Raw genomic sequence first — 57671 nt, forward strand, 5'->3', positions numbered from 1 at the left:
GTCCGTTATTCTTCCTATACAAATCCAGGGAATTGTAGGGACCATGCCTTTCATTTACACATATCCGGATTATGGTCCTATTTTTGTTCCGAAACAACCGATTTATGGAAGTTCGGCTCATGGAACTCATGTGGCGGGGATTATAGGGGCCACAGCGAATAATTCCACCGGAGGTGCTGGAATCAATTGGAATAGTAAGGTTCTTTCTATCCCTGTTTTCTCCTACTCTTCGGAAGCAAACGATTTGAGAACCAGCGATATACAAGTGGCCATGGGAATTCTTGAAGCTGCCAGAAGGGGAGCCAAGGTGATCAACATGAGTCTGGGCGGAGAAGGTTTCACATATTGTATGTTAGGTTGTCAACTACAGGTGTTTACGAATACCGCGGAACGGGATGCCGTTACTTACGCATATAATAAACGAATCGTGATTGTGGCATCCGCCGGGAATGAAAATAGATCGATTTCTACCTATCCGGGCACTCCGGAGTATCGTGCAGCATACCCTGCTAGTTTTAATGAAGTCATCTCCGTGGGCGCTTTGGATTATTTCTATAGTTATAATCAAAGAGCATCATTTTCAAATTTCGGAAAAGTTGATATTTCAGCGCCTGGAACTTATATCTATTCCACCGTTTTAGAGAACGGATATGCAAATTATCACGGGACCTCTATGGCGGCTCCTATGGTTGCCGCGTTTGCGAGTATCATCTTAGCCAGAAGTCCGGATCTTCACCCTAGTATGGTGAAAGAAAAAATGTGTAATAGTGCGACAGTTCTGACCAATACGAATTGGCATGGATGTGGAAGGATCAATATCGGCGCCACCTTGACTGCGATGAATGCAGAACTTCCTCCGCCTAAGATCACATCCAATTGTGGAGCACCAGGACAACCCGCATGTTGGTCCGGAATGTATTTACAATCATGGAACCATCAATTTACGGCTACGGGAGGAACTCCACCTTATGTTTGGAGTCACGTAAAAGGAACCTTACCGGGTGCCGCGGGTTCTACGAAATATAATAGTTCCGGTTATATGTGGGGCCCCCCAACTTATTGGTGGGGACCGGGTTGGACCTTCGAGATGAAGGTAACCGACGCAAACGGTAATTCGGATATCAGAAGTTTTTACTTTGCATCTACATTGTAGATCTTTTGTCGGAATATTTTAGTTAACAGTTTTGTTAGATTAAGTAGTTTAATAAATAGAATCTATCTTATCTAACAAAACTTTATATCCATTCTTTCCTACAGTTTTTGTTCCTAATGAAAACTCCGTTTCCTGGCTCAGATCTGTGAATGGAATTTTATATTTTTCTAAAATAGAAGAAAGTTCTCTATGAATCGGCGAAATGGAGAAAGTTGCAGACGGTATTCTTAAATAAAGAGCCTCAAATACGCTTTGGCCGAAATATCCTAAGAATTTTTCAGAAGATCTCAATTTCTGTAAGTATTGGACTCTTGAAAGTCTAGGAAAATATTCTATTTCATTTGTTTTGGGAGGAGTTCCTCCGATCCGGATCCTTTTTTGGGAGGAATTTTGGATTAGGAAACGATCCAGATTTTCGGATTCTTCTTTTCCTAGGTTTCCCGCGTAACAAAAAATTCCATATTCTTTGGCCGGACTTTTTTCTTCATTCGTTGCAGAGGAAATTAAATTCGGAGGAATTAAGATCTGTTCCCAATCGAAATTTTGATCGTTCTCCGAATGAGGAAGAAGGTCCCAAAAATTATACTTCTTTTTATCTTCTCCGAAATGATCTAAGAGTAGCACTTTTGTTTTTCGATAAGGGATTGGGATCTCGATATCCCTAAAATCTATTAGAAGAATATCATATTCTCCGTCTTTCGGAAATGCAGAGATCCATTCAGGTTCCCAGTCTTTATAAGGAAGAAAAGAATACAAAAGAGAGGTCCTGGAGAAATGTCCTGAACCGAATTCTTTTGCAGGAGCGACCAATACTCCAATTTTTCCTTTGGTCCTTTGGCTCGGAGAAGGGAGATTAAATTTTACCTGAGGAACATCTAGATTCTTTTGGAATAGAGAAGGATCTTCCTTTTCCCATTCTAAAAATTCTTTTGTATTAAAATTACCAACAGACTCGAAAGATTTTTGAGAAAGTAAACCCGAGATTGTTTCGAAATCTTCGGGAGTGTCCACGGTTAGTCTGAAATTTGCTAATCTGGAACCTTCTTCTTTTGTTAATAAACTCGGAATCGAAGTGATCTTGTATTGAATAGGATCTTCTTTGATATGAATGCTTACATGTTCTTTATGTCTTTCTTCTTGTTGTGAGTCTGAAAGATTTAGAAGTGCAGAAGTCCTAAAAACTTCTCCTCCTGTTCCGAGAGGTAATCCTTTAAAATAAGCAAGATCGGAATCCGATTCTACGAATGTTTGGATGAGTAGATCCAAATGGGTTGTATCGTAAAATGGATTGTCTCCGGTCAGTCTTAGGATCGCATCCGCTTTGAATTTTTCGGCGGCAAGAATATACCTTTGGCGAACATCTTCCAATGGGCCGGAGAAATGATTCATTCCATTCTTTTCTAAAAAAGATACCAGTTCTAAATCTCCTTCCGGGATCAGATAGATGATCCTGGAATTTGGTAGGATCTTTAGAATTCGAGAATGGATATGATCTAAGATCGTCTTATCCGAATCCGGAGGGATCGGACGGATTACTTTTTTAGGGAATCTTGTGGATCCGGTCCTCGCTTGTATAAAAGCGAATAAAGAACGGATCTTCGGTTTAGGCGTTGAATGTATACCACTCATCGCAGGAAAGGCAAGGGGCAGGAATAGATTCGTGTTCCCCTTTTGCGGAAGAAGTAAAGAACGGATTTCCCTTTGCCCAAATTTGTTCCAAAGAATCCTTATTTAGATTTCCTATGGAATGTTTTTTAGAGCCTGGAGTTTGTTTGCAGATAGAAACTTGGCCGTCTGCGTTCAAATATATATCTCGGGAAATATGCCAGCAGAAGTCTCTTCCCAAAGGTGTAAGATCCGAGGCTCTACGCTGAGGAAGGATATCCGAATAAGAATTATATTTTTGTAAAATGATTTCGTATCCTTCTTTTTGTGCCTGCTCATACCAGGAATCCAATTCAAGATCCACTTCTTGAATTTTCAGGAATTGAAGATGAATGGAGGATTTTGGTAATACTTGGGAAACCTCTGACAGATTTTGTAAAACCTTATCCATATTATCCTTTCCATAAAGCCCTGAATAAGCCTTTTTATCTCTGGTGGTCAGGTTTACGATCAAGCTGACCTTCTTCTTTTCTTCTTCTTTTAAAGAAGATAGTAATTTGATAAAGCCGGAAAGATCACCGTATAAAGCGGACTCTATGAACAATTCCTTTAGATTGGAGGATGCCAAAGTTTTTTGGACAAGCTCGGTAAATTTTGGATGGAGTGTAGGTTCTCCTAATCCGCCAAAACATACACTATAGGGGAGTCCTAAGTTTTCTGCCTGAGATAAAAGTTTATCTAAAACTTGAGGATCTAATGTTATATTATCTTCTTCTGGTTTTAGATTTTGCCTAGGACAGAAATTACATTCGTATTCGCAACCTCTGTATAATTCCACTTCGTAATAACTTGGAGCGGAGCGAAATATTTCAGGACGTGAAATTAGGAAGGATTGGATCTCATCATACTTCCAGTTTTCCTTCTCCTTTAAAAATGAGGATAAAAGTCTGAAAGATCTGGGATTGTTTGCGGAAAAATCCAATCTCCATTGTCTTAGGTCCGGAGAAGTATAAAAAATTTCAGTATCGAATTGGTTTATATTTTTGGCTAAGAAGTCCTGGGTCGAACCAGCATATTCTGCAGGTAAACTTCTGACAAATTCTCTGGAAAGAATTCTAGGCACAATGCCGGGAGGAAGATTTTCAGAATAAGAATATTGTGCCAGATACTTTTCATTACGAAGAATCAATTCTTGAGTAAGAGATGGATCCAGCAAAGGTGCAAATCCGTCAAAAACTAGAAAACAAGTTTCGTCCCATTCAGGATCTCCCGTTCTGGAAGAAGGAAGGGCATCGCAGATCTTGGAAAAAAAATCGGCTTCTGATCCGGATTCTAAAATTATAAAATCAGAATATTCTAATTGAGTGCCGATCTTTTTGAGTTCTTCGGAAGTCCCGATTTTCCTATTGGAATATACTGGGATCCGTTTTAGAACGGAAGATAGTTTTTTAAGCGTAAGCTCTAAATAACGAAGCTGGTTCGGTTGATCTATATTCCCTTTTACGGAAATAAGATCTTCCTTTAGATAAAATACGATAGCTTGGGGAGGATATTTCATATTCTAATCTCGGATCCGTTCCGTTTTGGATTTCCGGACTTAATCCAAGTTCAAGGTTTCTTGTTGGTCCGGGATCTTGTTCTCTTTTTTATAAACTTCGTCGAAGATCTGTATCGGCACAGTGGACCTGGATTCTCTCACCCATTTTATAAAATTTTCGTCTTCTTTTTCGCGACTAAGAAGATTTACAATCCCCTGGCGTACGTTTTCTAAAGGAGTTGGCCTTTTACCTTCTACCTTAACTATACAATAACGTTTTCTTTCGTCTCTGAATACTTCCGAAACTGAACCGACTGGGATACTAGATAATGCCACAGCAACTGAACGATTCGTTTTATATAATTCGAAAGAAGAGACCCAATCCATAAGTCCTTTTCTGGCTCTTAAGTTTGCGTCCGTATTTCTAGGAGAAGCTGCGATCAAACCGAAGGATGCTGGATCAGATAGAACATTCTTTTTGATCTCGGTCGCTTCTTTGTGGATCCTGGATTCTTCCGTGATGGAATCATTATTAGGGGAGATTGCGATCTGTCTGTATTGGACTTCGAATCCTACCTTCTCTCTGTTCTGAGCATACCAGGAACGGATATCTTTATCGGAAGGCGGATGGTTCGGCACCTTGTATTGCATTAACTGAGTTTTTTTGATCTGGTAAGGAAGTTCGGTATACCAAAGTTCGTAAGACATTCCCGAGCTGGACTCAACGGCTTTTTCGAATTGTTTACGGGATGTAATTCCCATAAACTCCATTCTTTTTTCGATCTCACTTTCGAGCCTTTTTTCATTCACTTGGATGGATTCATCTTCAGCAATTGAATCCACAACGGCTCTATCTATCAAAAAATCTATGATACGAGTGCGTAGAGATTTTCTCATGTCCTCGTTTTTGAGGTACTTTGTTAATTTTTGGTATTTTTCCTGAGCGTCATCGAAATCTAAATCGCTAATGGATTGGCTTCCGACGGTAGCGATAATCTTATCTAGGGACTCAGCGGGACGGATCTCTGAAGTAAATATACTTAGAGAAAGTATACCGGAGAATAAGGCGAGTTTACGCGAAAATGAAGCTGAGGATTCGGGAAAAATTCCTAACACAGGGAAAGGATGTTCCCGATCCTCTCTTGTTCAACTGTTTTTCGAAAGCCCGAATGTCTCGTGGATCTTGTTTACGGCAGTTTCTGCATGAATTCTTGGGATTACGCAGGATATTTTGATCTCTGAAGTGGAGATCATTTCAATATTAATCTCTTTTTCTGCCAAAGCTTTGAACATTTGAGCAGCTACCCCTACATGGGATTTCATTCCGATCCCTACAGCAGAAACGATAGAGATCTCCTCATTGATTTCCGGCTTATTAGCTCCCTGAGAATTAGAGAAGGATTCCAAAATCGGAAGGGCCTGAACCAGGTCTTTTTTAGGAACAGTGAAAGATATAGTGTTTCTTCCATTATAAGGAGAAGACTGAACGATCACATCTACCAGAATATCTTTAGAGCTTAAGTCTCCGAATAGAACTGCTGCGAGTCCCGGCTTGTCAGGAACATCCGCGATTGTAATTCTGGCTTGGTCGTTCTTTGCGGTCACTCCGCTTACTTTCAATTTTTCCATAATTTTGTCCTCGTTTACAACCAAAGTCCCCGGATTATTATTAAAGCTGGAACGTACATGGATTACCACATCGTAATTCATTCCTAATTCCACACTTCTGGAATGAAGTACCCCGGCGCCTAAGCTTGCGAGTTCCAACATTTCTTCATAAGTGATTTGAGAATGTTTTGTGGCTTGGGGAACCACTCTTGGATCGGCGGTATAAACCCCATCCACATCCGTATAAATTTCACATTCTTTTGCGCCAAGTACAGCGGCTAACGCTACCGCAGAAGTATCAGAACCGCCTCTTCCTAAGGTGGTGATGTTTTCGTTTTGGTCTATCCCTTGGAAACCTGCTACGATCACAACGTTTCCTTCGTTTAACGCTGCATCTATTCTGGAACGATCCACTCCTTGGATCTTTGCATTGGAGAAGTTCCCATCAGTGATCATTTTGATCTGGGAACCTGTGAATGATTTTGCAGGAACTCCTACATCCCAAAGAGCCATTGCTAGAAGAGAAATAGAAACCTGCTCTCCCGTAGACAATAACATGTCCATCTCTCTCTTTGGAGGATTTTTGGTGATCTTATCGGCAAGATCCACGAGCTCATCCGTCGTATGGCCCATTGCGGAAACGACTACGACAACCTGGTTGCCTTCTTCATGATAACGTTTGATTCTACCGGCTACGTTCCGGATGCGATCGGGAGATCCTACAGATGTTCCCCCGTACTTTTGAACGATTATGTTTGCCATCGCTGCCTACCATCTTTTTGGGCTCGAAGCGGGGATCAAGATAAATCAAATCCGGAAGGCGGGAAAGAATCCTTGTTTTCAAGGAAAGTCGGCCGATCTTTATGGAGAGTTCTCCCTCTTTGGGAGAAGGGGGCCCCCATTTTTTCTCCTATTGATTGGTATCTAATCTTAGCTTATATCATTTTCGCTTTTTCGGCTGGGCTCCTTCTTTCCTCTAAAGCCGGAGAAAGTTTGAGTTCCTACTTCGTAGCAGACAGAAAACTTCCTTGGTGGTGGCTCGGAACTTCTATGGTGGCCACTACCTTTGCTGCGGACACTCCGTTGGTTATCACCGGAATGGTTGCTTTGGATGGGGTAGGTGGGAACTGGCTTTGGTGGAGCTGGGCAATCGGTTATCTGATCATTACCGTATTCTTTGCGGCTTCTTGGAGAAAGGCAGAAGTTCTTACGGATGTAGAATTTGTAGAATTAAGATATTCCGGAACAGGTGCAGCAATCCTGAGAGCAGCAAAGGCTTTCTTCTTAAGTATTCTATTCAATTCCATCATATTGGGCTGGGTCTTTAAGGCAATGTCCAAGATCACTGCTCCTTTCTTGGACTGGAATGTATTACTTGGCGCAGAAGTTTTCGGATCCATCGCAGATGTATGGCCAAACTTTTTAATATTAGGAGATTTGAATACTACACTTACTGTTCTTATTCTTTTCTCGGTTGTGGTATTCTATAGTAGTATGGGTGGGATCCAAGGTGTGATCCTGACGGACTTATTCCAATTCGCTCTAGGAATAGGTGGTGCAATCGTATTTGCGATCTTTGCAATCCAATATGTGGGCGGATTAGAAGGATTATATTCCAAATTAGAAACATTGTATCCTGGAAAATCGGAATCTATCATTTCTTTTTGGCCAAGGATAGGAGAAGAAGAGCATGGGCTTCCTCTTCAAGTTTTTCTAATATTTATCGGAGTTCAATGGTGGATCCAATATCATTCGGACGGATCGGGATACTTAGCACAAAGATTACATACTGCAAAAACTCCTAAGGACGCAGAGTTAGGTTCTCTTTGGTTTAATATCGCAAACTTTATCTTACGCACCTGGCCTTGGGTTTTAACAGGGCTTGTATGTTTGGTTGTATTTCCTTTGCATGATGCGGATCTATTCCAAGCAGAAGGTGGAATTGTTCAATCGGACAGAGAGATCGCTTATCCAGTGCTTATGAAGATCGTTTTGCCTGCTGGATGTTTGGGATTAGTTTTTGTGAGTTTGATGGCAGCTTTTATGTCCACTGCAGACACTCATATCAATTGGGGTGCCAGTTATCTAGTGAATGATCTATATTTAAGATTCCTAAAACCGAATGCCGGAAATAAGGAAACTGTTATAGCAGGTAGGATCGCAGTGGTCTTGATGGCAGGGATCGCGATCCTGGTTGCGACTCAGATGAATTCTATTGCATCTGCTTGGAAATTTTTCCTAGCAATGGCTTCCGGTTTAGGTCTGCCTCAGATCTTAAGATGGATCTGGTGGAGAACAAACGCTTGGACGGAATTATCCGGGATGGGAACCGCGTTGGTTCTTTCATTAATTTTATATAAAGTATATCCGGAAGTAAATGCGGATTATCTTCTGTTCTTTACTGCCTTAGGAAGTGTGATCGTTTCTATTCTGGTAACTTTTTTAACTGCTCCGGTTCCTGATCAAGTGTTGGACGCTTTTGTAGCCAAGTTGCAACCTTTCGGTTTCTGGGGAAAATGGGGTGGGGTTTCCGCTCGTAAAAAATTCTATTCCAGGATCCGGATCTGGTTATTAGCGATTTTTTCCTTGTACGCCTGGCTTTTCGGAATCGGATATATTCTGCAATTGAAATATACCTTAGGCGTTGTTTTCCTTTTCTTCGGGATCATTTCGGGACTTATCGTCTTGAAATTATGGAAAAAGAAGGATTCAGTTTCCTGATATAAATTGTCTTTTTGACGATTGCAATTTTTTGTCCATCCGGATCTAAAACTTCTATAGAATAGATCCGGGTTGTTTTCTTTTTGGATTTGCATTCTTCCTTAATGGACTCTATTTCTTCGGAAGAAATTTCCGTTTCTGCGATCAGATCCTGGTTGCTCGCTTTTAGAAAATCAATCTCTGCTTTTGTGTCCAAAACGAGATATTCCGGACCTAAATTTTCAGAAAGTGAATAAACATATAAAGGATCTACGAATGCGTAGATGGCACCTCCAAAATGAAGTCCATTATAACCTTTGGTTTTATTATTAAAGGGAAATCGAACTTTCAATTTCAAAAGATTTTCGGATACAAATTCGAATCTGGATCCAAGTCTGTGATAGACCGGCCAATTTTTTCGGATCATTCTATTGAACCTAAATAGTTTCCATTTTTCTAATATTCTTTTGATGGCGCTCGGTTCGGAAGCGTAGAAGGATAAAGTGTTCATTCTTCCCTCCATTTGTATGAGTTAATTCCTTTTCTGAAAATATTTAGTTTTATGTCAAACTAAATAAGGTTGTTTGGATTCGGAACCTTTACCGGGTCGAAATAGTGGATTGAGTCCATTTGGCGATTTGATTACAATTCTAGGGTTTTGGGGTTAGAAACCTGTTCATATCGGAAAGAAAAAAAGCTTTTCACCTCAGGGCTTTCCGGCCAGTAAGATACGTTTCCGGAAAGAAAATCCGAGATTCTTCTCGGATATAAAAATAATAAAACAGGTGTTATGTTAAGGAGAGAAACATGCAATTAGGTGCAGTCGAAAAGGGGCTACTTCCGGCTCTTTTGGCAATCGTAATGCTCGGAATGGGATTCGGGCTGGCAATCGGGGACTTTAGAAGGATTTTTACAACTCCTCTCCAAACTTTGGTCGGTACTTTGGGCCATTTTGTGATCATGCCTTTGGCCGCTTATGCAGTTGTATTAATTTTAGGTTTAGAATACGAACTCGCGTTAGGCGTCATTCTTGTAGGATCTTGTCCTAGTGGGACTACTTCTAATTTGATCAATTATTTGGCGAAAGGTGATGTGGCACTTGCAGTTGTGATCACTGCACTTTCTACACTTCTTTGTCCTTTACTGACTCCTGTGATCGTTACGTTTTTCGGTTCCTTATTGGATCCGACGGGTTCGAGTTTGATGCAGATTTCTTTCGTAGAGATGCTTAAGACTGTTGTAGTGATTATCGTTCTTCCTATCTCGATAGGTATGGCTGTAAAACATAAGTTCCCTAACTTTGCTCAAAAGATAGAAACTCCTTATAAAGTATTTTCCATCTTGTTTTTAGTTTTTGTAATTGCTTTTGTAACTTATAAGAACAGAGACAATTTTATAGAGATGGTTCTTTTAGTCGGACTTGCGGTTATTCTTCATAACACTTTCGGATTTATAGCAGGTTATTTTTTCCCTAAATTATTAGGGATTGCGGAGAAGCAGTCGAGAACGATCTCCATCGAAGTTGCGATCCAGAATACTACTCTTGGTATGACTCTTGCGATCCAATTTTTCGGTCCTAAAGTGGCTCTTCCTTCTGCGATCTTCAGTATTTGGATGTACATTGCTGGAATCGCGATGGCACTTTTCTGGGGATATGTGGTTCCGCTTAAAGAAGAAAAAGCGGCTTAATGGTAGAATGAAAAAAAGAAGGCGGCAATATCGCCGCCTTTTCCGAGAGAGATTATAGTAGAAGATTAACTAACGCGAACCAGAAATTCGTTACGTTTGCATCATTCGGATTCACACTTTCGAAGAAACTCCTAAAAGTAGAACTTCCCAACAAATAATCATTGATGAATGTCCCGAGTGTAATTCCGGTATTTTCAATCTCCGTCCCGGTAAATTCCACGATAGAAGTACAATGGCTTTCGTTGATACTTCTATAATACGGGATAAAATATTCCAGATTCGGATATCTGTCGTATTGAGCCTTCAAATTCTCAATATCCTGAGCCCAAAGAGTTCCAATGATGTATTCCTTATCCGCAGGATTGTTTTCATCCAATCCGTAGAATCTTGCATAAGAATACATTGAATAATTGGCATCTCTCCTGAATAGAGTGATCGCCAATTTATCATTCGGGTATTTTTGAGCTAACGCTTCACTGATCTTTCCATAATCCGCACGAATATCTACAGAAGGGAAATCAGGCTGAGCCTTGCTAATAAAATACTCCGTATTCCAAGCATCTTTGATCTTTTGCTGTAAAGGCCATTGGTTTCCAAATCCAGGAGCCGGGAAAATAGGGCCGGAATCATTCAATAGATAACTTTTAGAAGGACTTAAAGCTTTTCTAATGAAGTGATAGTTGATCATGGAACCTGCTCCACCTGCGCTACATCCGGAGACAAACATCTCTTTTGGTTTATTAAAATTATTCTTTAACCAATTGATGACAAGCTCCATGTTCTTAGCACCTACGTGACGATAGGTGATAGGAGGATTTTGTCCGGTCGGATCGGAATAACTTGCCACCTTATTCCCTGCATACACATCTCCAGTGCAATAAGGAATGAAAACTTTGTTCCAATTAGAAGTTTTAACGTTTTGTCCGGTAGGATGATTCCTTAATATGATCGGAGAGATCACAGCGTTCGGACTTCCACCAGGAACATTCGGATCTATAAATGCTCCGAAGTTCATATGGTTATCAGGAATACCGTTAGGATTGGCTGCTCCTCTGATACCTGTTTGTCCAGTGCAACTTTCGTAATCCCAACAAGCTCCTCCCGGTTCCATATAGACTAAAAGCCTGCTGGAATACCCTAAGATCCAATCCAAGATCCCATCTGCTCGATCTACGAATATTTTGTAAGGGGTTCCGTTACCGCATACAGCTCCCGGAATATACACTACATCGTAAGATCCATAGACAACACTTGTTAGATCGTCCAAAATATTTTGGGCTTTTGGATCTGCGTTGTCTAATCCAGCCAGATTGCCTGCGCCCTTCTCAGGAGTTTCTAAAAGTCCTCCTAATAATGCTAGGTCCTGTGTATTGTTCGTATTTTGATCAGGGCTACAGTAAAATGACGTTACGGATAACGCTAGTACTATTCCTCCTAACCAAATTCTCTTCACATCTTTCATTTTGATTTGCCTCCAGTTCATAACTCCCTATTTCGCTTTTGATTGCGGAAATTCTAATATTACCTGGGCTCCTCCGAGTGTTTCGGAGTTACCCAAGCGGATACGTATTCCCATTCTATCTAATAACTTTTTAGCTAATGCGAGTCCGATCCCGCTGGAAGATTCGGCTCCTGTAGGTTTTGCGGAAAGAATAGAAAATTCCCTGAACATATCTTTTTCGTCTTCGGGTTGGAACCCAGGTCCAGAATCTTCTATTTTGATAATTAGAATTTTCTCATACGTTTTTGAGATGAGTTCACTTTTGAGAGAGATCTCTGAATTCTCGGGAGAAAATTTAGCGGCATTACTTAATAGGTTATCGAATACTCGATACAGTATCTGAGGATTCGCTTGGAAATAGAAATTATACTCTGAAAGTTTGTCTTCTATCTTTATGTTTTTTGACGTGAATAAGAAGTTTAGATTGCAGGTTACCGATTTTAATAATAATTCCGGATTTAATTTTTGGGTTTGGTTCTCGATCGTTTCCGCGTCTCCGGAACTTGCGAGATATAAAACATCTTCGATCGATTCTAGGATTTTACGAGAAGTTCTATCTATATGTTCTAGGATTTCAGGAGGGTCTGCATAAGAAGAGGTAATCCTATTTGGGGGAGAAACATGGCTTGGTTCTCTTGTATAAAGTCCTACCAAACTTAAAATCCCCGTAACAGGACTTTTAAGATCATGAATGGCTATTCTTAAAATTTCAGATTTTTTAATGGATTCCATCACCAACTTTCTATTCAGATCGCGGATGGATTGTTCTTTATGAAATGAATTTACCTTGGTGAGAAAACTGATCAGGTCCAATAAAATTGTCATGACCATGGTGAAGAAAAAATTCTGGATCAGGAAGGATGAGTTCTTTCCTAACCAGAACATGGCTGCGAAGAAAACTGCGTAATTTGTGAAATAGATAATCTTCTTCGTTCTATCTGGATAGCGAAGAAGCACTGCGATACCAAGTTGGGTAAATGCGAATAAAGAAATATCCGTCCCAAATTGGAAGATGAGCAGGTTCATTGCTGTTCCTGCAGAAGTTAAAAATAAGGTTCCGGCAATAGTGAGCCATCTTCTGCCGTTTTCACTTTTTAGAATTGGGAAATTCAAAAGAGCAGTGAAAAGAAAACATCCCGGAATAAAGATTGAGTTATAGATTAGGAGAGGAAAATATCCTGAATTTTTTAGAAAGTCCGTCCAATCCAAAACCGCAAAAGGGATATAGACTATGAATAAAAATGGGAAAAGATATCTGAGTATTAAATATACTTCGAAGTAAGCGGACCGAATGAATTCTTCGTTTCTTCTAACCTCCCTTAAGATCTGAAAGTGTTTCTTTATAAATAATATAAAGTTTTTGGTCCTAAAACGAATGGCGACGTAGAAATGTTTCACGGCAGACCTAAAACCTTATGATTTGAATTTTTGAATAATGTGAGAAGTTTACTTCCCTGAGATCGACTAACGGGAATACTGTGATCAGTATGAAGAAGTAGTCTGTATGTGGTCGGTGTTTTGAATAAGATTTTCTTGACTTCTTCCAATCGAACCAGGTAACTTCTGTGGGCCCTGAAAAATCCATGTGCTTCCAGATCTTTTTGTAGTTGGTCTAATGTTTTTCTGACCTTCTCCACGTTTCCATCCTTAGTAAACAATCTGGCATAATTTCTTTCCGATCTTGCGAATACTATATTTCCGGGTTCGATAAGATTGATCCCTTCTTCTTTTTTGAGAGGAATTCCTTTTGGAGAGAATATATTAGGATGTGATGAAAGATATCTTTGGATGGAAATTCCGAATCTTTCTCTTGTGATCGGTTTCGGTAGGAAATCCAACACTGAAAATTCGAAAGCTTTTACTGCATTATCTCTTTCGGAAGATACGATAATCGTTTGGAAAAAACTTCTGCTTTCGATTTCCAAAAGTTTGAAGCCGGTTTCTCCTTGTAGATTTATATCCAGGAATAATAGATCCAACGGATTTTTGCGTATAAACTCTGCCGCAGATTCCGGATCGGAAACTGCATGGATACTTTGTATCTTTTCATTCAAAAATTCTTTCGCTAAAATTTCCAAACAGCGAGAGGACAATAGATCATCTTCTACGATTAGGATTCGCATACGCGGGAGTTTACTCCAGGTTTTAAAACTAGTCAATTTATTAGGGACAAAGAGATCGCATCGGGGGACGAATGGATCGTTTTATGTAAAACAATTGTTATTAATAACGCTTGAATATTTTGTACAAATCCAAGTGACATGCTGTTATACGTTATGCGAAATATGATAAGGGCAGTGGCAAGGATGCGTTTTTTGTACCACCGTACCGGCCCCCACCCAAAGAAGGGTGGGGATTGAAGTATATGGTGCTGATTGCGAATTTGACTTCGCTGTGCTCAGTCACCCTTCGGGAATCTAGCTCCCTATGGGTCGCTACGATTGGGTGGGGAGATCTTTTTCTAAAAAAGAGTCCTCATCCACAGTAGATCCTTCTCCTACGATTCGCGGCAGCGATGCGCAGGGCTTTTGTCCGGGCTTGCCCGGATGAGCGCTTTTGCGCGAACCCGTAGCAGCGCGGTCCGAGCGAAGCGAAAGAGCCGCCCGGATCTTTACTTAAGGAATTTTACGAATTTATAATGTTCTATTGGTTTTTTCCGGTTTTGGTTCGGTAGAAATTTGAAATTTTTTGTAGGACCGGCAGGCTTAGAGTTTGAGAGAAAGATCCGGCTTTTGGCCTGGATTTCTCCGTAGGATGGGGAGGTCAAAAAGGATGGACAGACTGGAAAAATCGGGTTTTGTTGAAAAAGTGGGACCGGTTTTGGCCGACTTTCCTACTTCTGATCTTATATATTTTTTAAACCGATCTATTCTTAAATATAAGGGGAAATCTGATGTCCGGGCATAGTAAGTGGGCAACGATTAAACGCAAAAAAGACGCTATCGATTCTAAAAGAGGGGCGATTTTCACTAAGGTGGTCAAGGAGATCACTGTTGCGGCGCGTATGGGCGGAGGGGATATTAATACCAATCCGAGACTTAGACTCGCAGTGTTGAAGGCGAAGGCCAGCAACATGCCCAAAGACAATATTGATAGAGCTATCAAAAAAGGGACCGGCGAATTGGAAGGCGTTGTATATGAAGAATGCCTTTATGAATGTTTTGGACCTGGCGGAACCGCAATTATGGTAGAAGCTGTCACAGATAAAAAAACCAGGACCACTCCGGAGATCAAAAGTATTCTTACCAAGTTGGGCGGTTCTTTGGCCACTACAGGTAGCGTTAGTCGTCTCTTCGAAAGAAAAGGTATTATCGTAATTCCTTCCGATCAAATTTCTGAAGAGGAATTATTTGAATTAGCAGTCGGCGCAGGTGCGGAAGATGTTCAGAACGAGGGAGAAGTTTTCAGAGTAGTAACTTCTCCGGACGATTATGAAGCAGTCCAAACCGCTTTGAATGATAAAGGGATCAAATCGGAAGAGTCAGAGATTAAGTTCGTGGCATTAGTAGGCGCAGAAGTTTCTGATAAAGATATTGCAGAAAAAGTAATGAAGCTTATCGACAACTTGGAAGGTCACGATGATGTCCAGGGTGTGAACTCCAACTTTGAACTTTCTCCTGAATTGGAAAAAGAATTCGGCTGAGATTTCAGAAGTCCGAGAATTTTTTCTTCGACTTCTTCTTTTCTGGGATCGGTAATTTGTGAGGTTTTGTTGGAATTCCAACAAGATTTTGTGAAAGGAAATGAGGTTGCCGGTTTGAGGAATTTGTGATAGAGGGGAATCGACTCTCCCACGGGCCACTCCCCCCACCCGAAGCCGGGCGGGGGCGCCCTTCCCCCCCATGTAGGAGTTCCTACAATAAGAGCAAAATTTTAATTCAGGAGTCTTTTTAGTGAAAATTTTAGGAATAGACCCTGGGTCCCATCGTCTAGGTTATTCCGTTCTCCAAAAAGATAAGTCCGTAATTCACGTTCTCACTTACGGTACGATAGAAGTTCCGAGCGGAACAAAAAGTCCGGTCAATTTAATCGCTATTCGAAGACAATTGGACGCGATTTTGGATGAGTATCATCCCGATCTAGCTTCTGTAGAAGAATTATTTTTCGCTAAAAATAGAACGACTGCTGCAAGAGTTTACGAGGCAAGAGGAGTTGTTTTGCTTACATTAGGAGAGCATAATATTCCTTTAGTCGAACCGACTGCTTCTCAGATCAAAAAAGGTACTACAGGTAGCGGGACAGCAGACAAAAAAGATATTAAAGCAGCCTTAAAACTTCTTTTAGGTCTGGAAAATTTAACCGGGCATGACGATTCTTGGGATGCTATTGCGTCTGCTTATGTAGGTTTCGCGATGAGCGGCTCTTTTAGAAATAAATGATATATTGGAGGATCTATGGATCGAAAAATTTACACCTTGGTGATTTTGGCTTTTTTGCCTATTCTTGCTTTCTGTTCTAAAAAAATACAATTAACCGCTTTCGAAGAGAATGGTGTTTATGGTTATAAGGACCAGAACGGAAAAGTCCAGATCACTCCTCAATATTCACTCGCTTTTGATTTTAACGAGAATGGTGTGGGTTTTTCTTTTGGTAAAGAAGGATGGATCTGTATAGATTCTCAAAATAAGGTTATATTGAATGCTTTTACTTATGATAATGGTCCCGATTATTTTTCAGAAGGTCTGGCTCGATATGTTGAGAATTCTAAATTCGGATTTTTTGATTCTTCTTGTAAGAAGATAATTTCAGCGAATTATGATTTTGCTTTTCCAATCAGCGAGGGCTTTTCAATCGTTTGTAATGGTTGTAAGTCAGTTAGTGATGGAGAACATTCTACTATAGAAGGCGGAAAATACGGTCTGATCGATAAAACCGGAAAAATTGTGGTTCAGGTAGAATATGATTCTCTTTCTGAGATCAATCCGGAAACTAAAACATTACAGGGATCTAAAGGTAATGTGAAAACGGAAATCCGTCTTCCTTGAGGCAGAGATCGATCCGCTTCTTATTTACTTAAATATACACCCGATAGCACGGCAGCGATACAAACTGTCGTGCTAAGAAGTATATATACAAAAAAACTAAAATAGTTTCCTGATTGGAGTAATTTCAGGTTTTCTAAAGCAAAAGTGGAGAAGGTTGTAAATCCTCCGCAAAATCCGACAGTTGCAAATAATCTAATATCTTCTGAAATTTTCCCCTGAGATAATCCGTAAAATACTCCGATGAGGAGTGAACCGATTATGTTTACTGCAAATGTAGAAAGAGGAAAAGACCCCGAATCTTTCGAGATAGTTTGAGATATCATGTATCTACAAACTGATCCCAAAAATCCTCCGAGTCCTACGAGTAAAAGATTCATTTTGCATTATCTTCGTATAATATTTGTAGTCCCCTTAAAGTAAGTAGGGGTTCTATTTTATCAAAAATTTTAGGATTCGCTGCGTGAATAGTGGTTACGAGTCCACCGGTCCCGATCACTTTATAATCATTTCCATGAGCGGCTTTGACTTCTTTTATAATCCCTTCTAAAAGGCCGATCCATCCAAAGAAAAATCCTGCCTGTATAGATTCTATAGTAGAATCTCCTAATATTTTAGAAGGAGCTTGGAATACGATAGGAGGTAATTGTGCAGTATTTCTAGTCAAAGCATCCATAGAACCTTTTAGTCCTGGAGCAATCACTCCTCCCAAATAATCAGGAGTATCATCCACTACGCAGAATGTAGTAGCAGTTCCTAAATCTATGATGATCGATTTTCCTGGATGATCTTTTACTGCAGCAGCAGCATTTACTAATCTATCTGCGCCTATCTCGAAAGGTCTGGGATATTTTATCCCAAAAGGAAGTTTCATTTGATACTGAACTCTGATAGGTTCTATCTGGAACCAATCCTGTATCATTCTTTCTATGATAGGATTCAACGTAGGAACCACAGAAGAATAAATTCCGCCGACGATTTGGCTACTATCTATCTCAAATTCTCGGAGGAAACCTTTGAGATAAAGTCCCATTTCGTCGGAAGTTCTATCTCTTCGAGTAACTGTTCTTCTATGGAAAATCGGCTCTTTGGAACCGTTCTTATAAATACCGAAGACAGTGTTGGTATTCCCAACGTCGATTACTAGGATCATTCTATCCCAAGGACCTGAAATCCTCGGGGCTGTCAATGAATTCGACCATGTTTCCGACCGAGGTCCGGGCTAATAATTTTCCTTCTTCATTTACTCCCAACAAAGTTGCGATTTTTTGCTCTCCACTTTCCGTCCAGGCAATCGTTTCTCCTTTCCAGAGAAGTTTTTCGTTGATGAACTCTATTCTTTTTTCTCCATCTGAAATTGCTAATACTGCATCATTCAGAAGAGGAAGTAATGTTTCTAAAAATCGGGCCCTTCTTCCTTTTTCATTTTGATCACCAGTGATAAATCCTGCATCACTCAGGTAATCCGGAATTTCAGTGCCATAAAGATTGGCCCCTATTCCCAAGATCCAATCCCAAACTTCTCCTTCTTTTTCCGTTTCTATCAATATACCGCAGACTTTTTTTCCATTTAAATAGATATCGTTCGGCCATTTGATCCTAAGATCTTTTTTACTGGCAGAAGGATATACGGACAAAATCGCCTTTGCTACCGCGACCCCAACATACAAGGAGAATAGTCCGGGAGAAGATAGGTTGGAATCAGAGGAGAATTTGCCTGAAAAAATGAAGGGTTCGTCTCCCAAAATACTCCAGGTTTTTCCTTTTCTGCCCCGTCCGGAAGATTGAAAATCCGCTAGGATCCAGGATCCTGGTGGGAATTCCTTTCCTTTTAGGATGGTATTCGTGGAACCTGCTTCTGAGAGATATATTCCCTTTTCGGGATCCAATAATTGAAACGACATGAGTTCTGTTTAGTACACTTTTCTGATCTTTCGGACAAGAAAAAATCTGGCACTTGTGCGAAAAAGACAGGTCCTATTACTAAACAAAAAATCCCTCCCTACAAATATATATAGAAAGAGGTTCCCTTGAAGCTTTCCGAGGTTTCTATTCGCAATCCAATTTTCGCATGGATGATGATGGCTGCTATCATCCTGCTGGGAAGTATCGGCTTCTCCCGTATGGGTCTTTCTCAGATGCCGGACGTGGACTTCCCGATCGTAAACGTTACTCTTACTTTGACTGGTGCAAATGCTCAGGTCATGGAGACGGACGTAGTTGATCCAATCGAAGAAGTTCTGATGACAGTCCAAGGTGTGGTAGAAGTTCGTTCCGTTTCTACCGATGGTTCTGCCACGATCACTGTGGAGTTGGAACTCAAACGTGATGTGGATGTTGCCGTCCAAGAGATCCAAACTAAGATTGCACAGGTAAGTAATAAACTCCCGGACGATTTGGATCCAGCGGTCATCATGAAGTCGAATCCGGACGATCAACCGATTATCTGGGTTACCTTAACTGCTACCAATAGGAGTGAACAAGAGAAGATGGTCTTCGTTAAGACCAGACTCAAGGACAGGTTCCAAGAAGTTCCGGGAGTGGGGGAAATCATCCTGGGCGGTTATGTAGACCGGACCATCAATGTGTTTTTAGATCCTATCCGTCTTTTGAGAGCGGAACTTACTGTTAATGATATCATTAATACATTAACGGAACAGAATATAGAAGTTCCTTCAGGAAGAGTTCAGAATAAGACTTCGGAAGTTTCCTTAAGAGCAGTAGGGGACGTTCCAACTGTAGAACAATTTTCTAATATATACATCAACTCCAGAAGTGGTGCAGCAATGTTTCGCCCGGTCCGCTTAAGAGAAGTTGCGAAGATTGAAGACGGTCTCGACGAGATCAGAAGAATTTCTAGATTTAACGGAGTTTCTTCCGTCGGTTTAGGGATCAAGAAGATCAAAGGTGCAAACGCTGTAGAAGTCGGCGACATGGTGAAGGCTAAGTTAGAAGAACTTAGGCCGACTCTTCCTCCCGGGTTCGAACTGAATATTTCAAATGATAATACTACTTTTATTAGAGATTCCGTTCACGAATTAGTTTTTACTCTCATACTTTCTGCAGTGCTTACGGGAATCGTATGTAGATTGTTCTTAGGAAATTGGAGTAGTACTTGGAACGTTCTTCTTGCAATTCCTACTTCCGTGATGGGAACGTTTTTGATCCTGTATTTTGCAGGTTTTACATTAAACACATTCACATTACTCGGTCTTTCTTTGGCGACAGGTATCGTTGTCGATGATGCCATCATGGTCTTGGAGAATATCAGTAGGCATAGAGAATCCGGAAAAACCTGGTTCCAAGCATCATTGGATGGAGCCTCCGAGATCAGATTTGCTGCATTAGCCGCTACACTTGCTATTATCGCGATCTTCCTCCCGGTTGCGTTTATGTCCGGGATCATTGGTCGTTACTTCTTGGAATTCGGAGTTACAGTTTCCGTAGCAGTCGCTCTTTCTCTTTTTGAAGCATTGAGCTTTACTCCAATGAGAGCTTCTCGTTATAGAGAAAGTAAAGAAGCACAGAAAAAACAAAAATCAAAATCTCCGTTTACCTTACCTGCTGATACATTCTTTACCAAACTAAAGAATACAGCAGATCGTTTTTCCTTCTTCAAAAGAATGGATCCGGTCATTGAGAACTTTCTACAATTCTCAGAAAGGGTTTATGGTAGAGTTTTAGAATTTGTAATTCGTAAACCCGGAACTGTGATCGTTTCTTCCGTTCTATTCTTCGCATTCTCACTTATCTTCCTAGTTTTACTCAAGAAGGAGTTCATTCCTCCTCAGGATATGGGAAGATTTATCGTCCGAGCAAAGATGCCGATCGGTTCTTCTATCATTCGCACGGATGAAGCAATGAAGAAGGTGGAGGGCTATCTTAGCTCTCGCCCTATCGTAGAAAAATATATGAGCAATATCGGAGGAATGGGAGGTACCGAATCCAACACCGGTATGTTCTTCGTTACCATGAAGGAAATGGGACATCGTCCTAAAAGTAAAAAAACAGGAAGAGAGATCACTCAGTCGGAAGTATTTGGTGAGCTCAGAAAAGATCTGAAAGAGCTTGTGCCTGAAGCGAAGTTTTCCGTCCAAGATCTTTCTCAAAGAGGTTTCAGTCCCGGCCGAGGTTATCCTGTCGAGTTGGTTTTGACCGGACCTGATTGGGCAACACTTGCAAAACTTTCGGATTCTATCCGAGAAAAATTAGATTCTTCTAAAACGATTTTGGATATTGATACGGACTATGTTTCCGGACAACCTGAAGTCAAAATTCTACCAAACAGAGAAGCAGCCGCAGTCCGCGGTGTGAGTATGGCAAACATCGGAAATACGATCGGGCCTTTGATGGGAGGACGTAACGTAAGTCGTTTTACTGAGAATGGTAGAAGTTTTGATGTTCGGGTCAAGATCGACAAAGACCAAGGAGAGAGCACTGATATCATTCCGAATATAGGTGTTAGAAACACTTACGGAGAGATTGTTCGTTTGAAAGATGTTTTGGTCCTCCAGGCAACCAACACTCTCAAAAATATCACTAGAGTAAACAGAGATAGATCCATTAAAATTTTCGGAAACCCTCCTAAGGAAAAAGGACAAACTTGGGCAACGAGCGAAGCAATTCGGATAGCAAAAGAAATGCTTCCGGAAGGTTATCATGTGGAAGTTACCGGTTCCGCAAAAACGGCTTCCGATTCGCAATCCAGTTTATCAGGTGCTTTGATCTTAGGGATTATAATGTCATTTATGATCTTGGCGAGCCAGTTCAATAGTTTGAAACAACCTTTCTATATTCTTCTTTCCATGCCTTTCAGTTTTTCTGGCGCGTTAATCGCTCTTTGGATAGCGGGGCAGTCCTTCAATATGTATAGCTTTATAGGATTGATACTACTCCTGGGACTAGTTAAGAAGAACTCAATTCTTCTAGTAGAATTCGTGAATCATGTTAGAAGTGAAGGGAAGAATATTGCCGATGCGATCCGGATCGGTTGTCCTGTCCGTTTAAGGCCTGTGCTGATGACCACATTCTCTTCGATTGCAGCCGCTATACCTCCTGCTTTGGCATTGGGCCCAGGAGCGGAAACTAGGATCCCAATGGCGATCACTATCTTGGGTGGTTTGATCGTTTCTACTTTAATTACTTTAGTGGTCGTTCCAGCCGCTTATTATCTTATGGAAAATGAGAAAGATGAAGTACGTAGATACTCTTAATAATTATAGAAAAATAATATTATCTATTCTTACCTGTTCTCTTGTTTGGGGATGCGCTTCCAGCCCGGAAGTAAAAGTCGCAGACGGAGTGGTGGAAGAAAGTTTAAAAAATATAACAGGGATTACTACCCAGGATGTAGAAAAAACAGTCTCGAAAGATACATTCGGTCTGGACGATCTTTATATTCTTGCTGTAGAAAGAACGGAAAGGATCGCGCTTAAGAACGAAGCGACAGAACAGGCTTTAGCGCAGAAGGACAAGGCATTCGCAGGTTTTATGCCGACTCTTTCTTATGTGTTCAACAAGTTCTATTCTATTCCTGGTCATACACAACAACCTTCTATAGTAGATAATTATAAAACATATAAGGCAATCCAAAGCGGAGATCCTCTCAGTTTATTACCTTCTTCCAGTTCGGGAAGTAGTCTTCCTCCAACTGTGGGAGCGGGTTCTCGTTTATTACTCAGTATTCCTCTCTCTGCGGGACTGGCTTCCTACCAAGATTACAGAGCTTCTAAAAATCTAGCCGAGCAAAGAAGGTTAGAGGCAAAACATGAAGCAGGCAGAATGTACCTGGAGATCGCACAGGCCTATTTCAACTTTTTACAATTGGAAGAAAGTGTAAAAATTTCCCAAGAAGCTTATGAATTGAACCAAGACTCTTTGCAGGAAAGAAAAAGAATGTATGCAGTAGGAAGGATCATGAGATCCGACCTTCTGAATTCGGAAACTAGTCTTTCCAATGCGGAAGCAGTTCTTGCAGATGCAAAATTCCAATTAGAGCAAGTGCGCATCACATTGGCGACTATGGTGGGTTATGAAAAACCTATCTCTGTCGCAGGATTCAAGGCCGAATTGGAGCCGATCCCGACAGGTATGGAGCCGGAAGAATATTTAGCAAAAAGATACGATGTTCTTTCTACCTATCAAAGTGTTAAGGTGGCGGAAGCGCAAAAGGATAAGGCTTGGGTGGGCTTTGCTCCTACTATTGCATTAAATAATTATTATTCTCTTCCTTATCCTGGCCAGACACATTCCAAAGATATTACTGCTCAGTTGCAGATTACGATGCCTTTAACACCATTCTCTCAAATGGCAGATTTAAGAGCGGCAGATTCCGCAAAAAAACAGGCAAAATTAACCGCTTCTCAAACTAGAAGGATAGCTACTCAAGAGATCCGTAATGCTTTCGAAAGTTTTAAGAATTCCCAAAAGATATTGGGGATCTATCAAAAAGCATTCGTATCTGCTCAAGAAACTTCTCAAAGCCAGGCAAGCGGTTATCGTTCCGGTAGAAATAGTAGGATAGAAGCGATTGCCTCTAGAATTGCGATGTTAAATGCAGAGATTACGTATCGCAAAATGTTGCACCAACATTCTTTGAATCGTATTGCTTTGGGAGTTGCGATAGGAGAAATCCCGCATCTTCCGGGAGAAAAAAAAGAAGAATAAAAAAACGGCCGACGATTGCCGGCCGTTCTACTTTTTAAACCGCTGCCGCGGCTTGCCTGTTCGCTCTTTCTAAACGTAATAGATTCCCTTCTGCGATCGCTAAAGAATCTATATTATAATCTTGTGAATGTTTGATCCTTTGTTTTTTCAGATCCCCATCCACTTGACCCAAAGATTTTTCGAAAAGCATTCCGGCCACGAATCTTGCGGCGATCTCCACAGTTTCGAAAGCTAACTCGTCCTTTGTAAAACCATCACCTATCGATTTGTAAGAATGAACTGCTTGTTCCAATTTTTCCCAAAGAGATCTAAGATCTGTAGAAGGAGAAAATTTGGACATTTCTTCTTCCGCATATGCTCTTAGATGGCCGCTCGCTGCCATTCCGGAAACAACTCCTCCAATTGCTGCAACAATCTGTAATTGAGTTGTACCTTCGTAAATTGTGGTGATCCTACTGTCTCTGTAGATCCTTGCTACATCATAATCTTCGGTGTATCCACTTCCTCCATGGATTTGGATTGCATCTGATGCAAGTGCAACACAACCTTCGGAGGCGTAATATTTACTCATAGGAGTGAATAAGTCTGCCAGTTTTTCCCAACGGCGGATTGTTTCGTCTTGGTTTACATCCCTCTCGCTCTTACCTTCTTCTTTGAGCATTCTTTCTTTTCTCCAATGATAAAGATCGATTGCTCTTCCTGTTTCGGAAACAAGACATCTTGTGGCTAAAATTTCCCTTTCCATCTTGTCCAAAATTTTTCGGACCGCAGGGATCTTCTCTATCGGTTTACCGAATTGTATTCTTTCTGATGCATATTTTTTTGCTTCAAAATAAGCAGCAGTCCCGATCCCTAAAGATTGTGTAGCGATGGTAAGCCTTGCAGCATTCATCATTCCCATAGAATATTTCACAAGGCCATAACCTGTTTTTCCGATCAATACTCCTGGAGAATTTTCAAAAACAACTTCACAAGTAGGAGAACAATGTAATCCCATTTTATGTTCTATTCCTGCAACATGAACGTCTTTACCTTGTACTAAGAAGAAAGAAAGTCCTCTTGCTCCACTTTCAGGGCTTCCAGTTCTGGCTAATGTAAGAATTACGGAAGGAGAATCCACATAACCGCAGGCATGAGTGATAAAACGTTTTGCTCCGTTGATTTTCCAGGTCCCGTCAGCATCCTGAGTTGCTCTAGTCTGCACATTTGGAAGATCTGAACCGTAATTGGGTTCGGTCAAGGCCATGGCGGCACTGAATTTTCCTGCAGCGATCTGAGGCAACCATTCGTCGCACATTTCGTCGGAAGCAAATCTTTCCATAATCTCGACTATATTAATATTTCCGTATGCTAGACAAAATGCCGCATCTGCTCTGGCGGCTATCTCGCACATCATGGATTGAACGGTTGCAGGCAAACCTAAACCTCCGTATTTTCTGGAGATTGAGATAGGCATTAGCCCTGCATCCTTTAAGGTTTTATAACATTCTTCTTGTGCTTTTGGGAAAGTGACTTTGCCGTTCTCGTATTTTAATCCGGTCTGGTCCATTTCCTTACTACGAGGAGCCACGAAGTCTCCCATAATTTCTCCCAAAGCATCCACAGTAGATTTATAATAATCTATCGCTTCTTGCACGGTAGAAGGTGCATATGCAAACCTGTCATCGTTAGTCTGTTTGTATTTGGCCGCATCATGGAAATCTCCTTCGTATGCAGCTACGATCTCCTTCCAATCTATAAGATTATCAAAATGAGTTTGTAAGTCGGTATTATCCTGGAAATAGTTTCCTTGAATCATATGTATGCTCCCTGTCGCTTAAGGCCTTTAGGTGTACTGCTTTATTAAGCTTGTGTCAAGTAATACCTTATACTTCTTATTTTGAATAGATACTTTGGTTTGTAATACGAACAAAGAAGAAGGAACCGAACAGGTGTTTGGAACAATGTTTGAGCTTTACAACTCGAACAATTTACAATAATTTAACTCTTTAATACCGCGGTTTAAAAGTAACTTTTTCGGTTAAAAATCGAAGTATCCGACGAGGATAAAATCATGAATAAAATCGGGCTAGGTATCGGTTTTTTATATTTATTAGGAATCGTTTTGTCAGGATGTTCCGAATCTGTAGGAGCTCCAAAAGAGAAGAAAGGAGGTAAGATGAAATACGAAGTGCAAAAATCGGAAGAAGAATGGAAAAAAGTCCTAAGTGCGGATCAATACCGGATCATCAGAGAAAAAGGAACGGAAAGAGCGTTTACCGGAGAATATTATTATAATAAGGAAAAAGGAAAATATCTTTGTGCTGCCTGCGGTGCCGAATTATTCAGCTCGGACACTAAGTATGAATCCGGAAGCGGCTGGCCTTCTTTTTATAAACCTGCAGCGGACAAGTCGGTCCAATCCGAAACGGATACAAGTCATGGAATGACTCGCACAGAAGTTATGTGTGCCAGATGTGGAGGACATTTAGGACATGTATTTCCTGATGGGCCTGAGCCGACCGGACTTAGATATTGTATCAATTCGGCTTCTTTAAAATTTAAAAAAGATTAATATTCAAAGGAAAGCATGGCTTCTGCTCAAAAACAATTAGGCGAAATATTCCGAAATCTACATTCAAAAGATATCTTCGTCATGCCTAACGCATGGGACGCGGGAAGTGCTCGTATGTTGGCAGGTGCAGGATATTCTGCGATTGGGACTACAAGCGCCGGTATCGCTTTCGCGGCAGGGTTACCGGATCACCAGATCATGAGTAAAGAAGACATGCTCTCCGAAGTAAAATCCATAGTGGATTCCATAGGACTTCCGGTAAGTGCAGATCTGGAAGGTGGTTATGGGATCCAACCTTCTCAAGTGGCAGAAACCGTAAAACAAGCGATCGGGATTGGAGTGGTCGGCTGTAATATAGAAGATCTGAGTGGAGATCCTTCTTCTCCTTTGTTAGATATCAAACTTGCTACGGAAAGAATTTCTGCGATCAGAAATGTCGCAGACCAAACTGGAATTCCATTTACGCTCACTGCAAGAACGGATGCCTTCTTAACCAATCATCCGAATGCAATGGAAGAAGCGATCACTCGTTGTAATTCCTATAGAGAAGCGGGAGCAGATTGTCTTTTTATACCCGGGATTGGAGATCCACAAACGATAGGCACATTAGTACGTTCTATCAATGGTCCGTTAAATGTGGTCATGGGTTTAAGTCATAACCAACTTACTGTTGAGGAATTGAGATCACTTGGAGTCCGAAGAATTAGTATAGGTGGAAGTCTTGCAAGGGCCTGTTTTCATCTGATCAGACAGGCCGCGCTCGAGATCAAGAACTCAGGCACATTCACCTATGCAGATCATCAGTATTCTCATAAAGAATTATGCGATTTTTTTGCGGAATATGAGGCCAAAACGAAATGACATTCTTCCATATTTCATGGAGTAGAAGGGCATAAAATTCTGTTTGCGCCTCGGGGCTGAGAATGGATTCTACCGTAGGGCGGGATATTCGCCCGCGGCAGAAACTGAATGAAGAGAGACCATCTTACTTACCTTCCCGAAAAAGGGAATATCCGTCCTGTTATCGTACAACATTTAGCCGAGATCTATCACCATATATATTATTTTTTCTGTCATATCCTGGGGATCTTTATAGAACTTCCGGATCATACCGAGGGATATAAACGCCCTATCGTATGTGTTTCCGGATTTTTGGGAAGAGGTCTGACTTGGACCGCGATGCGCAAACATCTGATCTCTCTTGGTCATCCGGTTTATGTAGTTCCACTCGGTTTCCAAACCGGAAATATCCGTAAAAAAAGTAAGATACTTGAGAATTTCTTAATAGAGAAGAACATAAAAGACTGTTATCTGATCTGTCACTCTATGGGAGGACTCATCGCTGCAGGTTTAAGTTATAAAGGAAGAGATCGGGTCCGAAAAATTTTCGTGGTAGGGTCTCCTATGCATGGAACTTATATGGCATACCTTGCTCCAATTTTCCCTTGCACCTGGCAGATGATGCCCGGATCCAAATTGGTGAAGGAAGTTGTAGAAACTTATTCAAAATTTCATAATGTACAAGCAGTATTTACAAAGGGAGAAGGTATCGTCCGTCCTTGGGAAAGTGCCACTCTCGGACATTTTGATGATGTAGAGATCCCCGAATACGGACATTTGAATTTATATTTAGGACCACTAGGAATAGAATGCCTTGGCTCTTTAGTCACTTCGGAAGAGAAGAAAGATCCACTTCCAATTAAACAAAAACCGGTCGTCAAGGAAGATGTGAAGAAGGAAACAGTTGCCTCCGCTCCTTCTAAAAAAGTTTCCCCTAAAACTGCTGCGACTAAAAAAACAAGTCCTGCTAAAAAGAAAACTGCTAAGCCGGCTCCTAAAAAAGCAAAACCTAAGAAGAAACGTTAGACTTCTTTATTATTTCGGCGGGAAATACGTAAGAGATTTTCCGCCGGAGTCCCATTTTCTTGTTCCTGCTCCCCACACAGTAATCGAATTCTTTTCAGAAGTGAAACTTGTTGTCCCGTCCGGAAACACATTCACTTGATACTTTGGAGTTTCTAATCTATAAGTCCCATTCTTGAAAAGATAAACTCTTTCCTTTCTGGGAGATTGGAACACACCTTCTACCTTACCTTTCAAAGATTCTATTTTCAAAGAAAAAGGGATCCTAATATCTGGAATGGAAGAAGGATCGGTAATATTCGTTAAGTCCGCAATCTCTACCGTTTTAAAAGAAGAAGCTTCCGAGGAGGTAAACGGTAAAGTAATTGTTCCGATAATTTCCCATTCTAAAAACTTTGCAGGAAGATCTTTTGATTCGTTATCCAAGTGGTTCGATAGATCCGATTGCAATTTGGAAACACTAGAATTGAGAACCGATTTTAATGCGGAGTCTATACTTTCTCCCTCGCATGTTTTATCCCAAAGATCTTTAATCTTAGAATTCCCATATTTTTGAGAAATATAATACATTGCCAAAAATCCTGCGAGATACGGGTCCGATCTTTCTAATTGTAATTTTCCTTTTCTAAGAATAATATTTTCATAATATTCTCTGTATTTGGTTCCTTTATATTTTGGCCAACCAAATTGAGCTATAAATTCAGCGTGACCTTCCACAAGCCAATAGGGTTGAATAACGGGAGGTTGGTTTTTTCCGGTCCGAATTGTATTACATCTGATCTGCTGCATATGATGAGCAACCTCATGATATACCATGTGAGTAGGTTGAGTCGAATATTGATACCTTTTGATCTCAAGATCAGTATCTTCCGAGATCATATCTTTTTCAGAACTAGGGTCACAAAAACTGATCCCGTAAATCCCACCTCTACCTCCACTACACGCGATTCCGGCTAAATTATTAAATTCCCTGAAAGATTTCGCATCTTGAAAAAATGCAACGAGTATCTTGGAGGAGGGGACAAGGTCGAAATCACTTTCCGCTTTTTTGAAAAAATCTTTAGTGGTTTTGGATTCCGTAAATGCATGAACAAAAAGTGAATTTTTAGGTTCGAACTCGAAATAAAAACGATCCTTTTCTTCCGAAAGTTTTCCGTATCTTCCCGGTTTAGTGAATCTGAAGAATTTTTTCTCTGAGGCATTCTCGTATAAATATTCTAATCTACCTGCAACAGTATAAAAAGAAGCAGTAATCTGAGATTTGTCGGGAAAGGTAAGGACTTGTTCGGATTGACAGTTCGGACATTTTTTGGGCCAAGAATAGATCTTAATTCCATCTTTTTCTAATCCCCATTCTTCAGAAGATCGATGCATAAAACTAGTACCGTCTTTCAAATCCCATTTATAAACTCCGGGGCTCCATTGATAAACAGTTCCGCCATCCGGACCTGTATAATGTCCAACTGCATTCGGAATTTTTAATGCAAAATCCTTCTCCGCCGGAAACGGGAATTTATCCAATTCTTCCCAACTGGAGGGGGGCGGTTTTCCAATTTGATAAAATAAACTTGGGAGAATTAGAGCCATTTACTAACTCCACTTTAGGCGCCTGGGCCTGTGCATAAAATGAAGAAGTAAAGATTAAAGTATAAAGAAAGATCTGAAAAACTTTTTGTCTCAATGTATTATCTCCCAGCTTTTATCTTAGAAGAGACGAAATAAACTAAGATTGATCTTCCGATAAAACGATCAAAGAATCAGAGTCGTGTAATGTAAAAAACTCCAACTTATCCGGGATCAGATATACACCATATCCTTTGGATTCGTCCGTTTCTTCTGAAACGATCCGTATTCCAAAGCAGGTTTCTTTTCTTTGTTGGGCCGCTAACATACAATCCGCAAAATTCACACGTTTTGGAAAATCCTCGAAATATAAGAATGCAGGTTTAAGATAGATCTCACTTCCTTCCGGATCGAACAAACTATCATACACTCTCATAACATCCGGCTCTTGGGAAACCTGGGCCATCATTTTGGAAACAAATTGGTTCGAGATCAAAAAGTCCTTCACTCCGGTTTCCAAAACTAATTCCGTATTTTCAGAATTCATAATTTCGGTGATTAGTTGTGTCTCTGCCTTTTTGCCGCCTGCCTGGTGTTTCTTCTTAAAGTATTGGCGAAATCTTAATAGAAGAGAAATGGTCCTCGCGTCCACTTCTTCGATATTCTCTTTCTCTTCTGCCAAGAATATTACGGAATCATACTGCTCTGGGGAAAGTTTTTCCAAAATACCTTCTTGGGAAAGATTGGCGATCAGGGATCTGAGTTTGATCTGAGGATATTTTGTCTTCAGTTTTGCAAGTGCGGATTTGATCTCTTCATTGGATTCATTTATCAAAAGATCAATTTGGGAATCAGGAGAGGAAAATTTCGCGTATTCATTCACGATGATCTTACTTTTAGAATTCCAGCCGATGATCAATTGTTTGTCAATGGGTCGGGATAAAGTAGTATTCGGGTAAGAAAGTGCGGCATTCACGACCACAGGTTTATCATCGAATTTGATCTTAGAATCATCTTCCGCAAGGATGATCGCATCTTCTTCATTCTCGGGTAAATATTCTGGGTTAGGATTTAAAACAATTTCTCCGCTGACTTTTCTGAAACCTAACGGAACCGATTCCTTGAATCTAAATGAAATTTCAGAATAATTTAAACCTCTCCAACCATTCTTCGGTTTATAAAAATAGAGCTCATTTCCTTCAAATCCAACCAGGTTCGAATATACGATTGCAAGACCGGATGTCCTGGAAGTTTGTACAAGCAATTTGGAAAGAATACTTCTTTCATCCATGACCTGAACGGATTCGGAAAGATCAGAAGCAATATTGCGATTTTCTAATCCATGAAGTTCTGCAACGATAGGAGGAAGTCCTGATTCTCCATTTAATGCAACGAGTGCCATGATGGACTTTAATACTTTTGCATCTCCTATTGATTTACCCTCTTCCGATTCCTCTGAACCTGAAGGATTTAAGATAATGATACTTTTGGCTTTGGAAGCATTTACCCTTTTTAAGGAATGAAGATGAGAAGGTAATCCTGATCTGGTGATAATTTTTGTCGTTTTCGTATTCGATAAATTTTCGGATAGAAAATCATCCATTTCTTCCTTATCTTGGTCCGCGAGTATAACTGCCGTTTTTCCGGATTCGGAAGAATTCGCTTCTATCAATTCCCTTAATATTTCGATCGTACGAACCCCAAAACCTAAGATCAATGTATGATCTGATTCCAAAACTTCACTTTTGCCTTTTCTGAGTTCTTGGATTTTTTGATCGAATTGATTCGTGATAAATGCGACTAAGCTGGAAAATAAAACTAAACCTGAAAATACGCTTAGGATACCAATGATCTTATTGAACCAGTTGGATTCTCCATCTTCTGCCACTGCGCCCGCATCTGAGATTTGTAAAAAGACTCTCCATAAAAAATCCCCAGACTCCTTAATGGATTCGTCCGGAAATAAAAATGCCCCGAGTATCCGTACGAAAGATAAAAATACGAATGCTCCTAAGAATAAGGTCATCAGAGCCGCGAATACGGAACCTCCTCCCCTAGACATAAAATTATCAAAATGGTAACGAAACTTTTTAAAAATGCCGGGTTTCTCTTTCATGAGGGCTGAACATTAGTTATATAATTTTCTATTTCAAATCTAAAATCCTAAGACTGGAAATTTATTTTTGAACGAGCATCTTTCTCCTGGTTTCAAGAGTATGCTTACCTTTTATAATCAATCTAAATCCGAATATTTATAGAATCGGATCTAAGATTTTGACCGACAGAATCCAAGGAATGTGAAATACTCGCTCGATTAGATTATGGCTCGCATCTTTTTCATTTTTCTAAGTAGTTTATTATTTCTGTTCTCCTGTAATTCTCCCCAAGTAACCGCTTATCAGGAGCATAGTGAACACCACGAGTTTATCGGAAGTTGTTTAGATTTTTTGGCGGGAAGTGACTCTTTTGTTCCTTTGACGGATGCAGTTGCCTTGGATGAGTTACGACATTCTGCAGAAGAGCATGCATCTAATAGTGTAATCATCGGGGATTTGTATTATGATCTAAACCAGAAAGAAGGAAGGCATTTCTATCTGGAAAGTGACGATTCGATCGCATATTATCGGCCCCAAGCGGTTGTGCTCGGGGGCTGGGAAATGATCCAGCATCTATGCGCTAGACATATCCGACATGAGATTGAAAGAGGATTTGCAAAGTCTTCTTCCATTTTGAAAAAGAATCCTGCCTCTATTAAAGAAGCAGAAATTCTCGCAGAAAAAAATCTGATCCTCTACTTGAAGTTCGCAGAGGCTTCTAAGGGGAAACCGAGCCATATCAGGAATTTTCTTTTTATTCCTGTTTCTAGATTTCTTAAGAAGGGAGCGGGGGTCTATTTTCCTTCCTGCAATTTGATGGATAAAATGAAGGATCCAATTCTGTACGGATTACAAAGTGCGAAAAGAAATCCGGAAACTATGACTGCTTGGACCCAAATGATGTTGGCAGTTACTAACTTCTCTGCAACACATATGCACGATTGTAAGGTAAGTGTCGAAAGTCCTTTAAAACTTTTGCAGGTAGAAAAAACGGAATTACGAGATGTAATAGAAGAGCCTCAAAGGAATCGATCGGCATCTAAAATAAAATTCGGATCGAAAGCTCGAAAATAATTCTATTTATTTAGCGGTATATTCTTCGAAGATCTCTCTGAGACTATCTTCCATTTCTCGGATATAACGTAGATCTTTGGTCATTCTCCAAAGAGTGATGGAGCCATGATACGCCATCAATACTCTTCTGGAAGTATATTGTATATCCATAGTTCTAGAAAATTGTCCCGAAGCAACTGCGCGACTCAGATAATCGCGGATCATCTTAGTCCATTTTTCAGCGATACCTTTTAGGAATTCAGTATATTCAGGATCCGCATCCATAACTTGATTTGCAAAACCTGCAAACGGATCTCCGAAAAATTCATGATGGCGGATCTGTCTTTCTTTCAAGATCACCCAAGCTCTTAAAAATTCTTGGACCTCCGGATATCTTTCCATGAGAGAAGCAAGATCAGAAAGAGTCTTTTCTTCCTGACGAGCGAGGTAAGCGATCCCTAATTCTTTTTTAGAAGGAAAATGATCGTAAAGACTAGCAGCTACGGAACCGGATTCTTGGATAATCTGTCTCATTCCTGTGTTGGAGAATCCTTGCTTGTAGAAAAGATCTGTCGCAGTATCTAGAATTCTTTCTCGGACACTGGCCCCGGAATCTCTTTTTTTTCTCTGAGCGGTCATGTGCTTAAATACGTTATTTTTTCAGTATTGCCCTAAAAACCTCGTTTCGTCAATAGAATTTGGGTTTAGCGTATAAAAAACCAGAACGAACGTTCTGTATTTTTTTATTGCCCCGATTTCCCAGGGGTCTAAGCTAGTGTCAGGACGGTTCAAAATGTCTGTTACGGAAAAAGAACAAGTCAGAACCAGATTTTCGGATCTAGATACGCAAAGACATACCACTAGCAGGACTTATGAAGACTCTTGTTTAGGGGATAGATATCGTATCTTAGAAGAAGCGGGATATTCTTGGAAAAGAATGATCGAAGAATCAGTTCGATTACAAACCGTCGGGGCAGATATACGCTTTCTTGCCCAACAAATGGAAAACACTGAGTTATCCATACGCACTAGTTATCGTTCCGGGCAAGACGGCCTGTTAACCTTCTCCCAAGAAGTTTTGGATCCAAACGGAAAAGTCGCAGCGGAGATCAGAACATTAGCAAGAACGGAGAAGGACGGAAAACCTTTCCAGTTAATTGCAGCCCAAGATCCTTCCGACGAATTGATCTCTTCATTCGAATCTATACCTTCTTTTTCAGGATCTTGTGAGCGCACACTTGCAGAAAGAGATCTATTTTTCTGCGAAAGAAATCCGTTCGGTGACTATAATCCTTCTCATTATTGGAGATTATTGGAAGAAGGTCGCTGGAATTTCACTGCAGAATGCGGACTTAGCCTAGAGGATCTAGTCGCAATGGACACCACACTTTTCTATATGGGTGGAAAGATCCGTTATCGTAAACCTCTCGCTGCAGGCAGAAGGGCTAAAATACAAACTTGGATTCATAGTTTTGATAAAATTTGGAGCCGTATGAGACAAGAGGTCAGCGACTCCGAAACTGGAGAAATTTTAGCGGAATCCATGGATGATCTACTCGTAGTATCCGTAAGCAAGTCTAGACCTAAAAAACCTGGAGAAGATCTGCTGAAAATATTCGCAAGGGTCACCGAATTTCCCGAGGGAAGCTCCAAATGAAATATTATCTTATTCTAATGAACGCACCAAATAAAAGGTCTGGAGAAAGACAATGAAACTCGATCAAAAATTGGCGATTTGTACGCCAAGAAGAACTCCCTTCGCTCAAATTGCGAAAGCTTTAGGACCCTATCCTGGCCATCACCTAGGTCGTATAGTGGCTGAAGACATTATTGCAAAGAGTGGAGTTAAAAAAGATCAAATCGACGGAATCGTAGTTGGAGAAGGTTTCTCTAACGCTCCGAACTCCGCGAGAGTGATCGCTAACCTAATCGGACTCAGAGACGAAGTTCCTTCGATCACTGTTTCTAATAACTGTGTATCCGGAATCGAAGCTCTTTCTGAAGCAGCTCGCCGTATCATTCTTGGAGAAGGTGAACTTTTCCTAGTAATCGGAGAAGAGTCTCAAACTTCTATGCCTTTCGTCGTAAAAAACGCAAGATTGAACAAGAAAGCAGGATCTTTGGATAAACTGAAAAAACTTCTTCCTGACAATCTTCCGGAAGGTGTTGAACTTAGAGACACTCTTGAAGACGGACTTGGTGACGGAGAAACTTCTTACGGAATGCAAGTAACTGCTGAGATCCTTGCTCAGAACTACGAACTTTCTCGTGAGATCACTGACAAATTAGCTTTCGAATCTTTCAAAAGAGCATTAGAAGCTTCTAAAGCAGGAAAATACGCTCCGTTCATCATCCCAATGAAAGACGAAGACGGAACTGAACTTACTATCGATGAGGCAGTCGGACTTCGTGAAGGACTCGTTGAAAACCCAAGCCGTATGGGAAGAGCAATGCTTCTGTTTGAAAACCCACAAATGAAATTTGATGAGTTCAAAACTAAGTATTCCAAATATCTTAAAAAATCTCACGGACCAACCGTTTCTATCTTTAACGCGAGCCCTCGTTCTGATGGAGCAGCTGGTGTTATCTTAACTACTGTTGAAAAAGCAAAAGCTCTTGGATTAAAAATCGAAGCAGTTCTTTCCGGATGGAAAATGTATGGTGTAGACCCTAACTTGATGGGAATCGGACAAGCTTACGCTACCGAAGCACTTCTTAAAGACACCGGAGTTAAGATCGAAGACGTAGATTACGTTGAGATCCACGAAGCATTTGCAGCTACTGCAGTTGCGGCTCTTGTTCAAATCGAAAAAGATACCGGCTGGAAATGGGAGCAAAAATTCGACGAGAAGAAGATCAACCCTAACGGTGGATCTATCGCTATCGGTCACCCATTCGGAGCTACTGGTATCCGTTTGGTGAGCAATGCGATCATGGACCTTCAAGACGACCCTAAAGCTAAAAAAGTGGTTCTTACCGCTTGTGCTCACGGTGGAATTGCAGGAGCTATGCTCATCGAAAGATTCGAAGGTTAATTCTTAACTTCTTGAATTGAATCGGGCCCTGGAGAAGGAAACTTCTTCGGGGCTTTTTTACATCTTCTTCTTTATAATCTTTTCTTTATCCCTTTGTTCCTAATTTCTCATTGATATACTTAAACATTTTATATACGTTGCCTCGGAATATTTTGCTTTCAATGTTATAGTTTTTGTGGTCTAAATAGTGTATATGCACCAATGAAAAAATTTTCGAAATACAATCGGGAGAAAAACGATGAAACTCGAAACTAAACTCGCAATTTGCACACCATTAAGAACTCCATTTGCTCAGATCGCAAAAGGATTAGGGGCGTATCCGGCTCATCATTTGGGTAAGATAGTAGCTGAGAGCATTATCCAAAAAAGTGGGATCAAAAAAGAAGATATAGACGGGGTAATAGTCGGGGAAGGTTTTCCAAGTTCTCCGAATCCTGCTCGTGTAATCGCAAACCTGATCGGACTTAGGGATGAAATTCCTTCTCTCACTCTTTCCAATAACTGCGTATCCGGATTGGAGGCAATCTCGGAAGCAGCAAGAAGGATTATATTGGGAGAAGGCGAAGTATTTCTCGTGATCGGAGAAGAATCCCAGACTGATATGCCTTTTATAGTAAAAAACGCTCGCTTAAACAAGAAAACTGGATCATTAGAAAAATTGAATAAGCTTTTGCCCGATAACCTTCCGGAAGGTGTCGAACTTAGAGATACTCTTGAGGATGGTTTGGATGACGGGGAGAATTCCTACGGAATGCAGGTCACTGCCGAGATTCTCGCACAAAATTATGAATTATCTAGAGAGATCACTGATAAGGTCGCATTTGAATCATTCAAACGTACTTACGAAGCTTCTATGTCAGGAAAATACGAACCATTTATCATTCCTATAAAAGACCAGGAAGGGAACATGTTGAAAATTGACGAGGCTGTAGAGCTTAGAAAGGGTCTCGTAGAAAATCCAAGTCGTATGGGAAGAGCGATGCTTCTATTCGATAATCCTCAAAGTAAGTTCGAGGACTTTAAGAAAAAATACGGCAAAGATCTGAAGAAAACTCATGGTCCTACCGTTTCTATCTTCAATGCAAGTCCTCGCTCCGACGGAGCCGCGGGAGTGATTATCACTACTGTTGAAAAAGCAAAAGCCTTAGGATTAAAAATAGAAGGACTACTTTCCGGTTGGAGAATGAAAGGAGTCCATCCGAATTTAATGGGAGTTGGACAAGCAGTTGCCACAGAAGGTCTGTTAGAAGACCTGCATCTTAAATTAGAAGATATGGATTATGTTGAGATCCATGAAGCATATGCTTCTACTGCGGTTGCCGCTATGGAACAACTGAGAATGGATACCGGTTGGGATTGGGAGAAAAAATTCGATGAGAAAAAGATCAATCCTAATGGAGGATCTATTGCAATCGGTCATCCGTTCGGAGCCACAGGAGTTCGTCTGGTGAATAATGCAATCATGGACCTGCAAGAAGATCCTAATGCAAACAAAGTGTTACTCACTGCATGTGCTCATGGAGGAATTGCAGGCTCCATGTTGATCGAAAGATATAAAGCTTAATTCTAAAACCCCGAAGGAGAGAATCTTTCGGGGTTTTTATTATTAACTTTTAACTCACTCTTTCTAAAGAAGGTTGATCCAAAATGGATCTTCTGTTCTTCAATATGAACAGCCCGAATACCAATGCAGTCACGAACATCAGAAGACTATAAGTGATAGGAACTACAGTCATTGTTGGGACTTGCAAAATGGTTCCAGTGACTAGAAGTGCAGTGGTCCCATTTTGGATCCCTAACTCGAAAGCGATCGTAACAGCTTGGGTTCTACTTAAACGTAAAAGTAGCCCGAGTAAAAATCCGAGACTTATACAGATACAATTCATAGTTAAAGCTGCGGCTCCACTTTGAGCAAAAAATCCCCACATCTTCTCCCAGTTCTGTTTTACTAAACCTGCTATGATCGCGAATAGAATGATCATTGAGAAAATTTTTACGGGTTTCTCACAACCTTCCGCGAATTTTGGAGAATAATTTTTAACCGCCATTCCGATCCCTACTGGGAGAACAGTGATGATAAAAAGTTGTAAGATGGTTTTCAAAATAGGAAGGTCTATCGTTTTCCCTTCTCCCATAAAATATACCATTGAATAGTAAGTTAAAAACGGAAGAGTGAAAGGTTTGATCACACTAATTAAAGCAGTTAACGTTACGGATAATGCTACATCTCCTTTGAACAAATACGAATACATATTTGAAGTCGGACCGGAAGGGCAACAGGATAATACCATTAATCCAACTGCCAATAATGGTTCCAAATGGAACATCGTAGCTACCATAAATCCTAAAAACGGTAACAGTAAAAGTTGGGCTAAGAGACCGACCAATACAGCTTTAGGAAATAAAGCCACTCTTTCAAAATCCTTGAGTGTTAGTGATAACCCCATCCCGAACATTATTATAAAAAGTGAGATCGGGAGAACTATCTCCAGTAAAAATCCACTTTGCATTTTTTTCTCCTTATTGTTTTTAATTTATTTCTTTTGATACGAACATTGTAGGTTGCCCGTTTGTTTTAAGCGGCTCTTTGGAATAAGAGTACTCTATCTTCAAAAAGGAAATATCGTCTGTGAGATATTCTTCCATGCCTTGGTAGATCTTATGTAGATCTCCTTTTGCTTCTTCTATTCTGGACAAGAATGCTTCTTGGTTTTCGTTGATCTCTTTGCTTCCATCTTCTCTGAGGCCGACGATGAGATCGTCTTTTCCATCGGAACCTAAGAATAAACAATCCCCGGGTTTAAGCTGAAAGGATTGAACGGTAAATATTGAAGATGGATCGAAAGGTAATCCGATCCGATTGAAAAAATGTTTGGTCGGGATCAGACTTGCTTTTCCGTTTCTGTATAGGATGGGAGAAGGATGTTCTGCGTTTACTAAGTATGTTTTACCGGTAGATTCTTCTATCACTCCTAAGACGGCAGTGACCAACATACTTCCTTCGAAAATTTCAAACACTTTAGAAAGTTCTAAAAAAGCGGATCTCAACCAACGTTGAGGACTGAACTCTAATGTTTTATCTTCGAATAGTCTGGTCCTATTCAAGATGGCACCGAATACGGAACCTAAAACGATTGCGCCTCCTGCACCTTGGATGGACTTTCCCATTGCATCAGCGTTCATAAACACTGTACAATTTGCCCCTCCTATCTTGAGGCTGGTCGACATACAAAGATCTCCGCCGATCTCGTGGTTTTGTTCTTTGAACAAGAATTGTTTTTTCTGGCGTGTAAATGATTCTACGGAAACTTTTCCGTTTCGAGCGGTCTCTATTCCGAAAGGTTTGAGAAGAAGGGACGTTAAAAAATAATCTCCTTGCTGCTGCTCCAATAATTTTGTAAGTCTGGAAGTTCGATCTTTGACTTGATCTTCTAATGTGTCCGCATACACAGAGAGAGCGGTTCTTGCTTCTCGGATGGAACTTACCATCCCATTGAATGAATCTGTGAGAAAACCAATCTCGTCTTGGATACGAACTTGGATCTTAGTGTTTAGATCTCCTTGGTTTACTTTTCCGATTCCTATTAATAAGTTTTTAAGAGGATTCCAAATTGTTCCCCTGAAAAAAAGTCTGAATCCGAAAAGTATCACGAATACTGTGATGAATAAAACTGCAAAATAAGGTCTGATTGCCTTATGAAGAAAATTTCTATATTCTTCGTATGGGAATATTGCGTCGTATTTCTGATTTTCTAAGTCGAATTTATATAATACGGATCTGGATTTTTCTTTATTGCCTTCCACAAAGTAACGCTCTGCTTCTGAAGGGAAAACAGAGTCATAATATCCTGTGGATTGTCTTAAAAATCTTTTAGGAGAGATTGGATTTTCGTTTGTTGGAATTCCAACGTGCGGATCAGAATCCGGATTGTGATTCGTAGGAGTTCCAAGACGGGGGCCAGGATTTGATCCTTGTTCTGTAGGAATTCCTACACGCGAGACTATTGCCGAACCTGAAATATTCTTCCTAATAAAAATCGAATTCTCTGCTTCTCTCAGTTTACTTAGATCGAATGTATCTTCTTGCCTGGACACGGAAGCGAGTCCTATCCAATACAGAATGAGTAAGAATGTTCCCAAACAAATCCCGGTAATCCTGTTTAGGAAACGTGTCTGGTCCGAAGTAGTATTGATATAAAGTACTAGGACCACAAAACTTCCCGGGATCATAAAAAACGTATAAACGGTCAGAAAGTCAGTTCTAGAAATGATCCCTGCGCGACTCATACTGTTTGCGATTACAGGAGGGAAGATAAGAAGGGAGAAAAATAGGACGAATAATCCCGTAAAACGATTGGATTCTTTGGAGGCAGTCCAACTTCTCCATATCCCGGTAAAGATCATTAGGAAAGAATAAGTTAGGACCAAAACTCCTAGTATTTTATTTTCTAAGGGTAAAGGGTATGTCCAGATCTGTTCCGAAAAATCAAATACAGGTTCTTTCTGGAATGTGCAGAAAACATAATATATAGAGAAGGTGAGCCAAATGAATAATTGGGCGCTGAAAAAACGAAAAGCAAATTTTTCTTTTATAGGACTTGGATAAAAGAAGAAGAACTGACCCATACAAGAAAATGCAGGAATGACAGCCAAGATCAACCATCTATGGTACGCTGCTATGGGAGAATCTATACTGTACGCGATCACAAATGCGAATGCGTGGACTGATAATAGAAAGAAAGCTCCAGCCAAATAAGAACTGGATTTGGATCTATTTCGGATTGCGGCTAAAAAACTTCCGAGTACCGCGGTGAATATACAAACAATCAAAGATCCAAAAGAAAAAAAAGTCAGCTGCAAGCTCATAAAGCCCCCAAGGACTTTTAGCAGGAACTGTGCCAATACTAGTTTAGATTTTTATCTTGGATGAGCCTTCGTATCTTGCATTGATTCTGCATTTAATTTATTTCGATCGTTTTGAAACCAAAAACATCGATTGTTTTCAATCAGTACGGCAAAGAACGGTCGATCGATTTTAATCAGTTCCAATTAGAATGCCGTATCCCTTTGTTTTATACATGTTTCTCGGGAAAATTTTATAAATTTCTTTCTGGCACGAAAACTGCTTAAGGAGATTAGTCTCTTGAAAATTTCAAAATGGATTTAGGAGACTCGTACAAAAAAACGAGGAGAATGTTAATGCGATACGGATGGAAAGGGAGGTTAGTGAGGGTATTTGTTCTTTTACTAATTCTTCCACTTATGGTCTTACCTATCTCTGCAGAAGAAAAGGAAACTGCGGAACCGCCTAAAGACAAATGGAGAATTTTGCTCGGTGCCTTTGCCGGCCAATTCGATTTACAATTACAAACGAAACTTCCGTTCAACTATGTAAATCCGAGTTCAGGCCAAAGAGAAATTCCTTCATTGGGTAGGGCAAGCGGTCTTACACAAAATGGTGCTATGGATTTAGGAGTAGAAGGGATCGGTCCTCAGAAAGGATTACAATTTATGATCCTAAGCGACTCTTTGGTTTTCCAGGCTACATATGCAAGAGTGGATGTGAATTTCGCTCCTCTTAGAAATCCTCCGGTCGGAGTGAATACCGCGGAAGGAAACGCGGGAGGTAATGTTTATTCTACCAACTTGGATTATTATATGAACATAAGTCGTTATGTCCAACCAATGGTGGGTATAGGATATGCAGCCTTCGGAGCTTATTATAAGGCGCGTAACGTTGTAGGAACCACAGTCGGTAACGGACTTTACGAATCATTTCCTACCATAGATGCGGACGATGGATATAGTTCCGATGTCGGTAAGGCCGGACTTCGTATCAAATTGCCTATCCAAAGCTGGTACATTACTCCGTATTTCCAATACGCAGGTAACGAATATCATATCAACGTAAGAACCACTGCAGGAACCGTACAAAACAATGTGAATGGATATCCTGCGGATCCGAACGGTATATTGGATGCATGGTATTACCAAGGAGTTGGTTCCGTAAGCACTGTGGATTCCATGACTCAGGTTTCCAGACAAGCTAGAAGCGCAGGAATTGTTTTCTTTATGGATTATAAAAAGTTCATAAGCCTTACGATCAATGCGAGAAGGAACTTTACCCAAGCCGCTTGGAACGTTTCTGCCACCTTGATGGTATTCCTACATCCGAATATGGGGATCATGGCGAACTACGCATACTCTGAACCAGAGATCTTATTCAGCTTTAATAGATCCTGGGCCATTGGACCCGTATTCACTACTACGTTCTAAAAGGATTATATCGGATAGGAAAATAGAAAATAAAAAAGGTCGATCCTCAAGATCGACCTAATGCGTAAATAAGGCTAAAGGTTTCCGCTCTTTTTAGAAAGTTCGGAGATCGATCGATCCAAGGATTCCAGTTCCATTCGGAATTCCTTTTTCCGGGTCTCAGAAAGTTCTTCTTTAAGCTTTTCGAATGTTTTGTATAGGATCTCACGGAGATCCTTTTTTTTTCTCAACTGCAAAAGAATATATTCCTCTTCTTCGAATTTGTCTAGTCCGGCAAAAGATTTTTTATTTTCCAAATATTCCAGTTTTTCATGAAAAGATTTCGATTTTTCAGTTTGGTTTAGATTTGGACGAAATATATTCTCTCCCAAGTTTTCAAAAATCTCCATAGTCTTGGATAAAAAAGGAAAACCTACTAGTTCGGTTAATACGAAAGAGTCCGTAAAATTTTTGTCGGAATTGTTTTCAGAAATTTCTTCGGTAAAAAGTGGATCATTGAGAGTTTCTGCAAAACTTACTTGTTCTTCTATAGATTTGCTTGTGTGTGCGGTGAAGGAGACTTTCGGATCGGATCCGGAGAACATAAAATAAAAACAGAATACGATTGTGGTGAAGGGAAATAAGAAGATTAAAATTCGGAATTTGGATAAGGATCTCATAGACTTCTTCCTAAAAAAAGAATCCGGCGGGGACACCGGATTCGAATTGGAATTTACTTAACGGTATTGGTTAAACCAAGAATATATTTTTCCTGCAGATGCGGATACCCATTCATGTCCTGCTAGGTAATCCGTATATCTATCCGTAGGAATTCCTTGGGATCTGAGTTTGTCATAATACAAATCCATGGTCCACCAAGGAACTACAGCATCCACGAATCCGTGCATAAAAAATGTCGGCGGATGATTGGAGGGAAGAGTTGGAACAATACAGATCGGGCCGCTGCAAGTAGCATAAGAACCGGATTGTATCGCCAATGCTTTGAATTCTCCCGGGAAAGATACTGCCATACGGCTTGTGTTGTATCCTCCACTGGAAATACCAGTTGCGAATTTTTTATTCGAATTGATAGGCCCGAAACTTCCATTACGGATCGCAGCAAATAGATTATTTAGGAAAATATAATCTGCTGTCAGTTCGTAGATCGTAGGTAAATTGGTTTCCCAGAAAAGATCCAACCCAGCATCCGGAGCGATAACTGCGAATCCATTATCCAACATCTTCTCGATAACTTTTACTTCGTAATATCCACCGAAAGGTGCTCCTTGGGTACGTGAGAATTGTACCGTAAAGAAAGATCCTTGGTACATCACTACGACAGGCCATCCGCCGGCGGGAGCAGTTCCTTCTGGTACTTGGTATCTTACGTCCCTAAATATCCCGGGTCTAGCTTCGATCTTTTTTGTAGAGTAAGAGCAACTAGTCGTCTTGATCAAGAGACCGGTTGTTTTACAACGAGCAGCATCCACTTCTCCAGCTCCTGCAAATAGCAGTGCACCGATCAGCAAAGGCATTAACATCGTGATTCTCTTCAGCATTTTTTTTCCTCCCCGGTCCCGAATTTATTCGGTCCGGTATGCTTCCTAAAGCAAGACCTGTGCCTAACGCAAAAAATGTTTTGCATAGCGTATGTTCTACAAAATAGATTCAAAATTTTGAAAGTATTCGCTGAATCGTTATTCTAAGAAAATTCAGATGATCATTTTCAATCGCCGAAAATGGACAATTGATTGATTTCAATCGATTTTTATTCCGCCAAACCAATAGAATCGCTGTTATATGCGAATGATTGAAAGTTTGGGACCTTCTCCACTCGGCACGGATATTGCTTTATATCTTCTGCTATCTTTCCCAAAATAAAATCAGAGGGAAAGAGGAGGATTTCTAACGTATGAGACTTTTCTTATATTCTTCTTTGTTGTTTTGGGGATTTATATTTTCAAACTGTACTTCGATCTTTCTGTATTTGATCAAACCTTCCGGCCCATTTACACAAGAGAGTGTTCCGGCTTCTCCTGATTATTCTAAAAAAGAATCTTGGGCGGCTCTTCCTGAACTGAAAGACGATCCGGATGAGGTCCCCGCAATTTCCGGTTTCAAGGACGGGCAGAGTATTGCGAAGGCGGATGTATTCTTTGTTCATCCTACCACTTTTATTAAGGCAGAAGGATGGAATGCTGAGATAGGAAGTAGTCTGATTGTTTATGGACTTTCTCCTTTAAAAATGCAGGCCTCTGTTTTTAATGAGTCCGCGAAAGTGTATGCACCTAGATATAGACAGGCTGCGTTATATTCTTTTATAGATGATTCCGGAAATGGAGAGAAGGCTTTCGAGATAGCAAAAAAAGATGTGCTCTCCGCATTCGATCATTATCTAAAACATTATAACCAAGGAAGACCATTTTTTATAGCAGGTCATAGCCAAGGTTCCATGATGCTTGTCCATGTATTAAAAGAATATTTGGATAAGAAGAAGGTCCCGAACTTTGTAGCCGCATATCTTCCCGGTTGGGCTGTACATTCTTCCGAATTTAAAAATTTAAAGGTATGTAGTAATTCCAAAGACCTGGGATGTTATATCAGTTGGAATTCCAAAAAATGGGGATCTCAACTTTCCGATTTTGCACTTCCTCCTGAAAGATATGTAGGAGGGGTTTGTGTAAATCCAGTCAACTGGACTCAAAACAGTGCTGAAACTCCTAAAGAAGAACATAAGGGCGGAGTGGGGATCCAATTCTCCACATTGGATAAAGCTTATGTCAGAACTAAATGTGAAGGAGAGACACTTTGGGTTGATTTACCTTCTAATCCAAATTATGAATCCAGAAGAGGGAATAAGAAAAATTATCATATCTCCGATTACGGACTCTTCTATTTGGATATCAGAGAAAACGTAAAAGAAAGATTAGAAGAATATTTTCATAAAAAAGGAAAACGTTAGAACTATTACTTAAGCGGCGTTTCGAAACTTGATCCAATAAAATCGAAATGTCGCTTGACCTTCCGTTTCGGAATGGTCTTTTTAAACTCCACTTTTACTTCATGTATCTCCAATTCCTGACCCTTTCCTTTTTAATCGCAGTACTTCTATGTATTCTAGGAGTAGTGTATTGCCTAAGCGTAAAAAATAAGATTTCCGGGATCAGAGAGTTGATGCTCTCTTTTTTATGTTTAGTTTTTTTATATTCTGGATGTGTTTATGCTTCGATTGAAACAGATCCAAGAGGTGCATTGCATAGATGGATCACAGTTTCTGCCGCATTATTTGCAGCAGTCTTCTACCAAAGATTTTTTCTGAAATTTCCATCCGTCGTTTTCCCAAAAGTCTCTTCTTATCTTTTTAAAATCCAATTAGGGATCGCTGCATGTATTTCTCTATGGTTCGTATGGGAAACGAAAGATGCAGTGAAAACTTTTAGATTTAACGGACAATACTGGGACCTAACCGCTACATTTCCGGGAAGGGTAGTCGCGATCTTTTCTTTGTTCTTAGCTTTGAGTGTCATTGTTATTGCAATCGCGCAAATTCTAAAGAATAAGGATCAGAAAAAAATCGCTCTCGGTGGGATTTTAGGCTCTTTCTTCTTAAATTTTTTGATACCTACCATCTATCTTACATTATTCAGATTGGGACAAGTAAGTGCAGAAGTATTCGTAAACGCATTAGCGATCTCCGTCATTTCCGGATTTTTTGTATTCCATATATTTTTCGTAAGTTATGGAGGTCATAGGACTTCTCTCACTGTCAGGATCTTAACCATAGTTCTTGCAATGGCATTATCAGTGACCCAGGTAATGTCAGGCGGATTGAGTAAGGCGATAGAAAATGAATACGATAGTATCCAGACAAATGTATTACAAAATGCGAAATTAATATCTCCCCCTAAGGATTCGGTTTTTCTTTCTAAAATTGGGGAAAATACTTCTAAATCGGATCTGAGTGCCGCGGTTCTGGGGGTTCGTTCCTTTATTCTGACTTCTTCCGGAAAACCTCTTATCGTATATCAGAATTTTATAAATAATACTGAGATGGGTTTGGAATATTCTTCTTATAGAAGTTTTGTTCACGGATATGTTTTGGATTGGGCGATCCGACTTTTTGTCGGCCTTTGTGTATTGATTTTCGGATTCCTGATCTTTATGAAAATCTCCATATTAAACCCACTATTCGCTTTATTAAAAGGGTTGGATAGGGTAGAAGGAGGAGAACTTTCCGTCGAAGTAGAAGTTCGCAATAAAGATGAGATAGGATTATTGACCCAGGCATTCAATGCGATGGTCCGTTCTATTCGAGAAGCAAGGCAGGAATTACAACAATATACTTCTAATTTGGAGAGAACCATTTTAGAAAGGGACTCTATCTATGATGCTGTCCCTCAAGAAAGAGTATTATCTAATAAAACCTTAATATATGCATCAAGAAGCATGCAGGCAGTCGTGGATAGGGTAGAAAGAATTTCAGGAAGAGAACAACCCGTATTGATCACCGGAGAAACGGGAACCGGAAAGGAGATCATTGCGGGACTTCTTCATGAATTAGGAAAAGGAAAGGACAGTCCATTTGTGCCGATCAATTGTGCTGCAGTGCCCGCAAATCTTTGGGAAAGCCAGATCTTCGGATACGTAAAAGGGGCTTTTACCGATGCAAAGTCCGATTATGCAGGACTTGTTGCGGAGGCAAACGGAGGAACCTTATTTTTTGACGAAGTAGGTGAGATGCCTATCGAGATCCAACCTAAAATATTAAGATTATTACAAGAACGTAAATATAAACAAGTGGGAGGACGTTCAGAACTTAAGGCGGAATGTAGGGCAATTTTTGCTACCCACAGAAACTTAAGATCGATGGTAGCAAAGGGAACTTTTAGAGAGGATTTATATTATAGGATCAATGTATTCGAAATAGGGATCCCACCTTTGAGAGAAAGAAGATCCGATATCCCGTTTCTTACGAATCGATTCGTAGAACATTATTCCAAACAAATGGAAATGGATAAACCTAATATAAGCGAAGAGGTTATGGATCTGTTCTTGGAATTTCCTTGGTCCGGAAATATACGTGAATTGGAAAACTGTATTATCCGAACTCTTGCAGATTTGAAAGGGGATCATATTAAAATTTCAGATCTTCCCCCTGAATTATTAGAACTCAAAAGTTCCCAAAGAGAAGAGATGGGAGAAATACCGATTTCAAATGGATCTTATGCTGCAGGATTTGAGTCATTGGTTTCTATGTATTCCAGAAGATTGATTGAAACGGCATTACAGAAGTGTAAAGGGAATAAATCAGAGGCTGCTCGTCTTCTAAAAATTTCCAGGGGAAAACTTCAATACCAGATGAAAATGCTGGATATGGAATGATCCAAAAGTTCGTTTTGCAAACGAATCTAAGAATAAATCGACCATTTGTATTCTTTTCGGTTTGATATAAAACGAACCAAATTTCTAACTAGGTATATGACAGAGAAATTCGACGTTTTATCCATACCGTTCAACGTACATATCCAACTTTCCAGGCCTAAACAAGGAGAGGATGCTCTCTTAGTCATGGAAGACAAACCGATCTATAAAAACCATGTGGGCTCGGGACATGCTGCAGCGTTATTCGCTCTCGCAGAAGGGAGTGGAGGGGAATATTTACTTTCCAAAGTGGCTTCTCTTCCTTTTGAAATTATTCCGGTAGTTCGTAAGTCCGAAGTAAAATATAAAAAGCCCGCACAAGGTAGAGTTGTCTCCAGAGGAGTGATCGACGAAGAGGAATGGTCCGCGTTTATGGCCCAACTTGAAAAAAAGGGAAGAGCAGGGCTCACAGTCGGAGTGGAACTTTTTGATGAGACACAAGCGAATGTGGCAAGTTTCAGTTTTGATTGGTTTATCGCTAAGAAATAAAAATTTACCCCATAGGCCAGTCAAGTTCGCAGCCTCACTTACATCGGTGTACCGATCACTTATATTTTAATTATAAAATTATCCAACGAGTGACGCTCTGCGTTCGAAATAAATTCAAAACTTATAATGTTTTTTTCGAACGTATGTGCTTACTTACATCTTTTTTAAAAATCGTTTGACCTTCCTTAAATTTCGGTTAACCCACTTCGTTGAACTGTGGAGGCAAGGGAAATGAAAAATAAACAAACGAAATTTTTAACCCTAGCAATGGCTCTGATATTCATCCTAACCAGTTGTGATCAGAAGTCAGACGACGATAAATTATTAGAACTGGCCGTTTCTTCTAATGGAATAAAAGAATCCAGCTCTAATCCTATTCTAAATAGTCTCGCTTTACCTACATCTACTCCTGCGGATGTGTTTTTGGTCGGTGCAGCAAAGGCTGATATAACGGGACCATTCGTACAATCAAGTACCGGCTATAATAGTCCAGGTGACGAAATGTCCGGTTTGGCTATGAGGCTTTATTCCAGAGCTTTCGTGATTGAACGTCCAGGCGGGGCAAGAGTGGCAATTGTGACCAACGATATGATCCATATGTACCAAAGTGTAAAAATGGGCGTCATTAAAAAGTTACAGGCCGACGGTTATGGATCTGCGTTTAACAATGATAATGTTCTTTTATTCGCGACTCATACACATTCCGCTCCTTCTAATATTTCTTGGTACACATTATTCAATTTATTCAACGGAGTAGTCGGTTTTGATAAGGTTCACTATAATATAGTAGTGAACGGTATCGCCGATTCTATCAAGGCAGCCTATAATAATAGAAGGGAAGCTAGGATCAAATTTGCTTCAGGAAATCTTTCCAATTTTGCAAATAATAGATCTTCCGCTGCTTATGCGTGGAACTTGGACAAAACAAATTATTCTTCGAATATAAACGAGACGATGAGTTTACTTCGTTTTGAAGGGACGGACGGTTCTCCGATCGGATTACTGAACTGGTTTGCCGTTCACGGAACTTCTCTTGGAATTACAAATCGTAGAGCTCATGGGGATAATAAGGGTTACGCTTCTTACTTGGCGGAAAGCACATTCGGTGGAAACTTTGTGGCTGCATTTCCCCAGGGACCTATGGGAGATGTGAGTCCGAATACTCCTGATCCTTCCGATATTACGAAACCTTTTTTAAGACCGAATGATATTGATCCAAGTTTAGACGCTTTGGAGAATCCTATCGTTCACGGAACTAAGCAAGGAACTCGAGCATTAGAATTATATAATGCGGCTACCACTACGCTTACCGGGAATATCGGTTATAGACATTCTCATGTGGTTTGGAATAATAAAATTGCTGTAGATCCTTCCTATATCGGGACCTTCTCCATGCCTTGGGATACCGGCACTGGAAATACGACCTGCGTAGCAACGATCGGCGGTGGATTTTTAGCAGGAGATGAAGAAGGTGCTCCGGTAGAATTCGCAAAAGAAGGTGAGATCCGAAACAATTTCGTATTCGAGAATGGAGTTTGGGTTAAGAAAAATTATTCTTTAACTAACTTAAGCGGTGCCGCTCAGATCTTAGGATATCTATGGCCTCTTGCCCAATTGGCACTGAGTTCCACGAAGTATGAGGCATGTGATAAGGAAAAATTCACACTTCTGCCTGTGGGAGAAGTGGATAGTTTCTGGTTCCCGAATCCTCAAGTGCCTTTTGTTCCGGTGGTTCTTCCATTACAAGTGATCACGATAGGAAACACTGCGATTGTGGCTTCTCCTTTCGAAGTAACGACGAATGCAGGAAGAAGGTTGAAAGCAAAGTTAACTACAACTCTTGCTGCAGCGGGGATCTCCAATGTAGTTGTAGGAGCAATGGCAAATGCTTATGCTCAGTATCTGACTACTCGTGAAGAATATTCAGCTCAGAACTTCGAAGGTGGATTTACCGCTTACGGTCCTTGGGCGAATGCAGCACTGATCCAAGAGTTTGATCGGATCGCTAAGGATATAGTGGCGAATCGTTCTACAAATGCAGGACCGAACCCTCCTGATCTTTCTAACCAACAGTTTATTCAAACTTGGTTATCACAGAACGGTATAGTGAATGATGGAGGAGATTTCGGAAAAGTTCTAACTGATCCCAACTCTTCTTACAATAGGACTAAAGATACAGTGACTGTCAAATTCCAAGGTTCGCATCCTAGGGTGGTTCAGGATAAAAAACTGGATGGATCTCTTTCTTCTTTTTATGATCCGAATACTTATACGTATTTAGAGATCCAAAAGAAAAACGGAAGCTCTTGGACTACTGTTGCTAACGATAATAATCCATATACGGCTTATGATTGGGCAAGGACCGGTGGAGATCTTTCTGCTACATCCGAAGTAACTATCACTTGGTTGATTCGTAACCAACAAGCTGGAACTTACAGAGTTGTATACAATGGTTTGGCGAAACAATTCTGGGGAATTTTCTGGACTTACAAAAAATTCACTGGGACTTCCAAAGAGTTTGTTTTGCAGTAAAACGATCTTCTCTTAAAAAACCGGTTTAAGACCGAAAGAATATCCCGGAAACGGATGGACCTGTTTCCGGGATTCGGATATGATTCCACTATGGCTCTCAAATCCGTTTTGATTTTACTTTCCTTACTGATAGTTTCCTCTTCTCTTTATGCCGCGCCTAAAGCAGTTTATGATTTTACTGTGAAGGATATCAAAGGAAAGGATGTGGCACTTTCCAAATACAAAGGTAAGACCTTACTTATCGTAAACGTCGCTTCCAAATGTGGGTATACCTACCAATATGAAAATTTGGAAAAGGTATATAAAAAATACAAGGGGAAGGGTTTCGAGATCGTTGGCTTTCCTGCGAATAATTTTTTATCCCAAGAACCTGGTAGCGATGCAGAGATAGAACAATTCTGCAGAGTAAAAAAAGGCGCAACCTTCGATATGATGTCCAAGATCTCGGTTAAGGGAGAAGACCAACATCCCCTCTATACCTATCTCACTTCCAGCTCTCCGGATCCAGGCGATGTAAAATGGAATTTTGAAAAGTTCCTAATCTCTCCTGCGGGTAAGATCGTAGCTAGATTTCGTTCAGGAACGGAACCGGATAGCAAAGAAGTCATGGATCAAATTGAGAAGGTATTGAAGTAGTAAATTTTACTTTTTATTGCGATGTAGGAGTTCCAACAACGATTCAAATCGTATTGTGGGAATTCCTACAAGCAGATACTTAAATATGTTCTTTCAAAAAAGCTAATGTGATTGCCCAGGCCTGAGCGGCAGAAGTTTTATGATACGCCGCTCTTGCATCACAAAAAAATCCATGCTCTGCTTCCGAAAAGACTAACTCCACGTAATTTTTTCCCGAACTTTTTAGTAATTCTGAGATCGCGGCTATATGAGTTTGTTTTACACTTCTGTCCTTGCCCGCCCAAACCAAAAGTAAGGGTGCATTTTGTTTGGGAGAATATTCTTCCGAAGTTTGGACAATCCTAGATCCGTAATATGAAATAGCTGCCTTGAAAGTATAAAGGGAATTCGCCAAAAAGGAAACCCATCCACCCAAACAATAACCTATACTTGCAATTCTATTCGGAATACTTTTAGGATTTGTTTTGATCCAATCCAAGACTGCATCCAGATCCGATTTTAAATTTTCAGGAGTTAATTGGCTGAAATGAGGTTTTAATGCCATGAAGTCTTCGTAACTTCCCGCAAATCCTGGAGGAGCGGTTCTATAATAAAGTTCGGGAGCGACTGCGAGGTAACCTTCTTTAGCAAATCGAACAGCAATATCTTTGATATGATCGTTTACTCCGAAAGCTTCTTGTAATACTAAAATACAAGGAGAAGGAGAAGAATCCGGATAAGCCACGAATGTTTGCATTTCTCCATGAGCTGTTTTAATTATAATCGTTTCCGTATTCATTTTCACCTCTTCAAAAGCAGGTAGAATGATCGGATCATTCGGATCCTTGTCGATCGATTTACAAGCTTCTAATACCTATTTAAGTTCTTTTCTTTTTTCTTTCGATTTCCAAACTAAGTTTCATGCTGTTTCGTATTTTTTGGCTCCTTCTTCTTTTTCCTACTTTCTTATTCTCCCAAACTTTTAATCCTGAAGTTTATGATTCAAAAAGTAAATCTAAGGTGGATCTTTCATCTATCATAGAAAAGGCTAAAGATGCGGACGTTATTATTTTCGGAGAAGAGCATAATGATAAGGTAGGACATGCTTGGAAATTGGAGGCTTTTAAAAAAATTGCCTCCACATATTCGTTACTTCTTTCCTTGGAAATGTTGGAGAAGGATCAGCAAAGATCAGTGGACGAATACTGTAAGGGAGAGATCACTGAAAGAGGTTTTTTGAATTCCGGGAAATTTTGGCCGAATTACCAAACTGATTATCATCCGATGGTTTCTTTTGCAAAAGAAAAAAATCTTCCCGTGCTTGCGGCTAACGCTCCCAGAAAATATGTGAACCTTGTATCCCACCAAGGTTTGGATTCTTTATATAAGATCAGATCTCCTTTTCTTCCACCTAGATATACTTATAATTTATTCAGACAAAAAGAATACGAAGAACTTCTGTCTGCAATGATAGCAGAACATTCGCCTACAGGATTTTCTCCGGATAAACAAAAGTTTATAGATGCCCAATATGTTTGGGATGCTTCTATGGCTGATTCGATTGCAGAGGCATACTTTTTATTAAAAAGAAAGATCGTACATGTGAACGGAAGATTCCATTCTGATAAAAGTTTGGGACTGACATATAGGCTGAAACAGATGGGCCTGAATGTTTTGACGGTCAGCATTTTCCCTTCGGAAGAAGGCAAAAGTTTTCAAGAAGAAGATTGGAAATTGGCTGATTTCCTGGTAATCACCGAAAGAAAACCGGTGCCGTAACACTTTCTTGCTTGTAGGGTTAGTGGATCTCTCCGACATTAATAGAGATGTTGGAAACTAAGGTTCGCACTCTTACCGAAACCAAGTTTGAATGCCTTTCTTGCGGAACCGTTTCCAGGCTGCCGGAAGGAGTTCCTACAGGGACTGTTTTTAAACTCACTTGTTATCGCTGCGGCCAGAAGGCATTAGTCAAATACGTATCTTCTCCCCCTGAGATTATAGAAGAAAAACCCTCACCCAAAGAGGAGATACCTGCACCACCTGTTGGAATTCCAACATATCAGGAAAGAGAAAGACCTTCTATTCGTCCTATCCAAAAAGAAGTCTCAAAAGAATCTACACTTACCGGCTTCCTTGACGGTATCCAATCCAAATGGGAGAATTGGAAAGAGTCCTGGTCCAAAAATCCTTCTGAGGACCGTCCTTGGTTCCAAAGGGTCAGGACCGAAACCGATACTCCTACCGCTTTCCATCGTCCGATCAAAACTTTATCGGAAAGATTATTAGAGAAGGGCAGAAGGTTCCAATTTCCTAAATTCCGTCCGAATATCTGGCTCGTTCTGATCCCTTTACCTTTGGCATTAGTATTCCTGATCTTTTTCTGGATGGGAGTTATCCAAAGAGAAGCGGAAGTCCCAGGTCTATTAAGTATTTTTTATATTCATCAACCTACTGTCATTTATGATAGGGACGGAAGGAAAGTTTCCGAAATTTTCGGCAAAAAAACAAGCAACCTAGAATGGGAAGCTTATCCGGAAAATCTAAAAAGAATGGTGCTTCTTGTAGAAGACCGTAGCTTTTTTTCACACGGAGGAATCCATTATTCTTCGGTGCTACGCGCATTTTTCGTAAATATAATCAGTCTTCGATTTAAACAAGGCGCTTCTACAATCACTCAGCAGCTGGCTCGTATCCTTCTGAATGATCGTGAAAAAAGTTTGGGAAGAAAGTTAAAAGAAGCCCAACTTGCTTATGCTTTGGAATCTTCTTTGGACAAAGAGAAGATCCTTTTACATTATATGAATAATGTATATTTGGGTCACGGTGCCTTCGGATTTGCGAGTGCTTCGGAGTTTTATTTCGGTAAAAAACCGAAAGATTTAAATGTATCCGAGATGATCGTTCTGGCTTCTTTGGCTTCCGCTCCAAATCGTTTTTCTCCATTAAAAAACCCTGATCTATCTTCCGGAAGAGTAGAGGCAATCCTCCGATCTTTAGAAAATGACGGCGCATTAAAAGAAGATCTAAGGCCAACAATCCAAGATATCTACCAAACATTCAATACACGTTCTCCCGGAGAGACAGTGTATGGAAATCGTAAGGATGATTCTCCTTACGTAACTGAACATGTCAGAAAATTTCTCCAAACAATGTATCCTGACACCAACATTTATGAAAGCGGAGGATTTTCAGTTTATACCACAATTTCTCAACCTGTTCAGGCCGAATTGCAGAAGGTGGTCAAAACACATGTGGAAAATCTTCTAAAAGGCGGACAGGTTAGACGAAACCGTCTCACTGAGAATGGTAAAAATGCGGATGTAACTCCTTTCCGGAATTTAGTCGCAGATCTTTCTCCTGCATTGGAGTTATTTATAGATACGGACCGATTTGTAACCGGAGGAGATAGCGGGCTTCAGGCTGCAGTAGTAGCGGTGGATCCTCAAACAGGAGATGTTCTTCTTTTACACGGAGGAACGGAATTCAAATCGGATAATCAATTTCCTAGAGCGACCGGAATGTATCGACAAACCGGATCTACGATCAAACCGATCCTATATTCGGAAGCGATCGATTCCGGGATCGCGAATCCTGCGACACATATCTTAGATGCACCTTTGATTTATAAAAATTCGGTCTCGAATTGGATGCCTGAAAATATAGGAAACCAATACGATGGGGATATTTCCCTCAGAGTTGCACTTGCAAAATCCAAAAACACTGCGGCGGTCCAGATCGCCGAAAAACTCGGATTAGGTGAGATTTCTGCCGCATTCGAAAGGTTTTTCTTTCCAGAAGAGAAAGTTTTGAAAAGCAGATTTAGACGAGATCTTTCTTTGGCTCTCGGTTCCTTGGAACTTTCTCCTTTGGAAATGGCTTCTGCATATTCTGCATTTGCAAATGACGGAAATATAGTAAGACCTCATTTGATCGAAAAAGTGGTAGATAGAGCGGGTAACGTTGTTTATCAAAGAAAGGACCAAGACGAATTCAATTTGAAATGGCCTCAGACTAGAAAAGCGATCACACCACCTACTGCTGAGATCATGGTGGATCTACTGCATGGAAGTGCAAATCATGCAGGTGTCCGAAATACTGGCTATAGGGGAGAAGTAGCAGGAAAAACGGGTACTACGAACGAGCATAGAGACGCATGGTTCGTTGGTGTAAGGCCTGGAATTTCAATGGCAGTTTGGTTAGGTTATGATTCTCCAGGTTTTGGGATGGGAAGTTCTGCGTTAGGCGGAACAATTGCTGCTCCTTTATGGGGAACCATCGCTAAACTATTCGATTCCGCGGAATCCGGAGATAAGGAAGAAAGAAAAAAATACCAATACTCCCAAAGAGCAGTGACGATGGAAATCTGTCCTGAATCTGGAAAACTTCCCGGGCCGGATTGTCCTAAAAAGACCAGTGAATTATTTCATCCATCTCATCTTCCCGCGGAGACCTGTCCTCTGACCCATAAGTCGGATGCAAAACAGGAGCTTTTGAAGAATGTTTTCTAAAAGAAAGAACGCGGCTCTTTTCTTTCTGTTATTTTCCTTTTTCCCTAGTTTGAGCTTCGCAGTTTCTTATGAAGAAGCTTACGAATTAGAAAAACTTTCTCCGGTATTCGCAATCCCATTATACGAAGAAGTAGTTCGATCTTCCGGCACTGGAGATTTTAAAAAGACAGCATCTTCCAGGCTTTATTTTTTATATGAAAAATTTAATAAATACCTTCCTGCCATCCAATACCAAACCAAAGCAGGAAGTTTAAAAAATAAAAAAGGGGAATGGTCTTCTTTAGTAAAAACACTTTCGGATGGATTGGGAGTCACACCGTTCTCTTTGCTTGCAGTTATAAATTCTTGCTCTAAGGAAACTCCAGTTTGGGTGCCGCCTGAACCGACTGTTCATCCGGAAACTGGAGAACTGATCCAACCGACTCCTCCCGATCCATATAGAGTATTATCTAAAAAAGAAAATCATTCTTTGATCCGTCTTTGTTATTCTCTCAAAATGAAACAAAGAGATTTTGAAGGATGGGATAATATATTCTTTTATCTATTCTCCAAGGATGTTCTTACAAAAGATGAGGCGCTTCCACTTTGGGTGGGATCTTCTATACAATCCGGAAAAGGAACTCCATACAAAAGAGTATTCCTTTCTGGAAGATTCAAGGACTTGAGTAATGAATCCAAATCGGATCTATTATTCTTATATGCAAAGTTTCTCAGACATAACGGAAAATTCGAATCTAGCACCAGATATTTTCTGACAAGCAGCACTTATGCTTCTTCTAAAAGAGGAAAATGGGAGACTGCGAAAAATCTGCTGATCATGGACAGAAAAAAAGAAGCCTGCACGATGATCGGAGATTCATTCAACGCAGGTGATGAATCCGAAATATTAATGAAGAAGATTTGTCAGTCAGGTAATTGGGATTGGATCCAAACCTATTTACCAGCTCTCAAAATTTTGATGAGAGAAAATCCCGATCCGGTATTTGCTTATGCAATCGAGGGCGGTGGCAGAGAAGCGATAGACTTATTCTTAAAGCAAGTCGGCTCCAAAACTTCAGACAAAGACGACGATTCAGAAGAAGATTCAGAATCGGCAGACATTCTGAACAAACTTATCCCACCAGAGAACAGAAATAAATTTCCTTTCTGGGATGCTCGAGACAAAGAAGCGGATCTTGTAGTTCCGGACAGAGCAAAATATTTATGTAAGGTAATACGTAGGCCATTCTTCGGGACTCCTTCTATCCAACCTCAGTTCTGCAAAGAAGTTTCTCCTGGAAGTCTGGAAACATTACTTTCTATCGTAGCAGAAGAAGAGGAAGAGGCGAGTTTTGCATTCGCTGATCCGGCTTATCTTCCTCTTTCCGTAAAATGGATCTGGAAAAACGGATCAGAATCCGAATCGAATGCGGAGCCCACTCTAGTAAAAGTTTTGGGTCCTTCTTCCGAGCCTGGGCCTTGGAATTTGGAATTTATAGTATATCGTAAAGTTCTAAATCGTGCTTATGCGGAGATCAGAATCAAGGACAGATACTTTGTAGTTTCCGTGAAACCTTCTTATGTGGTTTGGAGTAAGAATTAAGAAAGTTGTTCTAACTTACTGTTGTATACCTGCGCACCAAACATTGCGGATGGATAAAGTATCAGAAATATTCTGAGTTGGATTTCCATCAATCAATAGTAAGTCCGCTCTTCCTCCTGGAAAAATTCTACCACGATCATTTAAACTAAATCTTCTCGCTGGAACGGAAGTGGCAGCGCGTAATGCCTCGATAGGCTTGAATCCTGCCGCCACCAACAACTGCAATTCATGATGAAGACTTGCACCATGAGCAAGTCCGCCCAGATCTGCAATCGGCTCGGATACATCACTTCCCGCTAATATATCCACACCTGCTTTATGAAGAGCCATTACACTTTCGAAAGAATTTTCTAATTTTCCCTTAGGATAAACATTCATATTTTTGGAGAGGGCTTCTAACCATTCTTTACTTAACTTGGAACTAACACGTTTATCCTCGACTAATGTGCGGGGACTATTTCCGAAAGCCGTGGAGAGTGTAGTCAATGTAGGTACAATAAAAGCTCCGGAAGACCGAATCGCAGAGATCAGTTCCTTATCAGGTTTTTCGTCAAAGAACATATGTGCCAATCCATCTACTCCAGCGGAAATTGCTCTTCGACCTCCGACAACAGAAGTGACATGAGCGATTGCCATCTTTCCGTGACGATGAGAAGCTTTAACG

At 40.4% G+C, this 57671-nt stretch carries 45 protein-coding genes (2 of these 45 cut by a window edge); 24 read left to right on the forward strand and 21 right to left on the reverse strand.

Annotation, left to right across the window (positions count from 1 at the left end):
- Nucleotides 1-1153, forward strand: partial view of a S8 family serine peptidase gene (locus EHO58_RS04855; RefSeq protein ID WP_135678936.1) — the 3' portion only. Its footprint begins 1190 nt before the window's first position; 1153 of the gene's 2343 nt are visible here — the last part of the coding sequence; its start codon lies beyond the left edge, outside the window; it ends in the stop codon at nucleotides 1151-1153.
- 48 nt (nucleotides 1154-1201) lie between these two features.
- On the opposite strand, the gene EHO58_RS04860 is transcribed toward EHO58_RS04855, so the two are convergent.
- The 4 genes from EHO58_RS04860 to EHO58_RS04875 are packed head-to-tail and all read right to left on the reverse strand — an operon-like array spanning nucleotide 1202 to nucleotide 6665.
- Nucleotides 1202-2782, reverse strand: coding sequence for a cytidylyltransferase domain-containing protein (locus EHO58_RS04860; protein ID WP_135678938.1), 1581 nt, complete (start codon nucleotides 2780-2782; stop codon nucleotides 1202-1204).
- On the reverse strand, nucleotides 2757-4316 hold the full coding sequence (locus tag EHO58_RS04865; RefSeq protein WP_135678939.1) for a spiro-SPASM protein: 1560 nt from the start codon (nucleotides 4314-4316) through the stop codon (nucleotides 2757-2759). Before EHO58_RS04865 ends, EHO58_RS04860 begins: the two co-directional genes overlap by 26 nt.
- A 39-nt stretch (nucleotides 4317-4355) precedes the next feature.
- A complete protein-coding gene (locus EHO58_RS04870) occupies nucleotides 4356-5411 on the reverse strand; it encodes a putative peptidyl-prolyl cis-trans isomerase (protein WP_135625767.1) in 1056 nt (351 codons plus the stop codon).
- Nucleotides 5412-5441: 30 nt separating this feature from the next.
- Nucleotides 5442-6665 carry an aspartate kinase gene (locus EHO58_RS04875; RefSeq protein ID WP_135625766.1) on the reverse strand — a complete coding sequence of 408 codons (1224 nt, stop codon included), beginning with the start codon at nucleotides 6663-6665 and terminating at the stop codon, nucleotides 5442-5444.
- Nucleotides 6666-6803: 138 nt separating this feature from the next.
- Between EHO58_RS04875 and EHO58_RS04880 the strand changes: the two genes are divergently transcribed.
- Nucleotides 6804-8624, forward strand: a complete 1821-nt coding sequence (locus EHO58_RS04880) for a sodium:solute symporter family protein (RefSeq protein WP_167483190.1) — start codon at nucleotides 6804-6806, stop codon at nucleotides 8622-8624.
- Here the strand turns inward: EHO58_RS04880 and EHO58_RS04885 are convergent.
- Complete coding sequence (locus EHO58_RS04885) at nucleotides 8581-9114, reverse strand: PaaI family thioesterase (RefSeq protein WP_135678941.1); 534 nt, start codon at nucleotides 9112-9114, stop codon at nucleotides 8581-8583. The two genes, EHO58_RS04880 and EHO58_RS04885, sit on opposite strands and share 44 nt — an antisense overlap.
- 296 nt (nucleotides 9115-9410) lie before the next feature.
- Between EHO58_RS04885 and EHO58_RS04890 the strand changes: the two genes are divergently transcribed.
- Nucleotides 9411-10292, forward strand: coding sequence for a bile acid:sodium symporter family protein (locus EHO58_RS04890; RefSeq protein WP_135678943.1), 882 nt, complete (start codon nucleotides 9411-9413; stop codon nucleotides 10290-10292).
- 52 nt (nucleotides 10293-10344) lie between these two features.
- Here EHO58_RS04890 and EHO58_RS04895 read toward each other — a convergent pair whose 3' ends face one another.
- The 3 genes from EHO58_RS04895 to EHO58_RS04905 are packed head-to-tail and all read right to left on the reverse strand — an operon-like array spanning nucleotide 10345 to nucleotide 13916.
- On the reverse strand, nucleotides 10345-11754 hold the full coding sequence (locus EHO58_RS04895; protein WP_135678944.1) for a pectin acetylesterase-family hydrolase: 1410 nt from the start codon (nucleotides 11752-11754) through the stop codon (nucleotides 10345-10347).
- Nucleotides 11755-11781: 27 nt separating this feature from the next.
- Nucleotides 11782-13191 carry a sensor histidine kinase gene (locus EHO58_RS04900; protein WP_135678946.1) on the reverse strand — a complete coding sequence of 470 codons (1410 nt, stop codon included), beginning with the start codon at nucleotides 13189-13191 and terminating at the stop codon, nucleotides 11782-11784.
- Nucleotides 13188-13916, reverse strand: coding sequence for a LytR/AlgR family response regulator transcription factor (locus EHO58_RS04905; RefSeq protein WP_135625762.1), 729 nt, complete (start codon nucleotides 13914-13916; stop codon nucleotides 13188-13190). Before EHO58_RS04905 ends, EHO58_RS04900 begins: the two co-directional genes overlap by 4 nt.
- A 770-nt stretch (nucleotides 13917-14686) precedes the next feature.
- Between EHO58_RS04905 and EHO58_RS04910 the strand changes: the two genes are divergently transcribed.
- The 3 genes from EHO58_RS04910 (at nucleotide 14687) to EHO58_RS04920 (ending at nucleotide 16778) form a co-directional block, all read left to right on the forward strand.
- Nucleotides 14687-15436, forward strand: coding sequence for a YebC/PmpR family DNA-binding transcriptional regulator (locus EHO58_RS04910; RefSeq protein WP_135678947.1), 750 nt, complete (start codon nucleotides 14687-14689; stop codon nucleotides 15434-15436).
- Between the two features lie 250 nt (nucleotides 15437-15686).
- Nucleotides 15687-16172, forward strand: a complete 486-nt coding sequence (locus EHO58_RS04915; protein ID WP_100724899.1) for a crossover junction endodeoxyribonuclease RuvC — start codon at nucleotides 15687-15689, stop codon at nucleotides 16170-16172.
- A 15-nt stretch (nucleotides 16173-16187) separates the two neighbouring features.
- A complete protein-coding gene (locus EHO58_RS04920) occupies nucleotides 16188-16778 on the forward strand; it encodes a WG repeat-containing protein (RefSeq protein ID WP_135678949.1) in 591 nt (196 codons plus the stop codon).
- Nucleotides 16779-16798: 20 nt separating this feature from the next.
- Here the strand turns inward: EHO58_RS04920 and crcB are convergent, their stop codons facing one another.
- The 3 genes from crcB to EHO58_RS04935 are packed head-to-tail and all read right to left on the reverse strand — an operon-like array spanning nucleotide 16799 to nucleotide 18679.
- The gene (gene crcB, locus EHO58_RS04925; protein ID WP_135625759.1) at nucleotides 16799-17155 is read right to left on the reverse strand and encodes a fluoride efflux transporter CrcB; all 357 of its coding nucleotides are present in this window, start codon (nucleotides 17153-17155) and stop codon (nucleotides 16799-16801) included.
- Nucleotides 17152-17928 carry a type III pantothenate kinase gene (locus EHO58_RS04930; RefSeq protein WP_135625758.1) on the reverse strand — a complete coding sequence of 259 codons (777 nt, stop codon included), beginning with the start codon at nucleotides 17926-17928 and terminating at the stop codon, nucleotides 17152-17154. Before EHO58_RS04930 ends, crcB begins: the two co-directional genes overlap by 4 nt.
- A 1-nt stretch (nucleotide 17929) precedes the next feature.
- A complete protein-coding gene (locus EHO58_RS04935; RefSeq protein ID WP_135678951.1) occupies nucleotides 17930-18679 on the reverse strand; it encodes a biotin--[acetyl-CoA-carboxylase] ligase in 750 nt (249 codons plus the stop codon).
- A gap of 171 nt (nucleotides 18680-18850) precedes the next feature.
- Here EHO58_RS04935 and EHO58_RS04940 point away from each other — a divergent pair, with 171 nt between their 5' ends.
- A complete protein-coding gene (locus tag EHO58_RS04940; RefSeq protein ID WP_244241080.1) occupies nucleotides 18851-21988 on the forward strand; it encodes an efflux RND transporter permease subunit in 3138 nt (1045 codons plus the stop codon).
- Nucleotides 21966-23441 carry a TolC family protein gene (locus EHO58_RS04945; RefSeq protein ID WP_135678954.1) on the forward strand — a complete coding sequence of 492 codons (1476 nt, stop codon included), beginning with the start codon at nucleotides 21966-21968 and terminating at the stop codon, nucleotides 23439-23441. Before EHO58_RS04940 ends, EHO58_RS04945 begins: the two co-directional genes overlap by 23 nt.
- A gap of 34 nt (nucleotides 23442-23475) precedes the next feature.
- On the opposite strand, the gene EHO58_RS04950 is transcribed toward EHO58_RS04945, so the two are convergent.
- Nucleotides 23476-25239: an acyl-CoA dehydrogenase family protein gene (locus EHO58_RS04950; RefSeq protein ID WP_135678956.1), complete on the reverse strand. Its 1764-nt coding sequence runs from the start codon at nucleotides 25237-25239 to the stop codon at nucleotides 23476-23478.
- A 360-nt stretch (nucleotides 25240-25599) separates the two neighbouring features.
- On the opposite strand from EHO58_RS04950, the gene msrB reads away from it, so the two are divergent.
- The 3 genes from msrB (at nucleotide 25600) to EHO58_RS04965 (ending at nucleotide 27861) form a co-directional block, all read left to right on the forward strand.
- Complete coding sequence (msrB, locus tag EHO58_RS04955; protein ID WP_207797631.1) at nucleotides 25600-25995, forward strand: peptide-methionine (R)-S-oxide reductase MsrB; 396 nt, start codon at nucleotides 25600-25602, stop codon at nucleotides 25993-25995.
- A 15-nt stretch (nucleotides 25996-26010) separates the two neighbouring features.
- Nucleotides 26011-26856 (forward strand): isocitrate lyase/PEP mutase family protein, encoded by an 846-nt coding sequence (locus tag EHO58_RS04960; protein ID WP_135625752.1) that lies wholly within the window; start codon nucleotides 26011-26013, stop codon nucleotides 26854-26856.
- Between the two features lie 108 nt (nucleotides 26857-26964).
- Entirely contained in the window at nucleotides 26965-27861 is an 897-nt protein-coding gene (locus tag EHO58_RS04965) for an esterase/lipase family protein (RefSeq protein ID WP_135678958.1), read from the forward strand.
- 9 nt (nucleotides 27862-27870) lie between these two features.
- Here the strand turns inward: EHO58_RS04965 and EHO58_RS04970 are convergent, their stop codons facing one another.
- Both EHO58_RS04970 and EHO58_RS04975 read right to left on the reverse strand, forming a co-directional pair.
- On the reverse strand, nucleotides 27871-29445 hold the full coding sequence (locus EHO58_RS04970; RefSeq protein WP_135678961.1) for a DUF6055 domain-containing protein: 1575 nt from the start codon (nucleotides 29443-29445) through the stop codon (nucleotides 27871-27873).
- Between the two features lie 136 nt (nucleotides 29446-29581).
- Nucleotides 29582-31483: a CASTOR/POLLUX-related putative ion channel gene (locus EHO58_RS04975; protein WP_208728691.1), complete on the reverse strand. Its 1902-nt coding sequence runs from the start codon at nucleotides 31481-31483 to the stop codon at nucleotides 29582-29584.
- 259 nt (nucleotides 31484-31742) lie between these two features.
- Here EHO58_RS04975 and EHO58_RS04980 point away from each other — a divergent pair, with 259 nt between their 5' ends.
- On the forward strand, nucleotides 31743-32591 hold the full coding sequence (locus tag EHO58_RS04980) for a hypothetical protein (RefSeq protein WP_135678965.1): 849 nt from the start codon (nucleotides 31743-31745) through the stop codon (nucleotides 32589-32591).
- Nucleotides 32592-32597: 6 nt separating this feature from the next.
- Here the strand turns inward: EHO58_RS04980 and EHO58_RS04985 are convergent, their stop codons facing one another.
- Nucleotides 32598-33209, reverse strand: coding sequence for a TetR/AcrR family transcriptional regulator (locus EHO58_RS04985; RefSeq protein WP_135625747.1), 612 nt, complete (start codon nucleotides 33207-33209; stop codon nucleotides 32598-32600).
- A gap of 154 nt (nucleotides 33210-33363) precedes the next feature.
- Here EHO58_RS04985 and EHO58_RS04990 point away from each other — a divergent pair, with 154 nt between their 5' ends.
- The 3 genes from EHO58_RS04990 to EHO58_RS05000 all read left to right on the forward strand — a co-directional run bounded on the left by EHO58_RS04990 (nucleotide 33364) and on the right by EHO58_RS05000 (nucleotide 37169).
- Nucleotides 33364-34227 carry a thioesterase family protein gene (locus EHO58_RS04990; protein WP_135678967.1) on the forward strand — a complete coding sequence of 288 codons (864 nt, stop codon included), beginning with the start codon at nucleotides 33364-33366 and terminating at the stop codon, nucleotides 34225-34227.
- A gap of 52 nt (nucleotides 34228-34279) precedes the next feature.
- Nucleotides 34280-35605, forward strand: coding sequence for a thiolase family protein (locus tag EHO58_RS04995; RefSeq protein ID WP_135614123.1), 1326 nt, complete (start codon nucleotides 34280-34282; stop codon nucleotides 35603-35605).
- Nucleotides 35606-35843: 238 nt separating this feature from the next.
- Nucleotides 35844-37169, forward strand: a complete 1326-nt coding sequence (locus EHO58_RS05000) for a thiolase family protein (protein WP_135678969.1) — start codon at nucleotides 35844-35846, stop codon at nucleotides 37167-37169.
- Nucleotides 37170-37218: 49 nt separating this feature from the next.
- Here the strand turns inward: EHO58_RS05000 and EHO58_RS05005 are convergent, their stop codons facing one another.
- Nucleotides 37219-38115 carry a bile acid:sodium symporter family protein gene (locus EHO58_RS05005; protein ID WP_135678971.1) on the reverse strand — a complete coding sequence of 299 codons (897 nt, stop codon included), beginning with the start codon at nucleotides 38113-38115 and terminating at the stop codon, nucleotides 37219-37221.
- 19 nt (nucleotides 38116-38134) lie between these two features.
- Complete coding sequence (locus EHO58_RS05010) at nucleotides 38135-40471, reverse strand: SpoIIE family protein phosphatase (protein WP_135678973.1); 2337 nt, start codon at nucleotides 40469-40471, stop codon at nucleotides 38135-38137.
- A 333-nt stretch (nucleotides 40472-40804) separates the two neighbouring features.
- On the opposite strand from EHO58_RS05010, the gene EHO58_RS05015 reads away from it, so the two are divergent.
- Nucleotides 40805-41881 (forward strand): hypothetical protein, encoded by a 1077-nt coding sequence (locus tag EHO58_RS05015; protein WP_135678974.1) that lies wholly within the window; start codon nucleotides 40805-40807, stop codon nucleotides 41879-41881.
- Nucleotides 41882-41955: 74 nt separating this feature from the next.
- Here the strand turns inward: EHO58_RS05015 and EHO58_RS05020 are convergent, their stop codons facing one another.
- Nucleotides 41956-42540 carry a hypothetical protein gene (locus EHO58_RS05020; protein ID WP_135678976.1) on the reverse strand — a complete coding sequence of 195 codons (585 nt, stop codon included), beginning with the start codon at nucleotides 42538-42540 and terminating at the stop codon, nucleotides 41956-41958.
- 57 nt (nucleotides 42541-42597) lie between these two features.
- Nucleotides 42598-43419, reverse strand: coding sequence for an extracellular medium-chain-length polyhydroxyalkanoate depolymerase (locus EHO58_RS05025; RefSeq protein ID WP_135625740.1), 822 nt, complete (start codon nucleotides 43417-43419; stop codon nucleotides 42598-42600).
- A gap of 353 nt (nucleotides 43420-43772) precedes the next feature.
- Between EHO58_RS05025 and EHO58_RS05030 the strand changes: the two genes are divergently transcribed.
- From EHO58_RS05030 to EHO58_RS05050, 5 genes are all read left to right on the forward strand, one after another.
- A complete protein-coding gene (locus EHO58_RS05030; protein ID WP_135678978.1) occupies nucleotides 43773-44822 on the forward strand; it encodes a DUF3089 domain-containing protein in 1050 nt (349 codons plus the stop codon).
- A 101-nt stretch (nucleotides 44823-44923) separates the two neighbouring features.
- Nucleotides 44924-47242, forward strand: a complete 2319-nt coding sequence (locus EHO58_RS05035; RefSeq protein WP_135678980.1) for a sigma 54-interacting transcriptional regulator — start codon at nucleotides 44924-44926, stop codon at nucleotides 47240-47242.
- 96 nt (nucleotides 47243-47338) lie between these two features.
- Entirely contained in the window at nucleotides 47339-47770 is a 432-nt protein-coding gene (locus tag EHO58_RS05040; RefSeq protein ID WP_135625737.1) for a YiiD C-terminal domain-containing protein, read from the forward strand.
- Nucleotides 47771-48001: 231 nt separating this feature from the next.
- The gene (locus EHO58_RS05045) at nucleotides 48002-50302 is read left to right on the forward strand and encodes a neutral/alkaline non-lysosomal ceramidase N-terminal domain-containing protein (protein WP_135678982.1); all 2301 of its coding nucleotides are present in this window, start codon (nucleotides 48002-48004) and stop codon (nucleotides 50300-50302) included.
- 90 nt (nucleotides 50303-50392) lie between these two features.
- Nucleotides 50393-50938: a glutathione peroxidase gene (locus EHO58_RS05050; protein WP_135679120.1), complete on the forward strand. Its 546-nt coding sequence runs from the start codon at nucleotides 50393-50395 to the stop codon at nucleotides 50936-50938.
- Between the two features lie 79 nt (nucleotides 50939-51017).
- Here EHO58_RS05050 and EHO58_RS05055 read toward each other — a convergent pair whose 3' ends face one another.
- A complete protein-coding gene (locus tag EHO58_RS05055; RefSeq protein ID WP_135678984.1) occupies nucleotides 51018-51716 on the reverse strand; it encodes a dienelactone hydrolase family protein in 699 nt (232 codons plus the stop codon).
- A 122-nt stretch (nucleotides 51717-51838) separates the two neighbouring features.
- Here EHO58_RS05055 and EHO58_RS05060 point away from each other — a divergent pair, with 122 nt between their 5' ends.
- The 3 genes from EHO58_RS05060 to EHO58_RS05070 are packed head-to-tail and all read left to right on the forward strand — an operon-like array spanning nucleotide 51839 to nucleotide 57007.
- Nucleotides 51839-52696 (forward strand): ChaN family lipoprotein, encoded by an 858-nt coding sequence (locus tag EHO58_RS05060; protein WP_135678986.1) that lies wholly within the window; start codon nucleotides 51839-51841, stop codon nucleotides 52694-52696.
- Between the two features lie 47 nt (nucleotides 52697-52743).
- On the forward strand, nucleotides 52744-55425 hold the full coding sequence (locus tag EHO58_RS05065; protein ID WP_135678988.1) for a transglycosylase domain-containing protein: 2682 nt from the start codon (nucleotides 52744-52746) through the stop codon (nucleotides 55423-55425).
- Nucleotides 55415-57007: a hypothetical protein gene (locus EHO58_RS05070; RefSeq protein WP_135678991.1), complete on the forward strand. Its 1593-nt coding sequence runs from the start codon at nucleotides 55415-55417 to the stop codon at nucleotides 57005-57007. Before EHO58_RS05065 ends, EHO58_RS05070 begins: the two co-directional genes overlap by 11 nt.
- A 15-nt stretch (nucleotides 57008-57022) precedes the next feature.
- On the opposite strand, the gene EHO58_RS05075 is transcribed toward EHO58_RS05070, so the two are convergent.
- Nucleotides 57023-57671 carry the 3' end of an amidohydrolase family protein gene (locus EHO58_RS05075; protein ID WP_135678993.1) on the reverse strand. It continues 668 nt past the right edge of the window, so only the last 649 of its 1317 coding nucleotides appear in the window; its start codon lies beyond the right edge, outside the window; its stop codon occupies nucleotides 57023-57025.

Source organism: Leptospira selangorensis (assembly GCF_004769405.1).
Lineage (GTDB): Bacteria > Spirochaetota > Leptospiria > Leptospirales > Leptospiraceae > Leptospira_B > Leptospira_B selangorensis.

Coding starts and splice junctions, on each gene's coding strand:
- EHO58_RS04860 (WP_135678938.1), bottom strand. CDS start 2,782: ATGAGTGGTATACATTCAACGCCTAAACCGAAGATCCGTTCTTTATTC.
- EHO58_RS04865 (WP_135678939.1), bottom strand. CDS start 4,316: ATGAAATATCCTCCCCAAGCTATCGTATTTTATCTAAAGGAAGATCTT.
- EHO58_RS04875 (WP_135625766.1), bottom strand. CDS start 6,665: ATGGCAAACATAATCGTTCAAAAGTACGGGGGAACATCTGTAGGATCT.
- EHO58_RS04885 (WP_135678941.1), bottom strand. CDS start 9,114: ATGAACACTTTATCCTTCTACGCTTCCGAACCGAGCGCCATCAAAAGA.
- EHO58_RS04890 (WP_135678943.1), top strand. CDS start 9,411: ATGCAATTAGGTGCAGTCGAAAAGGGGCTACTTCCGGCTCTTTTGGCA.
- EHO58_RS04895 (WP_135678944.1), bottom strand. CDS start 11,754: ATGAAAGATGTGAAGAGAATTTGGTTAGGAGGAATAGTACTAGCGTTA.
- EHO58_RS04905 (WP_135625762.1), bottom strand. CDS start 13,916: ATGCGAATCCTAATCGTAGAAGATGATCTATTGTCCTCTCGCTGTTTG.
- EHO58_RS04910 (WP_135678947.1), top strand. CDS start 14,687: ATGTCCGGGCATAGTAAGTGGGCAACGATTAAACGCAAAAAAGACGCT.
- EHO58_RS04920 (WP_135678949.1), top strand. CDS start 16,188: ATGGATCGAAAAATTTACACCTTGGTGATTTTGGCTTTTTTGCCTATT.
- crcB (WP_135625759.1), bottom strand. CDS start 17,155: ATGAATCTTTTACTCGTAGGACTCGGAGGATTTTTGGGATCAGTTTGT.
- EHO58_RS04930 (WP_135625758.1), bottom strand. CDS start 17,928: ATGATCCTAGTAATCGACGTTGGGAATACCAACACTGTCTTCGGTATT.
- EHO58_RS04935 (WP_135678951.1), bottom strand. CDS start 18,679: ATGTCGTTTCAATTATTGGATCCCGAAAAGGGAATATATCTCTCAGAA.
- EHO58_RS04940 (WP_244241080.1), top strand. CDS start 18,851: ATGATGATGGCTGCTATCATCCTGCTGGGAAGTATCGGCTTCTCCCGT.
- EHO58_RS04945 (WP_135678954.1), top strand. CDS start 21,966: ATGAAGTACGTAGATACTCTTAATAATTATAGAAAAATAATATTATCT.
- EHO58_RS04950 (WP_135678956.1), bottom strand. CDS start 25,239: ATGATTCAAGGAAACTATTTCCAGGATAATACCGACTTACAAACTCAT.
- msrB (WP_207797631.1), top strand. CDS start 25,600: ATGAAATACGAAGTGCAAAAATCGGAAGAAGAATGGAAAAAAGTCCTA.
- EHO58_RS04960 (WP_135625752.1), top strand. CDS start 26,011: ATGGCTTCTGCTCAAAAACAATTAGGCGAAATATTCCGAAATCTACAT.
- EHO58_RS04965 (WP_135678958.1), top strand. CDS start 26,965: ATGAAGAGAGACCATCTTACTTACCTTCCCGAAAAAGGGAATATCCGT.
- EHO58_RS04970 (WP_135678961.1), bottom strand. CDS start 29,445: ATGGCTCTAATTCTCCCAAGTTTATTTTATCAAATTGGAAAACCGCCC.
- EHO58_RS04975 (WP_208728691.1), bottom strand. CDS start 31,483: ATGTCTAGGGGAGGAGGTTCCGTATTCGCGGCTCTGATGACCTTATTC.
- EHO58_RS04980 (WP_135678965.1), top strand. CDS start 31,743: ATGGCTCGCATCTTTTTCATTTTTCTAAGTAGTTTATTATTTCTGTTC.
- EHO58_RS04985 (WP_135625747.1), bottom strand. CDS start 33,209: ATGACCGCTCAGAGAAAAAAAAGAGATTCCGGGGCCAGTGTCCGAGAA.
- EHO58_RS04990 (WP_135678967.1), top strand. CDS start 33,364: ATGTCTGTTACGGAAAAAGAACAAGTCAGAACCAGATTTTCGGATCTA.
- EHO58_RS04995 (WP_135614123.1), top strand. CDS start 34,280: ATGAAACTCGATCAAAAATTGGCGATTTGTACGCCAAGAAGAACTCCC.
- EHO58_RS05000 (WP_135678969.1), top strand. CDS start 35,844: ATGAAACTCGAAACTAAACTCGCAATTTGCACACCATTAAGAACTCCA.
- EHO58_RS05005 (WP_135678971.1), bottom strand. CDS start 38,115: ATGCAAAGTGGATTTTTACTGGAGATAGTTCTCCCGATCTCACTTTTT.
- EHO58_RS05010 (WP_135678973.1), bottom strand. CDS start 40,471: ATGAGCTTGCAGCTGACTTTTTTTTCTTTTGGATCTTTGATTGTTTGT.
- EHO58_RS05015 (WP_135678974.1), top strand. CDS start 40,805: ATGCGATACGGATGGAAAGGGAGGTTAGTGAGGGTATTTGTTCTTTTA.
- EHO58_RS05020 (WP_135678976.1), bottom strand. CDS start 42,540: ATGAGATCCTTATCCAAATTCCGAATTTTAATCTTCTTATTTCCCTTC.
- EHO58_RS05025 (WP_135625740.1), bottom strand. CDS start 43,419: ATGCTGAAGAGAATCACGATGTTAATGCCTTTGCTGATCGGTGCACTG.
- EHO58_RS05030 (WP_135678978.1), top strand. CDS start 43,773: ATGAGACTTTTCTTATATTCTTCTTTGTTGTTTTGGGGATTTATATTT.
- EHO58_RS05035 (WP_135678980.1), top strand. CDS start 44,924: ATGTATCTCCAATTCCTGACCCTTTCCTTTTTAATCGCAGTACTTCTA.
- EHO58_RS05040 (WP_135625737.1), top strand. CDS start 47,339: ATGACAGAGAAATTCGACGTTTTATCCATACCGTTCAACGTACATATC.
- EHO58_RS05045 (WP_135678982.1), top strand. CDS start 48,002: ATGAAAAATAAACAAACGAAATTTTTAACCCTAGCAATGGCTCTGATA.
- EHO58_RS05050 (WP_135679120.1), top strand. CDS start 50,393: ATGGCTCTCAAATCCGTTTTGATTTTACTTTCCTTACTGATAGTTTCC.
- EHO58_RS05055 (WP_135678984.1), bottom strand. CDS start 51,716: ATGAATACGGAAACGATTATAATTAAAACAGCTCATGGAGAAATGCAA.
- EHO58_RS05060 (WP_135678986.1), top strand. CDS start 51,839: ATGCTGTTTCGTATTTTTTGGCTCCTTCTTCTTTTTCCTACTTTCTTA.
- EHO58_RS05065 (WP_135678988.1), top strand. CDS start 52,744: ATGTTGGAAACTAAGGTTCGCACTCTTACCGAAACCAAGTTTGAATGC.
- EHO58_RS05070 (WP_135678991.1), top strand. CDS start 55,415: ATGTTTTCTAAAAGAAAGAACGCGGCTCTTTTCTTTCTGTTATTTTCC.